This window comes from Chryseobacterium sp. Leaf405 (genome assembly GCF_001425355.1).
Classification (GTDB): domain Bacteria; phylum Bacteroidota; class Bacteroidia; order Flavobacteriales; family Weeksellaceae; genus Chryseobacterium.
Genome location: NZ_LMQN01000020.1, coordinates 57672 through 115342, shown reverse-complemented (window position 1 = coordinate 115342; position 57671 = coordinate 57672). Strand labels below are relative to the sequence as shown.

Here is a 57671-nt window from a genome sequence, read left to right as displayed (position 1 = left end):
TATTATTTTTGAATGCAAGATCATCTACTTGATAAAAAACGCATCTTTTTTCAATTAAATGATTGCCTAAACTCAACAGGAGTCAGATTTGTTTTGCTTTTAAATAATCTGATAAAGGACTGCGGATAATCAAAACCCAGATGATAGGCAATTTCAGATACTGAAAGATTGGTTGTAGACAATATTTCTTTCGCCGTATCAACGAATCTTTGGTGAATATGCTGTTGCGTGTTGAGCCCTGTTAAAGAGCGCAGCATATCACTAAGATAGCTTGCCGAGACATTCAACTGGTCTGCCAGCTTCTGTACTGTCGGCATTCCGTTGTGTAATTCCTCATCATTATTAAAATAAAAGTCCAGAACTTTTTCAAATTTCTCAATAAGGTGGTCATTGACTGCTTTATAGGTGATAAATTGTCGTTTATAATAACGGCTGCTGTAATTAAGGAGAAGTTCGATCTGCGAGATGACGACATCCTGACTGAAGTCATCTGTTCTGCTTTTAAGTTCCTCTTCAATAATCTTAAAGACCGAAAACAAGGTCTCCTTTTCTTTTTCTGATACCTGCAAAGCTTCATCCGTTGAATAGGAAAAGAAACCATATTGCTTCATCTTCTTTGCCAATGGATAGGAAAGCAGAAAATCAGGATGGAGCAGGATAAGAAAACCTTTGCTTTTGTTATTTTTCGGCTTTTCAAAAAGCTGACCCGGAGCCGTAAATACTAAACCGCCTTCACCAAAATCATAATGATGCTGCCCATATTTAGCACTGCCGATGGTATCTTTGTAGGCGATCTTATAAAAATCCAACACCAGATTTTCAGATAGTCCTTCTGCTGGTAAGGTCATATCTCCCAGACGGATGAAGCTGACCAACGGATGTTCAGGTTTCGGTAATCCGAACATCTTATGAAATTCAGATAACGAGAGAAATTTATGCAGCTGCTGCGGATTGCTTTTCATTTGTTTAATTGACTGTGTAAAAATAGCTAATTAATTACCAAGGTGTTTCACCGGTTTCAGGATTATATTCTTCACTGATAAATTTTCCGGTGGGTCCGTCCTGGCCGATCATTGCATACTTAGCAATTCTTTTTCCTCCTTCTTCTACGGTTCCTGTGCCTCTGTGATTGTTGAAATCCGTAGCCACGAATCCCGGGCAAACTGCATTGACTTTAAATGGTGTCTCACGGAGTTCATAAGCAAGATTAATGGTATACATATTCATAGCCGCCTTTGAGGCAGTATAAACGGCAGCTTTATGACTGTAATAAATCCAGTCGGGATCAGAATGCAATGTAAGCGAACAGCCGCTGGAAGAGACATTAACGATTCTTGGCTCCTCAGATTTTCTCATAAGATCCATAAATGTCTGGGTCACTCTGATAACACCATACAGATTGGTATCCATTACATGTTGAAAAGCTTCTACAGGCGCTTCGAGCGCGGCTTGTGGCATTCCGCCATTTATTCCTGCATTATTGATGAGCACATCTAGAATATCCGTCTGTTTTCCGATCTCTTCTCTTGCATTTTCTATGGAAGCAATGTCAGCAACATCCAACCGGATGGCTTTAATGTTTTTAAAACCTGTTTCTTTAAGTTGCTGTACGGCTGATTCTCCATTGTCGATATTCCGACTTCCTATGAAGACAAAATAACCGTTCTCTAAAAGCTGTTTAGCCGTTTCGAATCCTATTCCTTTGTTGGCTCCTGTTATTAATGCTGTTTTCATATTAATTTATCTTTTGTTATATATCTGTACAAATTCTTTCGCAAAATCTTCTATTTTCACTTTCCCGAATGTTGGCTTGTTGGCATAAAAATCTTCATATAAACTGCCGTCTCCCTGTGCTTTTTGCATGGCGACCATTCCTTTGGCAACCCATTTGTTGATGCCGGCAGAAAGCATTTGATCTAATAATTCTTCATCCGAAATTACTTTCCATTCCAAACCGGGATTCCCAATTGCTTTTCCTAAAGCCTTGACTATTTCATCAGGAGAAACCTCATCACTTGCGATATAATGGACTGTTCTTCCGATGAAAGGCTTTTCCATTTCGTCTGCAATGGTCGATGCGATATCATACGGTGAGACCCAGGGTTCTTTACGATCTCCTCCATAACTTTGAATAATTTTACCCTGCGATTGTATCATTGGAAGCCAACGGTAGATATTGCTGAAAAATCCGACAGGACGCATAAATTTGATTGAGACATCTTCAGGAAGTTTCTGTAGGATATGTTCAACATTATAGTGAACCAAAAGACTTCCGGTACCCTGATCGGAATGTGCACCGATACTGCTTAAATGGATGATATTTTTGACACCGGACCGTTGAACAGCAGTAACATAATTGTGGGCTATTTTTTTAAATTCAGCCAAGAAATCGATGTCCTTATCAAAAAGACTTCCGATGCCTTCCCAGGCTTCCATCAAATATACCGCATCAGTATCTTTAAATGTTTCCGTTAAGAATTCTACATCCTGGATGCTTCCTGCTGCTGCGACAGCGCCCAGACTTTCTATTTCAGGTATTCTTTCTGCTTTGCTGCTGATGACTGTTACCTGATGTCCTGCCGCCACCAATAATTGGGTGAGTGGCTTTCCGATGTTCCCTAAAGAACCTGTTAATGTTATTTTCATTGTCTTGATTTATAAGTACAAAGTTGCGACAACCTTTCGTGAGAGAATAAACACTATCAAAGATTTTATAAACACAAATGGATATTGTGATATAACAGCATATTTAATTATGAACCTAAATCGCCATCATATATCTACACCAAGGATCATAAGCTTTAACAAGCAATTACAACTATTTACATTTCAACTGAATTAGATTTTCATAAATAATTTACCAAATGATAAAATCATTTTTTTTAATTTATTACCTTGCAGCTATGGAAGAATTTAAGCAATATATCTTGCAGTTTGGCAATCTCAATGAGCAGCAATTTTCTTTTATACAATCAAAAGCGGAAATGATTAATCTAAAAAAAGATGAGTATTTTTCGGAAGCAGGCTGGATCCCCAAACGGGTGAGTTTCATTGTGGATGGAATTATACGTGGATGTTACTATAATAATAAAGGCGAAGAAATAACGCGTTGCTTCATTGATGAAAATAATTTGTCATTTGATTATATTAATTTCGAAGCAGCTACTGCATCCTCTGAATATCTTCAGGCCGCTACAGATTGTAGACTTATTGTCTTTTCAAAGGATGATTGGGAAGAAATCTCACATACTATCGTCAACTGGGACAACATCAAAAACAAAATGCTTCAAAAGTGTATGTATCAAAAGTCAAGGAAAGGACCGGTGATCTCGCAGGACGCAACCACAAGATATTTAGAATTCTTAAAAAATTTTCCATCCCTGGCAAACCGAATTCCTCTGGCATATATAGCTTCATACCTCGGTGTAACACAACAATCATTGAGTAGGATCAGAAAAAACATTTAAGAAAGCTGTTTTTACCAAATGGTAAATAATACCATTTTAAAAATTTTCAATTTTGCCAATATAAAAAAGCGATTTATTATGACAAAAACAGCACTGATTACAGGAGCAAACAAAGGAATAGGTTTAGAAACGGCAAAGCAGTTATCCCAAAAAGGCATAAACGTATATTTAGGGAGCAGAGATATCAATAAAGGTGAAGAGATTGTCGCTAAATTAAAAAATGATGGCTACAAAAACATCACTCCAATTGAGATTGATGTGACCAAACCACAGACAATTAAGAAAGCGCAAAATATTATTGAGAAAGAAACAGGACATCTCGATATTTTGATAAACAATGCGGGGATCAGCGGTATTACACCACAAAATGCGTTAGAAACTCCACCTGATGAATATCTGGATGTTATGAATGTTAATCTATATGGTGTGATTAGAACTACACAGTCTTTTATAGGTCTATTGAAAAAATCTTCTGAACCAAGAATCGTCAATGTAAGTACAAGTGTCGGTTCCCTCTCTCTGCAGAGCAATCCACAATGGCCCGCTTATGATTATGGAAAATATGCAGTCTACGCATCATCCAAGGCTGCTATGAATATGTATACGGTGCATTTGGCATATGAACTTAAGAACACTAATGTTAAAGTAAATGCAGTATGCCCGGGCTATACAAAAACTGATTTTACTGGTTTTAATGGTGGTGAAGTGGAAGATGCTGCAAAACGCATCATTAAATTTGCCCTTATTGACGACAATGGACCTAGTGGGAAATTTTACAGTGAAGAAAGTAATCCAGAAAGTGGAGAAATAACTTGGTAAAAAATTTAAAGATATCTAAATTTTATATGCCTGTCACTTTACAATCGCAAAGTGACAGGCATATTTGTTTGTTACATTTCAATTAAATTCATCGGGCATATACTGATCGATAAATATTTATCGAATGTTTAAATAAGTACTTTAATTGAAGGATTATTTTGGAACTACCTGAAAGTTAAAGAGTTTTATCCAAGCATATATCCGTAAAAACACCCGATTTCTCAAGCAGGTATTTTTACGGATTATAATCTACACTTCTCAAAGAATCGCTTTTTTTAATACTGTAGGTAAGTATCAATTTGATATCGAAAATAAGAAGATGCAGATTTTGTAAGTACAATATTATATGTTAACTCTCTAAAATTAACAAAAGAACTCGATCTCATTTTTTTTTATAAGTCCTAAACACTAATATATTTTTTGAATACTTCAATAAGGTCTGCCTGCCGTATAGGTTTGGGAAGGAAGTCATTCATTCCGGATTCAAGGCATTTTTCTTTTTCACCCAGAACAGTTCCAGCTGTAACGCCTATGATGGGTATATGTTTATATCCCGGCAGCATTCTAATATTTCGTGTTGCCTCAATACCGCTCATCACAGGCATCTGTACATCCATCATGATAATGGAAAACTGTTTTTTCCTGCATTCTTCCAAAGCCTGCAATCCATTGACTGCTTCCGTTAAATGTATACTGGGAGCAAAAGACTTCATTATCCTATTATTCAGGACCATATTCACTGGGTTATCATCAACCAAAAGCACTTCTAATTCTGAGGAAAATAAATGCGAAGCTTTCTCAGACTGATCTTTACTAATCTCTACTGCATTACTTTGATCTACCCTTCTTAAGGTTTTGTATAGATCATGTGATTTGATAGGCTTCAACAGTAAATGTGTATTTGCTATTTTCCTAACTGAAGTAAGCATATCCAGTTCTTCAGAAGAAGAAGAAAGTATTATAAATGGAGAAGTCTCTTTTCGCTGATTGAACAGCTCTTTTATTTTATCTATTGTTTCCAATCCGGACATAATAGGCATATGATAATCCATCAAAATCACATCAAACCGCTCACCTTTCAACAGAATCTCCAGAGCTTCCATCCCATTAGAAGCCAAGGTAGATTTTATATTTTTATAGGTAAGCATATGCTCAAGAATAATCCTGTTGGTTTCATTATCATCAACCACCAGAGCTGTTTTAACAGTTATTTCATCCTCTTCCAATTGAGAGATCTCATAAGGAATTTCAATATCAAAGAAAAATACAGAACCTTTTTCCTTTGCGCTGTCCAGCGACAAATGGCTTCCCATATATCCCAGAATATTGTTTGAGATAGTAAGCCCCAGACCCGTGCCACCATATCGTTTACTGATGGAACTGTTTTCCTGAGTAAAGGCATCAAAAATGTATTTCTGTTTCTCAACAGGGATGCCGATCCCCGTATCTCTTACCGAGAAACGCAAAGCAATAGTAGTATCATTCATGCGCAATTTCTCTACTTTTAGCTCGATCTCTCCTTTTTCTGTGAATTTCACAGCATTCCCCAGAAGATTGATCAAGATCTGTTTTAATCTTGCTTCATCAATAAAAAGTATTTTTGGAAGACCCGGCTCAATATTGAGAAGAAGTTCGATATTTTTTTTCTGGGATTGATAAAGAATAACATTTATGACCTGGCTTAACATATCATAAACATCACTTTTTTCAATCACAAGCTCCATTTTTCCGGATTCTATTTTAGAAAAATCAAGTATATCATTGATGATACTAAGCAGATTTTCTCCTGACTCATTGATGTAATTCAAATATTGAATCTGTGTTTCATTCAGCGGTGTTCTGAGGAGAAGGTCTGAAAAACCAATAACCCCGTTTAAAGGAGTCCTGATCTCGTGACTCATATTTGCCAGAAATTCGGATTTTGCTTTGTTGGCTATATCTGCAGTTTCCTTGGCATTTTTCAGTTCTTCATTTACCTTTACAGCATTTGTAATATTCTGTACGGAAATAATTACACCCCCTACTTCATCTTTTGTAAGATACCAAGGTCCGACTTTAAGGTCATAATGCTGAATTTCTTCTTTTCCTTCAACCTTTAGCTCAAAGTCACCGTTGATGTACGTTTTTCCCAACAGTGCGTTCTTATAGATTTCTTTTCTTTCTTCGGGAATATCAGGTGATACCGTGAAAAGATTATTACCGATAAGATCTACATTATTCATACTAAATTCTTCTCTCCATCTACTGCTTACAGCAACATAGTTAAGATCTTTATCAAACATGGCCAAAGGAATAGGAACATCAGTAGCAAAGGACTGCATCATAGCCTCCTTCCGGGTAACCTCCAGAAGCATTTTTTTGAAGGCATCAATGTCCTGAATGATTCCGAAAACCCTGTTGCAGATCTCATCTTCAAACTCGGGAATACCTTTTACTCTTACCCAGATCGTAACGCCGTCATTACGTAAAAGCTGAAGTTCTTCATCAAAAGCAATTCCCTGATCCATCGCCCTTTTAAAAAGATATTTTATTCTCTCCTCGCTTTTTCCTTTGTAAAATCCAAGGGCATTTTCAAAAGTAGGCTGGATATTATTTTTAATTTTGTGAATCTCTCTTGTACTTTGAGACCAGAAGAGCTTTCCGGTCTTCATATTAGCTTCCCAACCTCCCACCTGGGCTACTGAGCTTGTTTCTTCAAGCATTTCTTTAGTGTAAGAAAGATCTTTTTCTAACTTATCACGGCGGATGAGGTCAGATTTTAGTTGTATGTAAACAAAAATGGTTACAGCAATGGCTGCAGCGGCAGAAAAGATGATAAATAAAACCGTCCACTGGGAAGACCTGTTCAGATCTTCATTTTTTATAGCAATTTGAACTTCCTCATGTTTTACAAATTTCTGAACAAGCATGCGGCATCTGTCCATAGCCACCTTGTCTTGTAAAAGTTCTTCAGTGCTCATTAATATTCCCTTTTTGCGATTCTCAATAAGCAGTACATATCCTTTCATCATCATTTCTGAAGTATGTACAAGTTCATTTAGGGTATTAATCTGACCTCTATCACTAAGATTAAGTTTATTTTTGTTAGAAACAAGCAGCGGATATTCATTCCTACTTTTATTGAAAGGTTCAAGAAAATTTTCCCGACCGGTAAGCTGATATCCCCGATTGCCCGTTTCAGCATTTAACAGAGTATTTAAGATATCTTTTACTAGATTTATAGATTCCTTACTTTTTAACAAGTTTTCTCTATTCTCCATCTGCTTATGTATACTTATATAAGATGCCATAGAACTAGCAATCAGAAGTATTAGAGAAATTACTACACCTATCTGAAGATTTCTTATAATTTTTTTCGGCATTGAACAATATTTTTGTGGTAAGATACTAAAAGTAGGTTATTTTATAACAGTAACAAATTAATTTAGAAATTTGTGAGCAGATATTGGAAAATGAATATAATTTAAGTCCTTAAAGATGGAGTTGCTGGGTTTATAAAAGTTTATTTTGTATGTTATCCTGACTGGTTTCCTTCATTGACCTTTCATTTTTTTTAAACCAAATTTCGATGTAAGTCTGGATAACATTCTTCTCCACTTTGGCTATTCCTAATTACAATCTCATCTTCACCGTTGACCAGATTTTTAAACTTTTCAGCAAATAAATTTGGCTCAAGTATAAATACTTTCTTGCCTTTATTCATTTGAGCATTTACCGTCGGAGGTACTAATTCCATTCTGATTCAGCTTTTGCCATTACTCCTATCTAAAACTATAGCGAAGCATTCTGTGAAATAAAAAAATTACTTAATAATAGACAATCTTTCATTGAAAATGTCATATTTACAATTAATTAATAAATATAAATAAAGGTTTTGGTAATGTCAGATAATGGTATTAAATTTGATTTTAATGATATTTATCAGTATAATTAATTTTGAATGACAGCATTTAATTACAGTTAATTTAAATTTATTCTATCATGAAAAACCAAATCATTATCGCTGCGTTGTCACTTGGAGCAATAGCTTTAGGAACCAGTCAAGTTCCTGCACAAAATTCTGGGCAGGTTAATACCTCTGTCAACATTATTTTAGCAGATATTATTTCAATAGATGCAGGAACTGTTGCTTCACAAGGTGCTGTAGATTTTAATTATGTGAATACAACAGATTATAATTCTTCAAAAAATGTGACAGTACCGAATAGTTTAGTCATCATTTCATCCAAAAATTTCGATGTAAAAGTAAAATCTGAGGGTGCAAACTTTGTAAGTGGCGCAAACGTAATTCCAGTAGATATATTAAAGGTAAAAGCAATACCAGGCGGAAGTTTAATGGGAACCCTAAATGAGGTTACCTTATCGACAGCTGATCAGATGCTGGTAAGTAATGCAAGTTCAGGCGCCAAACAATCTTTAAATATCGCCTACTCTATTTCGGCGGAAAAAGCATCGAAGGTACTTCTCGGTAAACCAGCAGGAACTTACACGCAAACAGTAACGTATACTGCGACTGCTTTATAATAAGGCGAGCAACAATTTATATAATACGCCCTCAACACTTGAAAGTGTTGAGGGCTTTTCTATTTAAACCCAATACATAAACCGTGTAGTTATTTTACTACATGAACTTCCATTTTCCACTACAAAGAAACTTTTATCGCTGCCATAGATTTGTAATGTCAAAAGAGGACAATTAAACAAGAATAACAATTAAAATAATATTATCATGACAAAACAAATTGTAATCGCAGCATTAACTTTCGGAGCTATCATCTTAGGAACTAACAATGTACAAGCTCAAAACACTACCGCTACCACAACCGTAAACATTACCCTGAACGATGTAATATCTATCGACGCAGGAAGTACTGCAATCGGTAATACGGTTGACTTTAACTATGCTACTGCAGCGGATTATAACTCTGATCAAACAATTACTAAAGCCAACTCTTTAAAAGTGACTTCAACAAAGAATTTTAATGTAAAAGTAAAAGCGGGAGGTGCTAATTTCCTGAATGGAACAAACCAGATCCCTGTAAATGTTCTGACCATCAAAGCAGCTACAGCTTCAGGAACTATGGGTGGAACAAAAAGCGCTGTTGTTTTATCTGCAACGGATCAGACTTTAGTATCAAATGCTCCGCTTGGAAGTGCATTAACACTGAATTTAGATTACACAATCCCTGCAGCGAAATCATCATCTTCTGATATCTTAGGTAAACCGGCCGGAACTTACACTCAAACAGTAACTTATACCGCGACTGCTTTATAATAAAATTTTTTCATATTAATATTTTGTGATTTGGTGTTCGAAGGCTTCCTAAGGGAGGCCTTTGATTTTGTATATATTAATACCGATATAGAGAAAATTTAAAATCCGGGAATAAGTATCTATCAACTGTAAGGGAGAATCGATGTTTTTGGACATTTAAATTTAATTGATACATCAGCCAAACATTCAGTAAATTTATTAAGCCATTTTCTATCTTTTTTAAAGTTATCAAATCTCAAAAAATGATGATAACAAATTTACCAACCGATAAATATTTTTTGTGAAAACCTAAAGAAAAAATTACACGCAAACTGTAAGGTATACCGCCACTGCTTTATAATAAGACGAGCAACAATTTATATAATAAGCCCTCAACACTTTCAAGTGTTGAGGGCTTTTCTATTTAAACCCAATACATAAACCGTGTAGTTATTTTACTACATGAACTTACATTTTCCACTACAAAGAAACTTTTATCGCTGCCGTAGATTTGTAGTGTTCAAAGAGAGCAATTAAACAAAAATAAAAATTAAATTTTACTATCATGAAAAAACTAATCGCAATCGCAGCCTTAACTATTGGAGCAACCATATTAGGAACTAACAATGTACAAGCTCAAAANAATAAAAATTAAATTTTACTATCATGAAAAAACTAATCGCAATCGCAGCCTTAACTATTGGAGCAACCATATTAGGAACTAACAATGTACAAGCTCAAAATACTACTGCTACCACAACCGTAAACATTACTCTGAACGATGTCATCTCTATCGACGCAGGAAGTACAGCAATTGGTAATACGGTTGATTTCAACTATGCTACTGCAGCGGATTATAACTCTGATCAAACAATCACTAAAGCCAACTCTTTAAAAGTGACTTCAACGAAGAACTTTAATGTTAAAGTAAAAGCAGGAGGTGCTAATTTCATGAATAGCACCAACTTAATCCCTGTCAATGTTTTGACGATAAAAGCCGCTACAGCTTCAGGAACTATGGGTGGAACAAAAAGTGCTGTTGTTTTATCTGCAACGGATCAGACTTTAGTATCAAATGCCCCATTAGGAAGTGCATTAACACTGAATTTGGACTACACAATCCCTGCAGCGAAATCATCATCTTCTGATATCTTAGGTAAACCGGCCGGAACTTACACGCAAACAGTAACTTATACTGCGACTGCTTTATAATAAAATTTTTTAATTAATAAAGGTTCCTTTTGTTACGTTTTCAGTAGTTTTAGGAATCTTTATTTTAAACAAATTTACACCATGCGCAAGTTTATTTACCTTTTCGTTTTCTTTATCGTCACAGGGTCTTCTTCAATTATGGCACAAAGTATCTCTATGTCGCCTACACGACTGTTTTTTACTGGTAATCCGGGAGAAAAAGTGACACAGACGGTCACGCTTCAAAACAGCTCGGATAAGGATTATGTTTTTAATCTCAATTATAAAGATTGGGTTAGAGAAGAAGACGGAAATAAGGTTTATCTTGATGCAGGCAGTTCAAAAACTTCTAATGCTTCCTGGATGTCCACCTTAGAAAACGCTGTAACAGTTCCTGCGAAAAGTACAAAGGAGATTGCAGTAACCATGCAGATTCCTGCAAACGCATCAAAGTCTGCCGTTACAAACAGTATGTTGTTTTTTACCCAACTTCCTCAGCAGGCAGATAAGGCACGTATTCAGAATGGTATTGGTATTATCACCTTATTTGAGGTGGGACTTCACATCTTTTATACTCCACCGGGGAACCATGTAAAAAGTCTGGATATTACCAATATTGCAGAGGTGAGTAATGCGAATGCAGCAAACAGGAAAGTAGCAGTAAGCATTCATAATGATGGAGACACCATTAATGATGCCACCGTTGAGTTTGAACTGACCAACACAGACAGTGGTAAGGAAATAAAATTACCTGCAATTTCCATCTCCATGCTTCCCAATACCAATCAGACCGTTCAATTTTCTTTACCGGAGAACATTTCAGGGAACTTCCTTGGCGTGGCTATTATCAAAATGGCAGAATCCAATGATTTACGAGTAGGCGAAAAAAACTTTAAATTTTAAAAATTAAGTCTTGAAACCACAGAATGGAATATCAATATCAATCCTAAGAAGAACCATCTTATTTTTTGCATTGGCTCTTCTGCACTTTTCGTTGGCCTTTGCGCAGGAAAAGAAGGATATACAAATCCATTTTGAAAATGACAGGGTCGCTGTTGAAAAAGGTTCTACTTTTACTAATTTCCTGATCATTGAGAATAAAAGTTCAGAAGAGATTACCATTCAGAATATTATCCCTGAAGAAAAATATCCGGGATTGCTTTTCTATCCAAAAAATGACTTTACCTTAGCTGCGGGTCAGTCTAAAAATCTTCCTGTGAAACTGATCGCCAATGTGGATTTTATGAAACTGAGATCTAATGAGATCCAATTCCAGGTTTCGTACACCACTCCGACGGTCACCAAAACTGAAAGTGCCTCGTTCTTCGTTGAGAAAGACGAGAACAAAAACATCGCAATTTATACGGCGGCTTACGAAAATTTCATTAATCCTGCTGTGCCCGAATCCTCAATTCTGCTGACTATAGAAAACCAAGGCTATAGTAAAAGAACCGTTAAGATTGATTTGCAATCAATTCCTGATGGTTTGGAAATGATGCCCAAACAACAAACCCTATCTTTGGAAGGTTTAGAAAAACAAACGGTTGAGATCAAAGTTGCGGTCAGAAAACAGAATACGCTTTATCCGGAATTTAATATTAATGCAACCGTCACAGACCTGCTTGATAATAAAATCGTAGGAAGCAACACGCTCTACTTGGTCATTTTATCGCACAACAGACAAATTGCCAGAGGAAACGAAACAGCAAGCGGAAGTAATTTTGCGGAAATAAGCTATAATGAAAACAGTTCGGGTTTCAATTATCTTCAATTGAGGGGAAACACAGCGTTTCGAGTGACCGATAATTTGAAATCGCGCTTCAATATGGGTACGGATTACTATCTTGACGGTCGTTATAACCTATATGACACCTGGCTGGAACTGGAGAGAAAAAATACGGTATTACGACTGGGAAATATTAATAGTAACGATTACGATTACCCGGTTTTCGGAAGAGGTGGGAAAGTTTCTACCAAATTTGGTGAGAATAATAATCAGATTGAAATTCTTGCACTGGAAAATAATTATAACCTATACGGTACTTATTTCCAACAAACAAAAGGATCTACCATGGCGGGAGCAAAATATAGTTTTGGGAATGCTAAATCTTTCAATGGAAAAGTGTCTTATATATTCGACCATGATCCACGCTTCAACACAGATACGCAGGTGGCGAACGCAACAACATCATTCTTAATTAACGATAAACACACCATCCGCACGGAGGTGGGCCTAAGCAACGAAAAAGGCCTTGTGAACAAAGATGAAAACGCAGGAGCTTTAATGGGAGCCAATTACGAGGGAAAAATAGGAAAATGGGATATACAATCTATTAATTCCTTTGCTACCAAAAGCTATGCAGGGATCAAAAGGGGATCTTTTATCTCAAATCAGCGGATCAGCCGCCAATTTTCTGATTCTCAGCGTGCTTTTATACAATATCAGAATTCGCAGGTAGACCCGGAATTCCTGAGTTTCCAGAGTACGCCCATTCAGCCTGGGAATACCGCAAATCTACGTTATTATTTCAACAGTACAGAAGCTTTGGGATCAGGGTACCAGTTTTCTTTAAAGAAGTGGAATTTTCTACTGGCTCCGAAAGTTGAAAGACAGAAAACAGCCAATTTTTATACATCGCAGGAACTTTTTTCTTACCGATTGGAGACCAACATAAGCGCTACATTAGGTGCTCATGGATTGAATTGGACGGCAGAATATTCTTATTCAAAAGCGAACGACAGGGCTGATTGGTTCAACAGTCTGAAAACAACATTGTCTTACAGGTATAAATCCTTCTCCCTAAACGGAACAGCCCAATGGAATGCAACGAATGTCTTTGATTTAACTTCTTATTACAATACAGACCGTAATTTTGCCAACTACAATGTATATGCATCGTATAATTTCCAGATGATGAATAATAATCTGACAGGATCTTTTTCAGCCGGAACTTCCTATTCGGAACTTTATAAAAACCTAAACAGCAATGTGAGCGGTAATCTGGAATATAAAGTTTCACCTTCTTGGTCCACAACAGGTTATTTTAATTTTTCCGGTTATAAATCTACGGCTGCTTATACAAGCAGTGGCAGTTATTACCAGTTCAGAATAGGGATTAAAAAATATTTTACCGCAGCTACGGCTCTTGGAAATCACAAAGTGACGTTCCAGCTATTTGAAGATAAAAATTTCAATGGGCTCCTGGAGACTGGTGAATCGGTACTTGCCAATGAAATAGTGAAACTGGACAATTTTGTTGCATTGACAGATAAGAACGGAAAAGTAGTTTTTCAGAATGTGCCTGAAGGTATTTACACCCTGAAGGTGAACGAAAGTGCGGGAGCCCGGTTGATGATAGATCCTGTAATTATGGTAAATAATAATATCAACCGCAAAGTAGGTCTGGTAAAAAACATCAGGGTAAGTGGGAAATTAACAGAGATTAAACAAGCCTACGATGATCTGGAAACAGATGTAACCGGAATCGTGGTGTATGCAAAAAGCGAAGACGGTAAGATCTATACCGCTGTGGTTAACCAAAAAAATGAGTTTGAGTTTTTCCTGAAAGATGGAAAATACGACCTCTATATTGAAAATGACAAATACAGCTATACACAACCCACACAAACTATTCAGGTGACAAAAGAAGGGTATTCAAAAACCGTAGTTTTTGAATATAAGAAGAAAGACACTACCATTAAGGTGAAAAAGTTTTAAATTTAGAAGTATGAAAAAGATGAAGGCTTTTTTAATAGGAATTTTTACCGTATTCTGCGGGTCTACAGGCATGAAAGCTCAGGATATATACCTGTCGATTCCTGAAAATAATATTTTTAACAGAAGTGAATTTACCTCAGTACCTACAAGGGTAATGACGAACGCCAACAGAACAAACTGGGATTATGCCTTTTTTGGATTACTCCCAATAGCTCCTACATTTACCTCTGTGTCCGGACCGAATTTTACGCATTCTTCTTCCTCATCTACTTTACCCAGCTCCACTCTTCTGTGGCAGTTAGAAAGTATGGGCGGGCAGTTGCCATCTACTGGGTATTCGGGTTCTTTGCCAGGTTTTCAGTCGTTCAGCACAAGTGCTATAAAATGGTTTGAACCGCCTTTGTCCATTATTTTTGGAGGAGGATTTAACCGGGGAAATATCAATTTTACATTTAAAATACCAGCTGCTCAGTTTACTGCTAATACCTATCGGGCCGGGAATTACTCCATGGATATCAGTCAAAATTATAATGATTTCACACCATATAATTTTAAAACAATTTTAGTCATTCCTTCATCCGTCAGATGGCTTACAACATCTTTAACAAAATATATAGAAATATCTTCTTTAAATGACTACCGAATTACAGGTACGCGGGTATTGAATTTGGATAATGCGGAAATCGCACATACGGTTGATTTTAATTTATGGGCGAAAGCTGCTGCAACAAATATTCAGTTCACATCTTCTAAAGGAGTGCCGGGAACCAGAAACATATCAAGTATTAAATTGGGTAGTAATGGATCTACACTCACGCCCAAAGCCTTATCTGCCGATTTTCAGAATTTTTCTGCTACTAGTTTCAGTGTTGTAGCGGGAAACAGAAACAACTTCAGTCCAGAGCTTTATGTGTCTTCGGAAGATTTCAAAAACCTTTTTTTTGAAGCCGGAACTTATACGTTTGAATTGAACTTCAATGCCAGAAGTACAGATAACTCAATTAGCAGTCCGCAAAATACGGCTGTTCAGGTAAAGGTGCTTCCTCTGTCGGAGATCACCATCCCCAGCTCCGGGCGAAATGTAAACTTTAATTTTAATACAGCAGCCCAGTACACCAATGGTCAGTCACAAACGATTCCAAACCAAATTATTCTGTCCAATAATGAAAGTTTTGAGCTTTATGTAAAATCTGACGAAAATTATTTCAAGAAAGGCGGCCTTCAGACCAACATCAATTCCAACATATTACAAATTGGCGTGGATGGAAGTTCTGTAAACGCTCCCTTATCCAAAACTCCCCAAAAAATACTCTTTAACGGAACACCAGTTTTGGACCGGGGGTTGAACATAAAATACACTATACCACCTGCGGGCGCTCAAAGCTTGGTCGGTAAGGAAAATACTACGTACTCTATTAATGTTTATTATAGCTTTACGGCAATTTAACAATACTTCCTCGTAAAACTCTTCGTTATTGATCATTTTAATGACAATAACCAATCGCCGGATAGCACTATACCGATAAATTAAATGCATTCGGAAAAAATATGACAATGCTTTTTTGATTGATTAATTTTCGCAGCTTCTAAGATTATCTGGGAAGGTCAAATCTATGTTCCCGCTTCCAATGATGCATCCCTCAATCAGATTTATCCTCAGCAGGACAAGTCTGAATTCGATGTGATCGTTATGTATCATCAGATGTCCATTATAAGTGGCATTGAAACCATTAGAAAAATAAAAATACTATTTGCGACGCCACCCATGTAGCGCCGTGCATTGTTTTGTACAGTTTTTCCGATGATATTAATTTACAGGATGCAACCAAAGCAATAAGAGTCTTGGAAAAAAGTATCGAAATACCTATTATTGCATTCCGGCAAGAACTCTTGTTGGAGAGAGAAATTTCTGCAAGCAGGAATACCTGACTTTTTAATCAAGCCTTTATTAAAGCAAACCCTGTGTGGTATGATTATAAAATGGTTTGCCATGGAAATCGAAAAAATAAATAATAAGCTATGCTTTAAGAATACTGGACGAGATTTTTAAAGTATTAATATAGAATTTATGAATGACCTTATCAACGAACTACAATTAAAAATAGAAAAACTGGAAAACGAAATCAGTTTTAAGAACGGGCTGATCTCGATATTGTCTCATGATTCAAAAGAAATGTTTGGAAATTTTCTGTGGCTTATAGAAGCGCTGGAAGATAAGACCATAAGTGAGGAAGATTTTTTTAACTTGTTGCCGCAGGTAAAAAGCGATGCCCGGAAGAATCTGCAAACCATTCAGGACAGCACCTCTTGGTTAAAAACACAATACGGAGGCTTTAAAATTAAGCCTGTGAAAATGCTGGTGATTGATCTTTTTCACCATTTCGAAGAAAAATATGCTGCTCAACTAAAAGAAAAAAACATTAAATTTCATTTTAACGGAGATCCCAATGCATTTCTTACAACGGATCGCTTGTTGCTCGAATATGTTTTAGACAAAATTTTTAATAATGCGGTGAAATACTCTTCGCCTAGGCAAGATATCTACCTGCAGGAAGCTATAGAAGGTGATCAGATCATACTTTCTGTCATCGATTTTGGAACAGGAATGGCTGAAAAATATGTATCTGCGATCTTCAATTATGATAACCCGATATTCCAGGGAACTTCTGGTGAGAAAGGAGTTGGATTAAGTTTGAAAATTGTTAAAAATTTTGTATCCTTGATGCATGGAAACATACAAATCACTTCCGCTGAAAATAAAGGCACCAAGGTTTCCCTTTTTTTAAATAAATTAATAGAATGATGGGTTTAAAAGTAAACGTTCGTATTATTGTAGCAGACGATCACAGTATCGTCCGGATGGGATTAGTACAAACCATTAAACGCCTCCAACCTGATGCCATAATTTCAGAAGTAGAGGATTATAAATCGCTGTACAAAGTAATTCTGAAAGAAGAATTGGATCTGGCTATTATGGACGTTAATATGCCTAATGGTTCTGTTCAGGAAGCAATAGATTACATAAAAATTCACCAACCTGAATTAAAAATTCTAATATTTTCTTCACAGGATGAAGAGCTGTATGGGATACGTTACCTAAAAATGGGTGCTGGAGGCTATCTAAGCAAGCAAAGCTCCACTGAAGTGATTGAGACTGCTTTAATGACGATGATCAACAAGGGTCGATATGTCAGTGATAATGTAAAAGAAGCGATGTTTTTAGAATCATTGACTGGTGCGGCAAAAAATTCTTCCTTTGAAACACTATCAGACCGCGAATTGCAAATTGCCAATAAGCTTGCAGAAGGTCTTCCCATCAAAGAAATTTCTAATCAACTGAATCTCCATTCATCGACAATCAGCACTTATAAAAACAGACTTTTTGAGAAACTAAAAATACGATCTGTACCCGAATTGGTAGAGATTCTTAGGCTGTATAATCAGTAAACATCTATTTGTGTTGTTTGAGTTCCAAAATTTCTTCTTCAAGAGGTTTTCTGCAAGTTTGAGCCAATCTAGCGTTTGTGAGATTAATTTAGCTAAAATTCTCTATATCAGGAGATCCTTGAATTCTTTTCATAATCAACATTCTCAACCGATCCTCATGTTGATCCGCCCATTGTCCTAAAGCACCTACTAAAGGAATTAAACTTTCACCAAACTCAGTTAGTGAATATTCTACTTTTGGCGGAACAACCGGATAAATAATCTTTGAAACAAGTTCATGTTCCTCCATTTCTTTAAGCTGAATATTTAAAACCCTTCGTGATGCATCCGGTATCTTGCGCTGCAATTCACTTGGTCTTTTATGTCCCTGATGAATAAACCAAAGCAAACGTATCTTCCATTTGCCATAAAGGACTTCTCCGATCAGATCAAGACCGCAATTTAAATTCGGTATTATTTTTCTCTCATACATACTGTAAAATTAATCCTATGTTCCGATTTGTACAATAGGGGAATAATTTATCCCTATATGAATCGTAATTCCGTACTTGTATAAACTGTTTTTATACTCCAATTTTGTCCTATAAACAATTATAAAAAAATGGAACAATTTAATTTCAACAATGAATTATCTGGCAAGATTGCATTGGTAACAGGAGGTACAAAAGGAGCCGGTAAAGCGATTGCAGAAAGACTTTTACAAGCGGGCGCAACCGTTATTATTACCGCAAGAAATCTACCGGAAAAGACAATTTACATTTCATATCTGCTGATTTAAGTCAGATTGAAGGTGCAAAAAAAGTTGTCACTGAGGTATTGTCAACATTTGGAAGGTTAGACATCCTAGTTAATAATCTGGGTTCTTCAGTGTCGTTTTTGATGAATTACAACTCGTAAGTATATTCCATACTATTTCCGGTCATGTCTACATTTTTTTTGATTGTATCAAATTTCGGGAAATATTCTGCTGTAGAAGTTATACCAAAACTGTTTGTCACACTCGAAATATATTTACTAGTCTGCGCATCATAATCATAAGACAAAGTATACCTTTCCCCTGAGGATGCCGTCACCATTGAAATTAATGAGCTGCTGCATTGTTTTAGCCTCAGTGTTGGAGAAACCAAATGGAAGACCAAACATAATATTGGAAGGATAATATAAATTCAATCCAGCTGCTGCCCTAAAGTTAAATCCAGTCTCAGTTGCACCGTTCTCGCTGATTCTTGAAGGCGTTAAAAGTCCTTGAACCAGCCCCCAAAAAACATTCTTTGAATTATTAACCTGAATTGTAGTGTTAGGCCCATAGATTGATCCATCTGCTACATCATCATAATAATCAAAATTATAATCTCCCAAGGTGTAGTACTTAGTATTCTCCTGCCCTCCTTCAAGATACAATCTCTTTAATCTTGTTTTTGAGAACTGCCCTGTTTCGTACTCCATCTTATATGTACGAATAAATTCTCCCTGGTAGTTTACCGTAACATTTTTCAGAAGATAAGGTTCTACTCTTTTTACGCCTTGTTTTCCATTGATACTGAGATCGGTTCTGCTAAGACCTGCTTCCGTATTAAAGTTTACTGTATAATCGCCATTCTTCCCGTAAGAAATTTGTTTAATATGGAAATAAATCCCACCATTTAAGTTACTATTGTTATTATTGGTTCCAAAATTTACCTGTGAATAATAATACGTAAAGTTCATTGAGTTGCCATGAACATCTTCAATTCTCCTTAAAGCCCAGTGTACAATTTGATCGCTTGAATTTTTGATCACAAAAGCATCTCCTCCTCCATAATAACTTTTTGTTCCATCAGTAGAGGTAACTTTCCATGAATAATTATTTGGGTTATCTCCAATTCTTTCGATGATGGAAAAGTCATGATTTTTTCTAAGATAAAACTTCTTGATCCCATTGGTTGCAAATGACGAACGGGGTTGCTTATCAGTCGTAATAGTCGTACTTGTTTCACTTACATCATTATGTCTGTGGGGAAGATAATTGTTAGGATACACCAGCATTTCTCCATCCATTGTATACAGTTCTGTCTCAGTAGACCATCAAACTGCGGTGCTCCCCATCTTGTATCAATGGTTATGGCAGAAACTCCTTGTACATCCCAGCCTTCTCCCATCCATCCATTGCTTCCTCCACTACTGTAGCCAATGGATAATGAAGGTTGTAATCCGCCAACCAATTGCCACATTATGATTGATTGATCTTGGAACGGACTGATGAGAATCCAAACCAAAAAGATTGTATTCCAAATAGGCAACTGTATTTTCTTTATTCACTATTGGAACATCAATTGTGAAAAAGTTGTCGGAGATTTTATCTTCCTCTTCTTCCGAAAAAGTACCGATTGTACCTTCTTTTTCTCTCGATGGATAAGAAATAATATTATTTGAAATTTTACTATTAATTTCAGATAATTCTGCATCTCCGTTCCCTATATGGAAAGGATTATTTTTTGATAAAATATCCTGAGAATATTTCTTCTCATTGTTTGCAGTAAAATATTTTTCAGAAGATTTCTCATTTGAAACTTCACTAAGTGAATTTACCTCTTTCTTATCGGTCAGCTTACTCATCAAATCTTTTTTAAACTTCCGAACCTTCTGTCTATCTTCTCTTGTAAAGCTTGCAAACACAAACATACATACGAAAAAGAACAATAGAAGACAGGATTTCCTGGTCAAAGGAAATCATTTATTTTTTATTTTCATGATATATTTTAATCGACGATTAATTTGAATGTTTTTATAATTTTCCCATTTTGGGTTAGATTAATCAGGTATGAACTTTGAATTGGCAAATGATTGATAGAAGATCTTGCATTATCGCTCACCTTATCCAGTGCAATCAATCTACCACCACCATCATATATGGAGATAATTAAATTTTCAATCAGTGGGAAAGTAACCGTAAAGTTCTGATCTTTTTTCACCGGATTTGGGTACAAAGTAATTTTCGTAACTTCCAGTGAAAGATCCTTTCATTATATTGGCTATCAGAGTTTGAGTTAGAACGCGGATTAATATCACTTACTTTTTGATTTTTTAAACCCACTGCAAAAGTAAAATGGGCTTGATCAGTAGAGTCAAAAGCATCTAAAAATCTACTTTATTGAAAGTAACATAATTTTCATTTTCAACTCCTCCAATTTTTTTAATCTCACCGTTGTATTTCTTTATTAACATCCAGTATGAAAGTGGAAGTAAACGTGGATTAATAGACTCTTTCGTGATTCTCACTCTGTAATCCGTTTGGAATTTTATTCCCAATGAAATTTATTTCCAAATTTCGTTCTAAAATCTCCAACCCTTTTTCATTTTTTAAAGACATTGCTTTATTATCATCCGACCAGATCACAAAATTATGATTGTCAATAATGCTGGGATTTTCAGAATTCGTCCTTTTAATATCGTTTATTCCGATTGCTAAAAAAGGATTTGCCTGATTAGATGATTGTTTCTGATAAAGTTCATTACCATCATCTCTTCCTAATCCGGTTGGACGGTATTTATAATCTGCATGTCTTTCCGAATCCCAGATTACTTTGCCATCACTTTCGTAGTATTTTCCTTTTTCTAAAGAAATTCCGTACTTAATAGAAAGGTAGGAATGAATTTTATTAAGATCCATCACCTTGGCTTTTCTGGGCAGGAAAATCATTTCATAAGATTCTGATCTTCAAATTTGATCTTTAGACTGTCCGCTTTTTCGTTCCTGGAATCAGCTATTGCTGTATAAGAAAAGATACTAGGCCTTTTGCCAATTTCTTTCAGATTTTTATCTTTGGTATATACATTATTTCTTAAAGAAACATTTTTGTCTATGTTGTTCCAGATCAGCTCGTCTTCTTTTGACATGTGAACCAGACTTAGCGTATGACTCTTGTTTTTGCTGTATTTAATGTATTTTTTAACAAGCTTGTCCTTAATGCCGCAATGAAAATTAATAGATTTTCATCCCTGCACCTTGTAGCTTCCCGAGAAGTAAATCAAGAAAAAAAACACTTGAAACGTTAAATTTTGTTAATTTAAAAATAAGAATACTTGCTATGCTATTCTTTTCATTACTATTTATCAATAAATTTGTTTAATAATATAATTGATGTAAAAATCAATTTTATGGCTTGTACGACTGAAAAACAATTAAATATACGATACATTTAAATACATAACTATCTTAATTATTTTTATAAATACCTTATAATATCAGGAATAATATCTTTTAAATTTACAAAAGTTCAATATATTTGTTTTGATATCATTCAGCTAATTTCAATGAGAAAAAATTTTGGATTTTTATTATTACTATTACTTCCATTTCAGGCTTACAGCCAGGAACTTTCGGCGGACGAGCTATTCGCAAAAGCCAGAACAACAGCCTTCGAAGAAAAAGATTATTCCAAATCTATTGAGATTGCAAAACAGGCATTGGAAAAAGCTCCCAATTACACAGATATATCTGTTTTTTTAGGGAGATTATACACTTGGACCAAAAATACCGCTGAAGCCAGAGCTATTTTCGAACAACTATCTAATAGAAATGTTCAGGATGAAGATTATTTCATTGCATATGCTTCCTTGGAATACTGGAACGATGACAATATGAAGGCTGTACAAATTATTGACAAAGGACTTATCTATCAACCTCAGTCTGAAGCGCTCTGGCTTTTAAAAGCAAAAGCCTATTATGCCAATAAGGATTATGCAGAAGCTGAAAAAGCGATCAAAAATCTTTTAGCCATTAATCCAAAAAATACAGAAGCCAATAGTCTAGCTGTGAAAATTAATGATCTCACCTCCAAAAATGCCATAAACATTACCTACAATTACTCTCATTTTGATAAACAGTTTACCGATGATTGGCATATCGTAGGTGTAGGTTATAAAAGGGTAACCTCAATAGGATCTTTTATCTTAAGAGCAAATTATGCGAATAAATTTGCCGAAAACGGTACACAGATAGAACTGGAAGCTTATCCCAGGCTATCAAATACATTTTATCTTTATGTAGGAGGGGCATATTCTAATGATGTCGGTATTTTTCCAAAGTACCGTACCGGCGTTTCTTTGAATGCAAATCTTCCGCATAGCTTTGAGGCAGAAATTGGTTACAGGCAGCTTTATTTCAGCAATAATATCTGGATGTATACGGCCTCAATAGGAAAATATTATAAAAACTTCTGGTTTAATATCCGAACTTACCTTACACCCGGCAATAAAAATATTTCTCATTCTTATACGGGCACAGTACGTTATTACACAAAAAGTGCGCAGGATTATTTTGCATTCCAGATTGGTACGGGAATTAGTCCAGAAGAATCCCGCAACAACCTTCTGGAAAATGAAACTTTTAAGTTAAAAACCTTTAAAATAGGCGGTGAATATAATTTCTCTATGAAAAGAAATCTGTTTTCAATTGGTACAATGTATTATAATCAGGAATATCGACCTAATGAAAAAGGAAATCAATTTGACATTACATTAGGATACACCCGAACGTTTTAATCCATTTATTTGACTGCTTTTTTCATAAAATTGGTGAATACAGAATCAGGTATCAGTTTTTTAGTCTGATAAAATTTAGAATTCATTCTTTTAAACTGATCAAAACGACCGTTTACCTTTTTGAAAATCTCAGAATTATTGAGTATGTCTTCTTCAGAATTATTGAGTATGAAAAGATTTCCATTATGTAAATAATACTTTTCTGAGACAAAATCTGTTAACAGACTCTTACTCTGCATGATCGGAATATCACTTTTACTGATCTCGGAATCCGGAGCAAGACCTTTACCTACCCACGTTACAGTAGACGGAGTGTGTAGATTGTAATTTTTGCGGTAATATGCCAAAATGGAAGGAGCAATATCAAAGTGACTCATTGTTTTCTGGAATCTTTTCGACTCATTCAACAGAGGCGAATAAATCATCATCGGTACGTGGAATCTGTCTATTTTAGACTGAAGAAGAATCTCCGGCATACTGTGATCTCCTGTGATGAAGAAAATAGTTTTGGCAAAATCCGGTCTTTTACTATAATTTTCAAAAAAATGTTTCAAAGCATCATCCGCATTTAAAACCGAGACTAGTTGTTTTTTGTATTCTACCGCCCATTTTTTTTGTTCGGTGGTCAAAGCATTTGATTTTAATTTCTCATTGTATATCTTTTCATAATAATCTTTATTATTTATTAAAAAAGGATGATGCGTAGAAAGTGTGAGAATCATGTTAAAATAAGGTTGCGTCTGAACCTTTTGTTTTTCAAGCACTTTTTTGAAGACTGCCTGATCTTCATAGCCCCAGCTTTCATTATCGTCATTGACAGGAAGTTTGCGATAAGAAGCACCATACGAACCTATATCAACAATATTATTTACTTTATTGTATTCCAGATATTCTCTGTATCCATCAAAAATAAGATTTCCGCCATAATAAAACCCGGTTTCGAACCCATTCGATTTTAATACATTGAAAAGATTAAAATGATCAGGAGTTTCTTTAATTTCCAGAAAACCATTTTTTCCAAAAGGTAAAGATCCTGTAAGTGAAGGTAATGCTGCAAAAGTTCTGCCGGCAGAGCTCAAACTATTTTCCCAAAAAAGACTTTTATGAGAAAGGGAATCAAGAAAAGGTGTGAAATTCCCAATATACCCTTTTGGAGATGTATAAGCATGACCAAAACCTTCCAAAACAACAAATACCAGATTAGGAATCTCATCAGATTTATTTAAATACTGTCCCAGAAAGTCTGGTGTATCTTCTTTTCTCCAAAAAGGATATTCGTCGTTAAGCATATTCTTATTTAATACCATTTCATTATCATTATTGATCAGATCTGTAATTTCAGGATGATCGCTGATAAAATTTTCTTCGTTGGCTTTAAAGAAATATCCCCATTTACTTTTGGCAGCATTTTGATTGAATTCATTTAAATTATTAAATCCTAAAATATCTACTGGAACAAAAAAAGCGATCAAGCCTATTGTTAAAAAGCCAATTCCCGGATAAATAGATTTGAAACCTGAGCGCCCCGACATAAATAAAGGAATTAGCGACACAGCCAATAAAATTGCCAGTAATGCATAATTTTGAAAAGTAAGCATTCCGCTCGCCTGTAGGATTTGTTTTAATTCTGGCTTGCTGTAATATATAAGATCTGCGCCAAGTAAATTTCCCGATTCCGAAAAATACAGAAACAGCAAATATTGTATGACAACAACTAACCCACAGCTAATTACTGCTAATGTTTTTGCCCAACTTTCTTTAATGAAATTTAGTATAAGATATATGATACCAAACCCAAACATCAATTCAAATATAAATACTACATTATCCAGAAAAAGCGATCCAACGATAGCAGATGAATCCACTTGTGTAAAGACAAACCGATACCAGAGCCACTCTGCAGTAATTCCCAAAAGAAAAAGAATACTGAATACGGCAGCAAAAGCACCCCATTTCCTGAGACCATTTTTCAGAATTGCCCAGATTTTTTCTTTTAAAGGTAAATTTTTTGTATTCTGGCTGAAGCCCTGTCTCGTCATCTCACCCCAGCCATGCGACTTTTTAAAATAATCAATAAATCCACTCACTCCTGCCCTAACGGTAATCGGATGAAAGTAAAAAGGCTCCGAAAAAGCAGTGACTATTAAAGACAAAAAATCTTTTCTTTTGCTATAAACCTGATGACTTACCATATCTACCAAAATTCCGTAAACAGAATACAGGAATCCCATAGAAAGTACCAGTGCCAATAAAATTAAGAAGAAAGACCAATTGATGATACCAAGAATAAGAAAAATAATAAAAACAATGTAACCTGAAAATTCTACTAATGGACCCAAAAATTCGAAAAAGAACCAGTAAGGAATGCTTACCATTCCAAGTTTCTTGTATTTAGGATTCAACATCAGCTTGCGATGCTTCCAGAGTGTTTCTATCGTTCCGCGCATCCAGCGGTTCCTTTGTTTTTTCAGAATGTCTTTTGTTTCCGGAACTTCTGTCCAGCAAAGCGGATCAGGAATCGTAATGACTTCGTAAGGTTCTTTGCGCTCTTCCATGTACCGTCTCATTCTTACCACAAGCTCCATGTCTTCACCTACAGTATTTTTATCATAACCGCCACATTTCAGCACTATTTTTCGGTCGAAAACACCAAATGCTCCCGAGATCAGGATCAATCCTGAAGCACGCGACCATGCCATTCTTCCCAGTACAAAAGCTCTGATGTATTCTAATGCCTGCGTTCTTCCCAATAACGTTTTCGGCATATTTACGCTTACCACTTTTCCATCTTCAATAACACAGTTGTTCGCAAGACGGATAACCCCTCCACAGGCAATAATTTTCTTATCTGTCTGCTCCAAAAAGGGTTTTGCCAGTTTAAGAATTGCATCCTGCTCAAGAATACAGTCTACATCAATACACACGAGATAATCTCCGGAAGAAACATTGATTCCTACATTTAATGCATCTGCCTTCCCTCCATTTTCCTTATCAACGCAAATAAGTTTTTTGAAAGCCGGATTTTTACTTTTATAAATTCCTCTGATTTTGTTGGTCTCAATTTTACCCTGTACAAAATAAGAGACACATTCCAGATCATAGGCTTCGATCAGTTTTTGCATAGAATCATCTTTGCTTCCATCATTAATGATGATGATCTCAAGATTATGATAATAAAGAGACAGCAGAGATCTAACGTTTTCCACAATAGTCATTCCTTCATTATACGCCGGAGCAAGAAGGCTGAAAACCGGAGCATCGGGATTAGCAGCAATGATGCTGTAATCTGTAAATACATTTTCTTTTTTATATCGTAAGACAGCTCCGAATGCGTAAATGCCTATCCAGCCATAAATAATCGCCACGGCAGCTCCATACAATAAATAAAGCCAAATAACAGTTTCATAGACAATGTGTGAAAATTCTAACATACTTTTTCCTGCAATGCGTATTTAACAATTTGAATTAATTCTTCCGACAAATCTTCCCGTCTGGCAAGTTCAGATAAATAGCCCTGGTGCCCCAAAGAATAAAGACCCTGAGCCGCATTTACTTTTATACCTGAAGTATTGCCTTCCAAAAGTTCATGCTTGAGTAAACCTGTACAGGAATTGTCTTTTGAAACCTTTATAACGCGTAGAATTTCAATACGTACTTCTTCAGGCTGATCTTTATATATTGTGGAAAGATATGCTACTGTTTCAGGATTATCAAGTGACATTAAGGTCTGTATGCCTTTTACTTTTATCTCATCAGAAGATGTATTGAATAATTCTGTAATTTTAGAATAAAAAGAAAGGAGCTGAAACTTTTTTATTAATTTAAGCGTAAAAATAACCACTGAATCATTGGCACTTCCCATCCATCTTTCAATGGTAATATCGGAATCTACCGGTAAAGAAGAAATCGAAAGAAGCAATTGAAGCTGCTGCCATTCTGATATCTTAGATGAAAAAGTGTCTAAGAAATGTAACCCATCAAAGCCTTTAAGTCTTACCATCGCATATTGAGCCTCCTGATAAACCTGATGAGAAGGATGAGACAAAAACAAAGAGATCATGGGTACAGCCTCTTCCTGATCCATTACTGCAAGCTCGCGTATTCCCTGGGCTATAAGATTTATTTTTTTCTGATTGAGTTTGCGAATCGCAACGTCACTTAGATTATATTCTTTAAATAAATTTCTAATTTTATTTTTTGCAGCGCCCGAAAACTTTTTTTCTGAGTCGACCAATCTTTGAAGAAAAAGTGTTCTGAAAGATTTTATTGTGACTAAGATATTAAATTGTGAATCGACCGGTATTTCTTCATCTGCAAAAACAATAACTTCAGATATTTTTTTATCAATAATACCGGACCAGGCTGTTGCTCGGGCAGATTCTTTATATTCAATAAAATTATAAAGAAGCACAACAATGACCAATGCCATTACCAGTGACAGCATTACAATAAAGACAATAAAAAGAAAATGTACTGAAGAAATTAGCATATATTCTATTTAGGTATGAATCTTTTAATTCTCAACATCAATTCATTAGGACTGAAGGGTTTTACAATAAAATCTGAAGCCCCGAGATCAAAAGCGTTTAGCACTACCTCTTCCTGCCCCATACTAGAAAGCATAATGACCGGAATTTGTTTTCCCATAGATTGTATGGCAGAAAGAATTTCAATTCCTGAAGCAAACGGCATCATGATGTCGGTAATAGCCAAATCAACATCCTGTTCTTTTAAGGTTTCGATGGCTTCTTTACCATTGCGGGTTAAAATAACTTCATGCCCTTCTTTTAATAACTTATGCTCAATTGTTTTGAGAATCAGTTCGTCGTCTTCGGCGATCAAAATTAACATAGCTTTTAGTTTTATTGTATTAACCTTTTTATTATATCCAATCCTATTGTTATTTCTTCTTTGATTTCTTTTTCCATGGCTGAAAAATCTATATTTTCATCAGCTTTTTTCTCCCATTTCAATGCACATTCCGAAAGTCTGAAAAGACCAGCAGTTCCGGCAGTGCCTTTAAGCTTATGAAGGATTATTTTGGCATCGACTGCATCTTTTACTACCACAGCAGTCCCAATATTATCCTGTGTTTGGATAAGCTCGTTAATCACAAGGTTTAAAAATATTTCTTTGAAGTCGTCATCACCACCAATCTGCTCATTCAGCATATCCATATTGATGTAATTATCTGTTACTGTTTTAACATCTGAATTTATGTCAGCTTCGTTATCATCTTTAACAGCAATATACTTTTTGAGCATTTCTGAAAGATCTGTCTGTCTCAGAGGTTTTGGAAGGAAATCATTCATCCCTGATTCTAAACATTTTTCTTTTTCCCCCAACACATTTCCGGCCGTCACACCAATAATAGGAACATTTTTATATCCCGGTAACAGACGAATCTGCTGTGTAGCTTCAATACCGTTCATTACAGGCATCTGTACGTCCATCAGAATAATAGAAAAATCTTTTTTCTTACACGCTTCCAGCGCTTCAAGACCATTTACAACTTCTGTTAAATTTGCATCGGGTGTAAGTGATTTCATCATCCTGTTATTCAGAACCATATTCACCGGATTATCATCTACCAAGAGGATTTCAAGCTCTTTCATAAAAGAAAAATGTTCTTTTTCAGAATGTTCCGGAGCTGCAACTTCTATTATGTTATTCTGTGCCACACGTCTTAGTGTTTTATAAAGATCATCAGACTTAATGGGCTTCAGGAGAAAATAAGAATTGTCTTCTTTTCGGAAAGAATTAATAACATCATGCTCCTCCGAAGAGGTATGAAGAATGACCAAAGGTGAAGTCTCATTCCGTTCATTAAATAACTCTCTGATCTTAGCAATGGTTTCCAAACCTGAAATTATCGGCATATGATAATCCATCAGTATCGCATCAAAATGTTCACCTTTAAGCAATATCTGTAAGGCTTCCATTCCGTTGGCTGCCAATGTAGATTCTATATTTTTATAAGTAAGCATGTGTTGAAGAATGATTCTGTTTGCTTCATTATCATCCACCACAAGCACTTTTTTTATAGTAAGATCTTCTTCTCTCAATTCTGATATTTCATAAGGAATTTCAATATCGAAGAAAAATACAGATCCTTTTTCAGGCGTACTGATCAACGATAGATGACTTCCCATGTATCCCAGAATATTGTTTGATATGGTAAGACCAAGACCGGTCCCGCCATAACGTTTGCTAATAGAACTGTTTTCCTGAGTGAAGGCATCAAAAATATGTTTCTGCTTTTCAACAGGGATACCTATTCCCGTATCTCTTACAGAAAAACGCAGAACAATGTTTTTGTCATCCATGCGGAGTTTTTCTACCTTCAGCTCAATTTCGCCTTTTTCCGTAAACTTAACAGCATTACCAAGAAGGTTGATCAAAATTTGCTTTAATCTGGATTCATCAAGTAACAGTGTTTTCGGAAGCCCAGGCTCTATATTAAGAAGAAGCTCTATGTTTTTTCTCTGAGACTGATACAGAATGACATTAATAACCTGGCTCACCATGTCGTAAACATCGCTTTTCTCAATCAAAAGATCCATTTTACCGGATTCTATTTTAGAAAAATCCAGAATATCATTAATAATGTTCAGAAGATTTTCTCCGGATTCATTAATATAATTAAGGTATTGAGTCTGAATCTCATTGAGTGGGGTTCTTAAAAGAAGATCTGAGAATCCTATAATCCCGTTCAAAGGAGTACGGATTTCATGGCTCATATTTGCAAGAAATTCTGATTTTGCTCTACTTGCGGTATCAGCGATTTTTTTTGCATTTTTAAGTTCTTCATTGGTGTGTGCCGCACTGGTAATATCCTGTACAGATACAATCACCCCTCCGATTTCATTATCCGAAAGATACCATGGACCCACCTTGAGATCGAAATGCTGAATTTCTTCTTTGCCATCAATATTGATCGCAAAATCTTCATTTATATAAGTTTTGCCCTGCAAAGCAGCATGATAAATTTCTTTCCTTTCTTCAGGAATGTTTGGTGATAAAACAAAAAGATTCTTTCCGATAATATCCTTCTCATCCATTTTGAATTCCTCTCTCCATCGGCTGCTTACAGAAATATAATTAAGATCTTTATCAAACATCGCCACAGCAACCGGAACATATGTTACAAAAGATTGCATCATGGCTTCTTTTTTAGCAATATCAAGAAACATTTTTTTGAAGACATCAATATCCTGAATTATACCGAAAACCCTGCTGCAAACACCATTTTCAAACTCCGGAATTGCTTTTACCCTTACCCAGATTGTAACTCCATCATTACGAACTAGTTGAAATTCATCATCATATGGAATTCCTTCTGTTATTGCTCTATTGAATAAGAATTTAACTCTTTCTCTGCTATCTTCTTTATAAAAACCAATGGCATTTTCGAAATCAGGCTGAAAGTCGTGACTTATCTTATGAATTTCTTTTGTACTTTGCGACCATAATACGGTATTTTTTTTCAAATTTACTTCCCAACCACCTACTTGAGCTACAGAACTTGTCTCTTCCAGCATTTTTTTTGTATGAATCAGGTCTTTCTCTAAAGCCATTCTTTCAGTGACATTCAACGCTGTACTTACTGTATAAGGTTTTCCTTCTTTATCTATCTCGACCAGGTTGTGATACATCCAGACCTGCTCTACGCCATTTTTTGCCTTCAGAATCATGGTTCCGATGTCTTCCTTATTTTTATTAATCCGATCAAGATATTGATTTAAAGAAGGCCAATTATGCTCAGGAACAAGATCTCTAAGATTTAAATTTTTCACTTCATCTACAGAATAGTGCAGCGTTTCTCTACCTTTTTCATTGACAGCAAGAATATTACCTTCCATATCGTGCATACTCATCAAACCGATAGCATTTTCAAAAAAACTTCTAAAGCGTCTCTCTGAGCTTTCCAACTGACTTTTTTCCTCCGTCTGTGAAGTGATATTGATTCCGAAACAGAAAATTTCAGAAAGTTCCTGATTGGGTTTCAACACCCATTCTACAATCACAGAACTGCCGTCTTCAATTACTGTAGAAGTAGTAAAAGATATTTCGTGAGCACTCTTAAAATCTTTAAGTTTTAGAAGTTCGTCCTTATTTTCTTCACCGAAAACCTGGTTGAAACCAAGCCCAATTGCTTCTTCTTTCTTTAATGAGAAGATTTTTTCGACGACCGGATTGAAATCTTTGAACTTCAATTCGTCATCCAAAACACAGATCAGATTATTGGATATATTGAAGAGCTGCTGAAAATATTCTGCATATATTATCTTTCTCTTTGTCGTTAGAAGGTTAGAAATAACATCTGCAAGCTTTTTGAGTGCTGTAATCTGACTGTCTGTTATCGTTCTGGGCTTATAATCAATCACACAGATTGTGCCTAGCGCAAAACCCTCGTCGTCAACAAATGGTATACCTACATAAAATCGTATCCCTCCTTCCAAAATTAATGGATTATTCCGGGATCTGTCATCCAAAAGGGTATCATTAATAATCACAACCTCTCCGCTTGCTATTGAATACTGGCAAACCGTATTCTCGCGCTCTACAGAATCAATCTCCAGACCTATACAACTTTGGATAGTCTGCGTCTCACTTTCCATGATCGCAATTAAGGAAGCAGGACAATCGGCAATAAGACATGCAGTCTCTGCAAAAACATCAAATTGAGGATCTTTGCCTAAATTCAGGAGATCAAAAAATTCTAATTTTTTCAATCTTCCTATCTCATTATCAGGAATGATATTATTCATCATATTAGCGACTAAAATATTTAAAATTAAATAAATATCATTATAATATTTTTAAAAATAACTTTTTATAAAAATATTTATTTATAAAACAATTACAAGTTTACAAATATAATAATCCCTACTTATTTAAAAGTCATTAATAAAATGATAAAAATATTGCTCTGAAGTTGATAGATTATAAAATAACATCTGCTTTCACAAAGAAGCAAAGTTAGATCTTCAATGTGTATATTTGTATCCAAGTGATAAAAAGTTATAGTGAGAACCGGGTAACCAAGTGAATCGTATGAAAAAAGAATTTGATCTGGTGAAGGACTGCAGCCAAAAAATACTGGCAATAATTGATACAATGAAAATTTTAAATATGAAATGGAAAATGTCCATTATTGACTGTCTATGCTATAAGCCGATGCAATACTCAGAATTGCTGAAAGAAGTTAAGGGTATTTCCTGCAAGATGCTCAGCTGCGAGTCAAAAGATGTGCAAACCAATGAATTGATTGACCGTCACGTCCTCAACACGGTGCCTATCGCTGTAGAATATCAGATCACAGACTATGGTAAATCTCTCCAGTAGCTAGCTTACCAATACTATTGCAGACTGGGGCTTTATCCATAGAAAACGTATCATATCGGGAATGAAGAAAACCAGTTGACAACAAATTATAAAGTGACTTACTTACGCTGAAAAGTTAAATAATCTTTATACCTAAATATCTTAGTTTCAAAAATGGCCAATAATCATAAATCAATTTATAGTGCACTTGCCGCCAATCTGCTGATTGCTCTGACAAAATTTATCGCAGGGGCATTCACCAACAGTTCTTCTATGATCTCTGAAGGGATCCACTCCACTGTTGATACCACCAACCAGCTGTTATTATTGTATGGATTAAAAAGGAGCAAAAAGCCGGCAGATGAGTTTCATCCTTTTGGCTATGGCAAGGAATTGTATTTCTGGTCTTTTGTTGTTTCCATATTGATATTCGGGCTTGGTGGTGCATTATCAATTTATCAGGGAATTCTACACATTATAGAACCTGAAGTAATGAAAGACCCCTTCTGGAATTATATTGTTCTAATACTTTCTCTTATTTTCGAGGGCACATCCCTTTTTATAGCCGTCAAAGAATTCAACAAAACCCGCAAAGGACTGAAATGGTGGGATGCGATTATTAAAAGCAAGGATCCCGCAAGTTTTCTCGTAGTCTTTGAAGATGGGGCAGCCGTGTCAGGTCTTATTGTTGTTATGATATTGATGGGAATCAGCCATTCTTTCCAGATACCGGAACTGGATGGGCTGGCATCGGTTATTGTGGGATTGATACTGGTTTTTGTTTCTTTCATTTTGGCCAGAGAAAGCAGAAGTTTATTGATGGGAGAAGGGATAGCACCCGAAACGAGAGAGAAGATTGCCAAACTAGCTGAAAAAGATGCTGCGGTTTTAAGAACAAAAAGTATACTTTCCACTTACCAATCACCCGAGGAAGTGGTGTTGATGCTCATCATCGATTTCGAAGATCATCTTGATACCGAAGAGATCACCGAGGCCATAAAGCGTATTCGGGAAAATATAAAAAAAGAATTTCCATTGGTTCATTTTGTCATTATTCAGCCAGAATAATTTATACCATCAGATTTTGAGATGTTTCATTATGCGAAAAACCCTCCGGCTTTCCAGAGGGTAAACATTTGTATTGAAGTCGTAAAGCCTATCCGAAAAAAAAATATAATTTTTAATTGGTCAATATTTTATCACTTAAAGTACAATAAGCATCGATACAGCTTAAGTAGCACACTTTTAAAGTCATTTTTTATCCGCAGATACTTTCCAAACAATTCCTCCTACATCATCTGCTACCAGTAAAGAACCATCAGCAGTCTGAAGAACTCCAACGGGTCTTCCGTACACGTCGCCTTTTTCTTTATTAGCTATAAACCCTGTCAGAAATGGCTGATAAGAACCAGAAGGTCTTCCATTTTTAAAAGGAACAAATGCAACCTGGTACCCAACTAATGAAGAGCGATTCCATGAACCGTGCTGTCCGATGAAAGCACCATTTTTATAGACATCAGGAAACTGCGAGCCTGTGTAAAATGTTAGTCCTAAAGATGCAGTATGGCTGCCCAAAGGTACATCCGGAACAATTGTTTTAGCGACCATATCCGGCTTCTCTCCTTTTCTTCTGGGATCTTCGTTTTTACCAAAATAAGCATAAGGCCAGCCGTAAAATGCGCCCTGTTTTACACTCGTTAAATAATCGGGAACCAACTCATCACCCAATTCATCTCTTTCATTCACCACCGTCCACAATGCACCTGTTACAGGGTTCCAGCTCATTCCCACAGGATTTCTAAGACCTGATGCATAGATTTTTTCGCCACTTCCATCGGTATTTACTTCAAGAATATTAGCTCTTCTGACTTCATTTTCCATTCCGTTTTCACCGACATTACTGCCAGACCCAACAGAGATATAAATTTTTGACTGGTCTTTACTGGCTATTAGATTCCTCGTCCAATGGTTGTTATAGCCACCTGCCGGCAGATTGACAATCTTTTTACCCGGTTTGGTAATTTTCAAATCTCCCATCTTGTAAGGATAAACCCAAAGACCATCTGTATTGGCAACATAAAACTGGTCTTTGATGATCAGCATTCCATACGGTTGATTAAGATTATCCAAAAAGACAGATGAGGATTCCGGGATTCCATCCTTATTAGCATCACAGTAAAGAATAATTTTATTGGCAGATTTTCCTCCTACTTCGGCATCGCTTTTTCCACTGATATCATTTTTGATTTTTTCGGCAGTAGAACGTTCTGAGTTGGAAAGCACCACAAAAACATCTCCATTTTCTGCCTGTATCATATTTCTGGGGCTTTTGATATTGTCTGCAAAGCGGGTAACAGTAAACCCTTTCGGAGCTGTTGGTGCTTTATCTTTAGGCCAGCCAATGACGTTACTGAACTTGTTCTTTGCTCCCTTTTCATCAGGAGGTGGTAATTTTAATGTATCGGTCTGTGTGGCAATTTCTTTTTCCTGTCCTGAGGACTTATTCGTTTGATCAGTTTTCTTGCAGCTGAACAGCAGCACAGCGACTGAGGGCAAAAGGTAATTTTTCATATTATTTTTTTTGATATAAGGTTTTATTATTTTTTTTAAGCAGACTGCCAACATTGAATAATTATGTGTATTATCTGCTAATAAAAAATCCCTGCGTGTGACGAAGGAATTTAAACTTTATTTGATTTGATCATAGATAATTTTGGTAACAATCGCTCCAAAAAGATTATATCCGACCTTCATCATTTTTTTATACATATTAATACATTTTGGTGTTATCGTATTAATACAGAAATTAAGCCATATTTTGAATTATGAGGGTAATAAAGCATCAAAACCCTAAAACTGAACCTGCATTCCCAGTACGAAATTTCGTTTTGCAGCAGGATTATAATAGCGGTTTCCAAAAGCATTGATGTCAAATCCTAAAACATAATCTTCATTATATAAATTCTGAATCTGAAGATATAAATTGACTCTTGTCTTTTCAAAATCTAACGGAAATCTAAATTGCACATTTCCAATTAAATTTGGTTCTGACCAAACTGAATTGGAATCATTCAGAGGAATTTTAGAAGTATAAAAATGGGAATAATCAATATTCAGTTTCTTAAAAAAAGTAAAACTCAATAAACTGCTGATTGCAGTTCTTGGAACGCCGGTTAAATCATTTCCTGAAAAATCATTTTCATTCTGCCGGTAATCTTTAAACTTAAATTGGTAAAAACTTCCTGAGAATCTAAATTTAAAATAGCTGAAGAAATCATTTTTAAAATTGAAATTCTTAGATTCCAAAAGGAGTTCTAACCCTTTCTGAACCGTTTCCCCCGAATTGACAAAATATTCCTGCCCTCCTTCATTCTGTCTTCTTACAATCGCATCTTTCATCCGAAAATCGAAATAACTTCCTTCGATAAAAATAGAATTACCGAATTGTTTCCTGATACCAGCTTCCTTATTCCAGCCATATTCAGGACTAAGATTGGTATTAAATTCCTGATTAGAAGAACGGATTTCTTCATTCGTAGGAGCAGAATTACCTTTTCCTATTTTTCCCCGAACCGAAAACCCTTTTCCAAGCAAATAAGTCACTCCAAAATTTGGTAACCATTGATTTTTAAAATTTACTTTTCCTGTTTGGATCTCAGGATAGGTTCTTTCCCAGTCATAGGAATTTGAATTTAGGCTTATAGAAATATCTGTGAATAATTTTTCATTCACATTTAATTTTTGTGAAAGAAAATAAAAGCCTGAAGCATTTTTCAATCGATCAAAATTCTGCGGATTTCCTTCAATTCCTTTATTATTGTCATAATTTTTAATGATCATCGTATTAATTCCGCCCTCAAAACCAATTCGGTAAGCTAAGGAAATGTGATGCATTACTTTTTCAAAATTGAAATGCGTTCTTAGAGCCAGATTATTCTCAAACCGATTTTCAAAATTGGTAATAAAGGGGTTTTCAAAATCTACATAAGATCCCTGAACCAGAATAAAATGAGAAAAATTGGGGTTTAACTGATACTCATTAGAAAGTCCTGCTAAAATCATTTTATTTCTTATCCCAGCATCTTGTTCATTGGCACCGGGAGCAGATGCGGTTGCTGGTCTTGCCTGTTTTCTGTTGATATTCATTTGTTCTAAAGTCAGTCCGCCAGGTGTTTGATAATTGAGGTCTGAATACATTAGCATTCCTTTCAACATTCCTTTTTCTGAATATTGAAAATTGTCCTTCACAAAAATCTGTTTTCGCAGAACTTTAGATTGTTCACGATAAGAATCGGTCTGATAGTAATTTTGAAAAATTTCAAAAAAATGTTTTCCAATCTGTTTCGAAAGATTAAAATTCTGATTAAAAGTCCCATAACTTCCAATCGATAAATTGGAAGATAGTTGTTCTGAATTTTTTGTTTTTAAAAGTATTGTTCCTCCTGTTACCGCTCCGTAATCACCACTTTCAGGACCTTTATAAATTTCCATTCTATCGATGAGTTGGGGAGATATACTATTGAAATAAGTATTTCCGGAAGCATCTGACAAAATAAAATCATCAAGATAAACTTTGACATTCCGAACCCCGAAAGGTGATCTTAAAGTGCTTCCGCGAAGAGAAATTCTGTAGCTTCCCGGAGAACGTTCTTCCATTCTTGCCCCCGCAGTCTGATTGATGGATTCCAGCATTCTTTCAGGTGTATTCTGCCTGAGCAGATCTTCCGAAACTACTGAAACGGATTTTGTGGAATTAATAAACGCCGTCGGTTTTTTATAAGTATCAATTCTTACTTCTGAAATGAGCGCAACAGAATCTTTTCTTTGAGAAAATAAAAGCGAAGCATATAAAAAGAGAGGAAGAGTATATAATTTTATCATTAAAATGAAAGAAAGCAAAAATTATACTTCTTTTGCTGGCAGGCATTTATTTAATAACAGTATCTTATTTTTTATGCTTTTTTGAGAAACTTCAAGAATAGGGTCTAGATTTATTTTAAGTGATAAAGAACATTCAAATACATAATAACAAAAAAATCCCGAATTAACGGGATTTAATTTCTAATATCTAAACTTATTTTATCTCTACAGGAACTGAGATTTTATCCCAATCCATTGTGAATCCATTATTGTTCACTTTGTACACTAAATTTTCTTGTGTCGTTTGTAAAGCTTTTGTTTTAACATCAACACGTAAAACATCTTTAGATTCTTCGTATTTATAAGCGCCCCATTGTTTTGGCTCTTTGTTAAAAATCGCAGTCCATGTTCCGGATTCCTTAGGAATTAAGAAAAAACTGTATTTACCCGCAGCCAATTTTTTACCCTGAACGGTAATATCTTTATCCGTTTCGAAAGTAGTAGCTTCATTGGCACCTGCACGCCAAACTTTATTATAAGGAACTAAATCACCCCAAATTGTACGACCTTTCACAGAAGGACTACTGTAGGCAACGGTAATGGTTGCATCTTTAATTTTTCCCGTTGCAGTAGCCGGAGGACTTGCAGGTTTTTTAGTGTCCTGTGCAAATGCATTTACTGAAATCGTCATTGCAGCAAAAAGTACAGTCGCAGATTTAATCATTGTTTTCATACTATTTTTATTTGTTTATTTAATTGTTATTTATTCGTTTACGAATTTACTGATTTCGGCTTATAAAACAACAACCCGATTGCCGAAAATATAATTACCGCCGCTGCCCCGATTACGTTAAGCCAAAGGAAAGAAACGATATCAAACTGATAAACGGTAATAACCGCAATTTCTGATAATATTGCGGAAATAAATACATTCTTCCCATCAACTTTTTTGTAGTAAAATGCGACAAGAAAAATCCCCAATATCGGACCATAGAAAAGAGAACCTAAAACATTCACTGCTTCGATTAGAGAACCCATTTGAGTGGCAAACATGGCAACACCGATTGAGAAAATACCCCAGGCTAAAGTATGCAGGCGGCTGTATTTCAATTCTGTAGTATCATCAGGAATTTCTTTCTTAAATATTAAATGAACATCTTTTAAAGAGCAGGCAGCAAGGGAATTCAGTGCTGCCGAGATTGAGCCCCAACTTGCCAAAAAAATGACGGCAAATAATAACCCGATCATCCCAACAGGCAAGGTATTTTTTACAAAATACAGGAAAATGTAATTCGTATCTGTTTTCTCCGCATTATAGTTTGAATTATTAATAGCTTTCTCTACCCTTCCGTGAAGTGCTTTTACCTCGGTTTGTGTATTTTTAAAATCCTGAACGGTTTTATTAAGTTCGGGAGATTGCGTTTCTTTCAATTTTAAAATTTCTTTCGATTCTGCATTAAATTTTAGTTGTAAATCCTGATGTTCTTTTTCAAATACTGCAGCCTGTTCAGGTTGTGTTTCCTTTAAATGTTGATAAGAGCGTTCGTTAAAATAAATCGGAGCCGGTTTTAAAGAAAAGAAAGTGAAAAGCAAAGCACCAATCAGGAGAATTGCAAACTGCATCGGAATTTTAACCAATCCGTTCAACAGCAAACCCATTTTTGCATTGGTATTGTCTTTCGCCGTAATATACCTCCCAACCTGACTCTGGTCTGTCCCGAAGTAAGACAATGCCAGAAAAAAACCGCCAATTAACCCACTCCAAATATTGTATTTATCTTTCCAGTCAAATTCTGTGGTGATTACATTGAGTTTTCCTGATTTCCCAGCCAGATATAGTGCATCTTTAAAGCCAATTCCATTCGGCATATTCTGAATAAGCAGATACCCTGCAAAAGCCATTGTTCCCAAAATAATGAGAAACTGTAATTTTTGAGTGTGAGCAATCGCTTTTGCACCGCCAACATAAGTGTAAATCAACAAAATTCCACCTGTTAAAACGTTGGTTAAGTAAATATTCCAGTTTAAAACACTTGACAAGATGATACTCGGAGCGTAAATGCTGATTCCCGTTGATAAACCTCTGGAAAAAAGAAAAAGCAGTGAAGTGAGTACTCTTGTCTTTTTATCGAAACGGTTTTCCAAATATTCGTAAGCCGTGTAAACATTCAATCGCTGAAAAATCGGTATAAAAGTGATACAAATCACAATCATCGCCAAAGGCAAACCAAAGTAATACTGAACGAAACGCATCCCGTCTGTATACGCCTGTCCCGGTGCCGAAAGAAAGGTAATGGCACTTGCCTGAGTCGCCATAATTCCGATCAGCACAATGTACCAAGGCATTTTGTTATCTGCTTTAAGGTAAGATTCGTTGCTTTTTTGTCCACGACCGATGAATACGCCGTAAACAACCACGGCAACTAGTGTAAAAATAAGAACCGTCCAATCTATCGTACTCATGCCCAGAATTTAGTAAACCAATAATAAAATGCGATCTGACCTATTAACGCAACAGCTAATAGGATGTACCAGATCTTCCAGTTTTTAAGTTGCTTATTCATTAGTTTTTCTGTGCAGATAAAAAGTTTAAAAATAAACGGGCTGCCCCAACATTTCCCGCAGCAAGTTGTCTGAAAAATGCCAAAGGTGTGTAAATAAAATTACCCTTCCCGTATTTGGCATATAAAGTTGATCCCTGTAAAGGTTCTTCACCTGTGTCGTGCATTTCAAAAAGCGGTTCATACGCTGAATCCCATTGAACAGGGAAATAGGCACCACGTTCCTGAACCCAACCTTTAAAATCATTTGTCGTAATTTTGTTTGGAAAATTCAGTAATTTATGATTAGGATTTAAAAATTTAACCTCAGCATTTTCCTCGGTAACACGTTTATTGGCAATCGTAAAATTATACACTCCCAATTGATCAACGGTTGTATCCTGATTGGTGTTATACTGCATCACCAGATTACCTCCGGCTTTTACATAAGACCATAAAAATGGCATCCAGCGACCCAGTTTTTTTTCTGTATTATTGGCACGAACACCAAAAATAATGGCATCATACTGTGACAACTTGTTTTGACTGCCGTTTCCAGATTCATTTGAATTGCCATAAAAATCTTCATCCTTTAATACATCTACCTGAATACCAGCAATGCGTAGAAACTCAGGAATGAAATCTCCTGCACCTTGTACATAACCCACTTTTTTAACCTTAGACTGAATATCGCCTTTCATAACCGCTACTGTTGCAGGCGCAAAATACTGTAAAGAAGGTAAATGCGGATATTGAATTAATACTTGTTTTTTATTATACGTGATTCCATCTGAAACAAAATTGGCATCCAACTGCAACTGATTTGATTTTATTGAGGCAAGTTTAGCTTTTGGAATCAAATAATCTATGGTCGTATCTTTTCCATTGAGTGATTTTACATCAACACCTCCTAAATTTTGTCCATTATAAATCAGATTAATTTTACCATTATTGAACTGTTTATTGGAATTAACCTTAACATTTAAACTCACAGGTAAATCTTCATTTTCTTTAACTAAATAAAGCGGTTGAGTAAATTTCAGTTCCAAAGCAGGAACAATACGCAAAGCTTCAACTACATCTCCACGAACGGGATCTAATTTCTTGAAAGATAAAGGCAGTTTAACCTGAAATTTCTCCGAATCGATTTTTAAATCAACCAAAACATTTAGGGGTGATTCTACTTCGGGTAAACCTATTAAAGTATCATTAGGAACAGAGAATGTTGCCGCATTCACAGCTGGTTTTGCCAACCAATAAGGTTCTGTGAGTGCTGCATTAGCAGGAATCTGAATATCATGCTGAATGGTAATTAAAGAATCTTTTGAAAGTTTTCTGTTAAAATTTTCTGATTGATTTAACCATTTTACATTTTCTAAAACGACAGGATTTTCAGCTCTTGAAATCACATTTAGTCTGAAATTATAATGATCTCCAGCAACCGCTTCAGCCTGATTGGTAACCACCTCGCCCATAAATCCGGCACAGCTTAAAATAATATGGTCAAGAGATTTAAGTTTATCTCTTTTCAGATCTGCATCTTTTAGTTCCAAAACCTTTTTTCTCAATGAAAGCAATGCAGACAAGCTAAGGTCTGGATTATTAAAGTTAAAAGTAGAAATAATTTTATCTAATGACTGGTCAATATCAGAATTCCCTTGTGAAGTCCACGTTTTAGACAATCCATCAAAAAGGCTTGATTTGGCTGGTTCACCTGCAACGTGAGAAAAATATTCAGTTTTGATGCCGGCTACAGACTGTGTTCCGGCACCCTGACTTTTATGTAAACTTCTGCTTAATCCTGCCAGTTCACCATAACCCATTCCCAGTTGCGCATCATATTGTCCCACGGTCACTTTCAATTGATTTTCAGCCGTTGTATTGTTGGTTCCAAATCGGAAAGTATTCCATAAGATGCGTTTTGGCTGCCAAACATTCACATATTTCAGTTGATCTGGGAAAGCGGTTTTATCACCTGCCAGTTTAAAAGCTTTTTCTGCCACCACTGCCGAAGCAGCATGCTGTCCGTGACCCGCAGCAGCAGTAGGTGGAAAACGACAAATAATCACATCAGGACGGAATTGACGGATGACCCAAACCACATCTGCTGTAATATTGTCTGCATTCCATTGTTTAAAAGTATCAGTCGTATTTTTAGAAAATCCGAAATCAATTGCTCGGGTAAAAAACTGTTGGGCACCGTCTAACTTTCTTGCCTCCAAAAGCTCGTGTGTTCGGATTAAACCCAAGGCAGCACCCTGCTCTGTGCCTAATAAATTCTGACCGCCATCACCTCTGGTTAAAGACAAGTAGCCCGTTTCCACATTTTGATCGTTGATTAACCAAGAAAGTAATCCTGTATTTTCATCATCGGGATGAGCCGCAAGGTACAACACTTTAGGCAGGTGTTTAAGCGTTTTGATTTCGCGGTAAATTTCAGATGATTTTGAAGGTCGAACCTGTTGGGCCGAACAAAAAACTGTATAAAATCCAAAGATAAATACAGTACTTACTTTTTTGAACATATGAATTTGCTTTGCGGGCAAATATAAGTAAATCGTTTTTCTTTCAATCTTTAAAGAAAAAGCAATATATTTCTTGTCGACGACCTAAAATAAATAACATTTAAAATATTTATCAATATCTGAATCATTGCAACATCATGTAGAATACAATCGAATGACTACCAACATACTATACTTTATCTGACAACTTTTTTCAGATAATAATCTCTGTCTTCTGCTTTCATTTCATTTAAGAAGTCGTTATAGGTATATCCCTTTTTCTTAGTGTTTTTCTTCGCTCTCAGATAATCAGCGTAATAACCAAAACCACCTGCCAAATAGTTATTGTAGAATTCCGTTGATCTATTGCTGATAACACATAGATTTCCGGAGATGGTATGCTGGCCATTATAAACGCTTGTTGCATTCACTTCCAAAAAATAAGTGCTGCCATTATACTCCCAGATCCTGAAATTCATATCTTTATCTTTGTAGTAGTAAAAAGTTTTTCCAAATTTATCTACCAGCGACTTTTCCAATTGACGAGTTTCTGCAGTAGTTTTTATATCCAAACGATACGCCTCTACAAGATTTGTTTTTTTATCAATGTAAAATTTTACTCCATTGGCAAGATAGGATGTATCAGGACTGTTATCGATACTGCCGTACAGCGATCTTCCATTAAAATTCAGCGCATCCTTTTCTAATGAAAGATATTCACTTAAATTAACTGACTGAAATTTTTGGTCTTCTATTTTAATTTTTGAAGTGATACTACTCTCCGATACTGGAAGTTCGAGTGAAAGCAGATCAAATTTTTGTCCATAAGACTGTTGCGAAACTAAGCTAAATAGGATGAGCCCAATGATCCTTAGATATCCGTTTAACTTCATTTTTTTCGTTGTGATCATAATTCTCTTTTAGTTTTAAATTTATTTACAAGGACAAATCCTATTATCAATAAGGTTGGCAGCTAAGCAGTGCCCAACTTTTCTATTAATTCAAATAATTTCCTAATATCGGATCCTTATCCGGCATATGATACCCGAATATAATCCTGTCCTTAAAAGCATTGATATCAATTGCTACTATCTTATTGGTAACAATCTTTGTACCTTTCAAGAGTGTGAATTGGTAAAGCATACCGTTTCTTTTCCATATATAATGTTCAGGAAAAGAAACCTGTTGATCACCATATTCATCTGTGAAGTATTTGATGTCATTTTTAGGGAGGGTCTTTAATATGGGCGGTAAAAGTATATTGGTCTTTCCCAGGGTATCAAGGACTACACCACTCGGTTTGCCCAGTTTCTCCTTAAGCTTTAAAAGGATTTCAGGAGTTTTTTTTCCTTCCGGGTACATACTATAAAATACCAGCTTATTTTTATACTCTACCATTTCAATTCCCATCATTTCAATGGAAGGATAGCCAAGGAAAGAAAACTGATTCTTTTCTGAAGAATTTGTAATACGGTAAACCGTACTTATCTCTGACCTTCCTACGAGCTTCAATTTCGGGTCGTCTTGTGCCGCATCGTTTTTTGCCAGTTCCCAGTGTCCGTATTGCAGTTCACCTTTAGACCCTTTAAGGTATACTGAAGCTGGCTGGCTGAAATCAATCTTACCGAGATCAAGGGTCGTTTTATTACAGCCTATAAAGATGAGTGTCAGTAATACTGCCGAGAATTTATTCATAGTTAATGTGTTAGTTGAATTTTTTTGGATACTTATCGTAATTCTTAAATCTGATCCAGCTATCTGCATCACTTCCTTTATCATTAATGACCGTCAGTTCTGCAAACCGAAGCCCATGAGAACCCATATTTCGTAGAAGATGATAAGAAATCCCGGTCTTTGTATTTTTCCATACCTGGTAAGTAATATCAGCTCGAGGACCATCCATCATCGTTCCATTTTTATCTATAGCAAGACCGGGATGCTTGGAGTAACTGTCCGTAAAACCCGGCTCACCGAATTTGTTTATCAGTACCGAATCTACCTTCTTTAAAGCATCAGATGTATACATATGCAATTCGATTGCCGAAATCACCTTTTCATTCAAGCTGTAATGCATCACCAATTGGTTTTGATCTGTAGCGTTCTTCCCATAAAGGGACTGATGGTCAAAAATCAAAATATAAGGGGATGAACTTACAAAAGTGCCATATCCTTCCAGTGTTTCTGCAGACTGTCTATCCTCCTTGACATTTAAGCCTGCGTCTTTGAGGGTTTCTTTGAAAGTGATATTGAAAAGGTCAAATTTTTTCTTGACAGGAACCTTATGACCGACTTTCTCTGACAGAACAGCCTTCTCTTTCTTCCCATCCGGTGTACAGGACAAAAATACCAGTAGGGCTAAACTATAATAAATATTCAGTTTCATACGTGATTGATTTGGCTCAACGTAAATATACATCTTTAAAAGATAAACATTTGTAGAATAATCTTTCTATCTAAGAAATTACAGATGGATTCTTTTTTAATTTACAATATTGCTCTTTTTTAATTTTGGAAAAAGTTCACCAATTAAACGACATCTCAGTAAAATTTAATCATAAAGATCACTATAGTTATCAATTTATTTGTAAGTTACGTTACTTAATTACAGCATAAATTTGTAGTGAACAATTTCATTTTTGATAATATGATATTTTCCGGCATTATAGCGGCTATTCTATGTGTTCTGCTTATTATGTCAAAAAAGCATAGGAGGAGCTCCGATCATTATTTAGTACTGTGGTTGTTGCTAACAGCAGCAAACCTTTTTTATTATTTATCATCAGACATCATTCCTCAAAAGCTTCAATCCTTTTTTTTCACACTGCCTACACTTAGCATCTGTATTTTGTATTTATATACTCTCGGATTAACTTTTGGGCTGGAATTTAATATAAAGCATATTATTAAACACGCTGTATTTTATTTGCTGTACAATGTGTGTTTTTTGGTCACTTCCTTATTTTTTCATGAAATCCTATTCAAGAATCATCTGCCATATTCTGCTATTCAAAATGAATTCATATTGAATGTTCTGACCATTCCGATGGCGATCATTCCGGTTGTTTATATTATTCTCTGTTTTTTTACATTGAAAAAATATCAGAAAATGCTGCCTAACTTCTACTCCGCAATTGAAAAAATAAATTTCAATTGGTTAAAGTATATTCTCCTGTCTCTTATTATTCTTTTCATTACCATCATCACCATTTTATCGCTTTCTACGAGATGGAATTATCTTCCCATAAACAGTATTTCTAAAATTATAGGAACTATACAGACCTTATATTTATTATGTATGGTATTTTTCAGTTTACGACAAAGTATTATTTATGTTCAGGATTCCGGGATTATTAAGAGCAGTAAAGTGAAAGAAGAAATTATTCAGATTGATGAGAGGTCAAAAATATTAAGTGAAAAATTATTGGAATATATGCTTCTCGAAAAACCTTATCTGGATGAGGAGCTAAGTCTTGTAAAATTATCATCGCTGCTAAATGTATCCACCAATCAGTTATCCCGGGTCATCAACCAGAATCTGAATACCAACTTTTACCAATTTGTCAACTCATACCGTGTGGAAGAAGTAAAGCAAAAACTAAAAAACACAGCGTTCAACCATTACTCTATTCTTGGTATAGCCTTTGAATCCGGGTTTAATTCCAAATCAACATTCAATAAAATATTTAAGGAGGAAACCGGAATGACCCCATCTCAGTTTAAAAATTTTAATTCCTAATTTCTTAGTCCTAATCTATAAGTACGGACGTACAGTACTCCTGAGCACAATACATTTGTAGAAAAAAAATGAATTACCATCCACATTCAAATGTTTTGTACCACTCGAAATTTGTTATCTTCTCACCGTTTATTATTATCACAACCAATATTATTGTAGCATTGGTTTTTGGTTCTTTGATTGGCAAATGGGTTTTTATTCCGATCATATTAACAGAATGGTGTATGTTTATGTTTTTTGTATTGAAATATGGAGGTACAGCTTCTGTGAAACAGTGGTTGAAAAATCGCAACACAAATTGGGGATGGATTATAATTACGGTTATATTAGGGCTACTTCCGCTCCCTATATTTTTAAAATTTAATCACCTTTTGAATGACTGGACGGTTTGGCTGCCCTGGATACTGATTGCTCTCATCAATCCCTGGATGGAAGAGTTCTACTGGCGGGGACTTTTGCTGAATTATACGAGGAGCTGGAATAAGCTTTTGTCTGTCCTGTTTAGCAGCACTCTTTTCTCAGCAAATCATCTGGTCTTCGGAATACAGTCAGAGTTATTCCGTGGATATGAAGTAGCACTATCAACTTTTGTAATGGGAATTGTCTGGTCAATTACTTACAAAAAAACAAACAGTTTAAGATGGGTGATCTTATCCCATTTTCTCGTAGATTTCCTTAACTTGTCGGCACCATCGTTTTTAGACCTGTATAAAGCTGGATTTTAAAAATTAGGTTCAACTATAAATCTAAAATTAGTAATAAAACTATAAAAAAACTATGAAACAAAACGGCTATAGTAAGATCCTTGCACTCATATTCTTGATTTTCATTTACAATCAGATCTTTGCGCAAAATTCTACAGCACCTCATATCAGTGGAAAGGTTCGCATCTCGATGAAAGATGGTCTTATCGTCTCCGATCTCAATGTATCCAATATTTCCAAACTAGATACTGCATTCCGCATTAATCTGAACAGAGGCATGAATATTAAATTATTTAGAGATAGTGGTAATGTACTAAGATATAATAATCTACCTGGTGATGATTATTTGAGTTATCGAATTCATGATGGAAAAAAATATGTTGCTGCTCCCAAAGTAATTAACATTACCTATTCAGGCGCTTTTCCAATCTATACAGACCCTTTGAACTTTTATGATTACAAGGGCGTTATCGCACTAAATGGTAAAACATTAAGGGCTTCTGAGCAAAGCAAATGGTATCCTGTCATGTATGACACTAAAAATGAACGGGAATTGGATGAAGTTACTTATGACCTGAATGTTGAATGTTTGGACTGTAAAACAATTTTCCTTAACGGTTCGGAAGCACAACCTGGTCCCACAGCTCATTTCAAAAGTGATAAGGCAGTCGGACTGATGCTGTTTACAGGTGATTATCAGATACAAAAGTTTTCAGAAAGCAGCTTTTTAAATGCAGAAATGCAGACTGATATTGCAGAATCATTTAATCAGCAGATATCATCGATAAAAGCATTTTATGCCGGCAAACTTAATATTCCCTACCAACAAGAAATCACTTTCATCCAACATAAGGCAGTTGAACCTTATGGTCCCGACAGATCCTGGGGATTTGTAACCTTTCCAAGTATTGCTGTGGCTGGCGGACGATTCAACAATGAAATTGATGTCAAAACAAAAAAATTCAACCATATTTTTAAATATTCATTTTATGCGCATGAATTAGGGCATTATTATTTTGGAACTCTATTGCACCCCAACTCATCTTTAAAATGGTTTTTTCTGGAATCATTTCCGGAATATCTTTCTATAAAAGCGGCCGAACAGGAATATGGTAAACAGGCAACTGAAACCTATATAAAAAATGCTGAGAAATCGCTGGCAGGAAAGGTATTTATCCCTTTAAATAAGATCACAAAACCAGAGAACATCGATGAGCCGTACCGATATAAGTATGCTCCCATAATGCTTTTAGCTCTGGAAAAGAGAGTTGGAGAAAAAAAAGTTTACAAAATGATTAAGAAAGCATTAGAAGCTAAAAATAGTAAAACTGATTATGCATTTTTTGTTGAGATTGCGAAGGAAGCAGAAATCTCTTCATCTGATTGGAAATCTTTTGAAGATGAAATTATCAATAATGAAAATCCAAAGATTGTATTTGAAAAATTACAGTAGATGGCTGTATCAAAGATAATGTAGCTCATTTCTGATCATATTGAAAAAGCCTCGCAACTTTGTATTGCGAGGCTTTTTTCTTGGAAATATTATAATTACGGTCATACGTAATGTCAATTCTATATCCCGTTACAACATTTTTTTACTCTTCCACTTGAAAAAATCCCGTCGCAACTTTAATAAATGCTTGAAGTTTTTTAGGAACGGCAAGTTCGTCGGCCTTCGACATTTTTAAAACCTCATCTGCTTTTTTTCCGTTTGCTGCCAATTCCACCCAATCAGGATTAATGATTAAACCGTGACCAACAGCAACCAAAGATAAACCTGTTTCAATAGCCTCTACAGCATCGCTGCCCTGCTTGATTCCTCCCGCAGAAATAACCGGAATTCTTCCACCAACGTGATCAAGAATCAATTTTAAGATGGTTGAATCGCCATTTTCTTCACCCATTGGTTTCTGATGAAGCAGATCTGCCAATGAAATATGCAGATAATCAATTCCGGAATCGATCAGCGTATCAATCAATGGAAATGTATCATTTACCCGGTAACTTTCGGGTTCTTCAGGTGATATTCTATAACCCAAAAGAAATGGCCGGTCAGCATATTTTTCAATAACATTCTGAATCTCTTTAATAACTTCCAAGGCAAAGTTCATTCGTTTTTCGGCAGTTCCGCCCCAATAGTCGGTGCGTTGGTTATAATAGGGCGAAAAGAAATTCTGCAGTAGAAACCCGTGGGCGCCGTGCAGTTCAATTCCGTCGAATCCAGCCTTTATCGCTCGGTGGGTTGTCTTCCCGAATGCTTTTATGATTTCTAAAATTTCATCGTGTGTAAGCTCGTGAGATACCGTACCGCCAGCATAAAATGCAGAAGGCGCCAAAGCAACAGAACTTGCACTTACCGGAATACCATCAGGAATAAGATCCAATACCGCTTTGTTTCCGGCGTGGTAGATCTGGAGAATGGCAGGCGCTCCACCCTTTTTCGCCGCAGCAGCCAATTTTTTAAGTCCCGGTAAAAAAGAATCATCATAAGCAGCATACTCATTGGGAAAACCTATGCCATTTGCCGTCACTCTTGTGCAGCCTGTGATGACCAAACCGACATTTACGCTTCTGGCTTCGTAATGCCTGATCTCATCGTCTGCAACGGTATAGTCGTCATTGCTCGCCCAGGTGGTCATTGGTGCCATTGCAATTCTGTTTTTGGTCTTTACGCCGTTTTTAAATACAAAAGGTTCAAATAATTGTTGTGTTGATGTACTCATTTTATTTAATTTTATTAATATTATAATTGATTATTGTTTGGATTTCAGGCAAAAGCGCGGCTCACCCCAGTTGCCTGCAGGTAAGAAAAATATTTAAAAAAAAATTAGTTTAAATTACTGTCTTTAAAAGCGTTGGGCGGAATCCCTACTTCTTTTTTGAACAGCCTTGCAAAATAATTTGGGTTTTCGAATCCAAGAGAGAAAGAGATTTCCGAGATATTCAGTTTACCTTCTGCCAAAAGGTTTTTGGCTTCTTTTATAATATGAATGTGGATCAGTTCGAGAGCCGTTTTACCCGTTTCCTGTTTGAGAAGATCACTCAGATAACGGGAAGATACATTGAACTTTTCTGCCATATAGGAAACATTTGGAAGACCAAAAACCTTTTCCTTATTTTCATTATAATAGTCATCAAGCAATTGCTGAAATCTTCCGGCATAAGCACCGGTTGTTTCAATCCTGTTGATAAATTGCCTTTTGTAGAAACGCTGCGAATAAGTAAGCAATGTTCCAAGATGAGCCAGCAGAATCTGCTTGCTGTAATTATCGGTATTATTATAAGATTCTTTATGCATTGTGCGGGCCAGATGCCAGATGGTCTCTTCTTCACTGGGTGACAGATATAAGGCCTCATTGGTTTCGTAATCAAAATAGCCATAATTTTTCATCTCCGTAAAAAGAGCCGTGCCTGAGAGAAAATCTTCTTTAACGGCTATTAAAAAACATCCTTCTTCCGCCTTTACATTTTTAAAGGTAACGGTTTGATTAGGACTGAAGAAAATCATTTTCCCACGACCATGATCAAATTCTTTTTTCCCGTAAGTGATGCTTCCTGAAATAAATGTCTGAAAAGAAATGAGATAAAAATCAGCCGTAAAGACAATATCCTCAATACTTCCGTCACTTTTATGACCAAAACTTACACTGAATAGCGGATGTTCAGGACTTTCCACCCCGATGTCCCTGTTGAAACTGCTGATGTCTTTATAATGTTTCATTCTAACCTATTATTTACAATGCAAATTTCGGTTTTTAAATGATACCTGACGGATACAAAAGTAGCAGGATATAGCACATTTTTACCTAAGACAGTTTTTACAGAAATCTATTAAAATTTTTATCATTCAATTTTCTGAACAGATATACTGTAGATATTTATCTGTTTTTATATTGATGTAAGCATATCTTATTTTAAATTTTTAACTTCTTCGTGATTTGTGATTTTATTGAGTTGCTTGCATTACTTTCACTAAAACGGTTCGGGCTATTTCTGCTTGAGTTTCGATAATATTTTCTCCGATAATTTTAAAAACATCCTGCAATTGCTTCTCCGTCAACCCAACATTCAGTCCTACACCAATATGAAACTGCAATTGCCCTTCCAGACCTGGAATCGTTGCTAAAACTGTGATGGTTGCCAATTCCCGCTCGGCATAAGTTAACAAACCTCTTCCAAAAATATCGGCAAATAAATGTTCTTTCAAAAAAACATCAATCCCCGGCGCAAATGCATTCGCACCTGTTAATGGACCAGATTGTGATACACCGGATAATTTCTCCAGTGTTTTTTGTCCTTGTAAATATTTATCTGATGATTCTACTTCTAATGCTTCGTCACCAGATTCGTCCTCAACGCCCTTGGCTTTTCTTTCTTCGATCACCGACATAAAAGTGTTGATCCCGTTCAGGCTTCGTGGAAAACCGCAATAAGCATAAAGCTGAATTAAGATTTCATTGATTTCATTGATCGCCAGTCCTGCATTTAATCCCTCATTAAAAGCAACTTTCAAATTAAAAATATTACCTATTGCAGTAAAAGCGGCAATTTTTACGATATTTTGTTCTTTTGAAGTGAGAGCACCGGTTTTTTGTTTATCCATGATTTTTTTCTTTATTTTAAAGCTCCTGCGCTGTCGGGCGGAATATCACTTCATTGATGTCCACATCATCCGGCTGGCTAATTGCAAAAGCTACCACTCGGGCAAAACTGTCCGGGCTAATACCTACTTCTCCCACATAATCTTCATTCGCTTTACGTACATCTGCATCGGTAATCTGTTCCAATAATTCTGTTTTAACAGCCCCTGGGCAAACAATTGTTGTTCGGATATTATAAGGTTTTACTTCCATTCTTAAGCCTTCTGTTAATGCTCTGACAGCAAATTTGGTCGCAGAATAAACCGCAGAACCATTGAATATCTTGTGACCTGCCACGGATGCCGTGTTGATGATTTGCCCGAATTTCTGCGCTTTCATATACGGAAGAGCGGCGGCAATACCATGGAGAACGCCTTTAATATTCACGTCGATCATTGTGTTCCATTCTTCAACTTTTAAGCTTTCCACCAAGGATAATGGCATTACCCCTGCATTGTTAATGATGACATCTATACGTCCGAACTTTTGAACTGTGGTATCAACAAGGTTTTTCACTTGTTCTAAATTCGTTACATCGGCTACCACGGCAAGTGCTTTTCCGCCATCGTTATTGATTTCCTCTGCTAATTTTTCAATTCTATCCGCTCTTCTGGCACCTAATACTACCGTTGCGCCAAGTGCAGACAAATGTTTTGCGGCTGCTTCACCCATTCCACTGCTTGAGCCGGTGATGATGATTACTTTATCTTTGATATTATTTTCCATTTTTTGATTTATTAATTTTTTAATTTTAATCTGTTTTATATTTCACAGCAGTTTTCCACCCTCTTAGGTCGAGGAAAAAAGAATGATTGAATGATTTTTTTCATTTTGACTTTATTTTAAAGATCTGTTTTACAATTAAAGGTTGCGAATTTTCGTTTTTATGATGATTAATTCGCCTGCCTTTTATTATACACCTCATCCGTTACCGCTTCTTCCCATTTCACAATTCCTTTTTCGGTGTTCGGAACAATGTACAACTGTTGTAAACCTACATCAGCACTTGCGCCGTGCCAGTGGCGAACATTGGGCGGGCATTTTACCACACTTCCTTTTTTGATAATTTCAATCGGCTGCCCTTCGATCTGATGATAACCTACACCATCGGTTATGATTAAAATCTGACCTGCGGGATGACTGTGCCAGTTGCTTCTGGCGCCGGGTTCAAAGTATACATTACCCACAGCAGTAGTGAAGGTGCTGTGGGCATCTACCAAAGCCGTATTGTAGGCGTTTCCTGTAAAATTAATGTCCGGTCCTTTTTCTCCTTTCGGGAATATTTGGTTTAAATTTTTATCTGTACTCATTTTTTTCTGATTTTTATTATCACACGACATTAGTATGGCGGCCAATATTATTGTAGCGGCCACTGATTTTAAGACGTTTTTCATTTGATGTAAGTTTAATTAATTTCAAATTTCACCAATACATTTCCATTACCTAAAGCCGCTTCAAGTCCGGCGGGATTATCGATAAGTCCAAGCCTTGAATAACTGTAAGAGGTATTGAAGTTTTTGTAAAAAAGCACCAAAGTATTGCTGCCGTAAAGCATTAAATCTCCGGCTTTGATAGCCCCGCCAACCGCAGGATTTGTAGGCAAACTGTTGGGTAAATCATAGTACTTTTCGTTACTATTCAGTTCAGTCATATTGAGGTTGAGTGGCAATAATGCTTTGAAGGCATTTCCACTGGCATTGTCGTACAAGGTGGCTGTAAAAACGGCGGTTCCGATGGTGATTTTCATTTTGGTGCCTATAGGATTGGGGTTGTTATTATGGTTGCCGTTATTTTGAGCGGGTGTAGCTTCGTCTTCTTTGCTGCAGCTTGCTGCACAGCAGGAAAAGGTGAGCATTACGGCAAAAAGTACTGCAATAGATTTCATCTGTTTATTTTTTTATGGGTTAATAGACTTCCTCTTAATTAATGATTCAACAGAAAGATTTTCACTCAATTGATACATTAAAAAGTTGCAGCATCAATCACATACCGGTATCTCGCTTCTTTGTTGACTACTTTATCCCACGCATCATTGATTTCTGATGCTTTAATGACCTGTATCTGTGGATACACTTTGTTGTCGGCACAATAATCCATCACCTCCTGAGTTTCTGGAATACCGCCAATCAGCGAACCGTTGAAATTCACTCTGTTGAAAATCATATTGAAATTATTGATGGTCAATTCACCGTTGATCGGTTGCCCGACCTGTGTGAAAAATCCATATTTCTTGACGCAATCAATGTACGGCGACATTTCGTAAGCATAAGGAACAGTAGAAATCATGAAATCCAGTTTGGCTTTATAAGGTTTCAGATCTTCCGCAGATTTTACCACAATTACTTCTTTCGCCCCAAAACTTTTTATGTCATTTACTTTTGAAGGTGAAGTGGTAAATGCATATACTTCCGCACCTTTTGAAACCGCCAATTTTACAGCAATATGTCCCAAACCGCCAATTCCTACAATCCCAATTTTGTCACCTTTTTTAAATTTCACTTTCATCATTGGCGAATAGGTTGTAATGCCTGCACAAAGTAATGGCGCAGCATGTTTCAGATCGATACTTTCAGGGATTTTAATGGCAAAATGTTCTGTCACCACGATGTTGTTGGCATAACCACCCTGCGTAATTCCGGTGGGCGATGACGCTTCGTGCGAACCGTAAGTACCTGTCATTCCCACTTCGCAATGGTGTTCTTCACCGCTTTTGCAGCTGTCACATTTCATACAGCTATTGACCATACAGCCTACGCCTGCTTTATCGCCCACTTTAAATTTGGTTACCTTTTTACCAACAGCAGTTACGATGCCTGCAATCTCGTGACCGGGAACTTGCGGATATTTTTGCGGACCCCAATGTCCTTTGATGGTATGAATATCAGAATGGCAAATACCTGAAAATTTTATATCAATTAAAATATCGCTGTCGCCTACCGGTCTGCGTTCAAAATTCCAAGGTTCTATTTTTCCTTTTTCGTCTCTTCCTGCGTAGCCTTTAGATTTTATATTGCTCATATTGTTTGATTTGTTTAATTGTGAAAAAAGTGAAATTGGACTGGCAAGCATTATTCCTGCCCCTGCCATTGTACTTTGCAGAATGAATTTCCGCCTTGATAGTTGATTTTTATCTTTCATTTTAAATATTTTTTTTAATTAAAAATCAATTGATACTGTTGTATTCCTCCTCTGTTACTTTTTGCAACCAGGTTACGATGCCTTTCTCTGTTTTTGGTAAAATATACATCTGCAACATCCCGCTGTCAGGGCTTGCACCGTGCCAATGCATCACATTTGGCGGACATTTTATCACATCTCCTTTTTTAATTGTTTGTCGCGCCTGCCCTTTGATCTGGTGATACCCAACACCATCTGTGATAACCAGTATCTGACCGGCAGGATGGGTATGCCAGTTGCTTCTTGCTCCAGGTTCAAAATAGACGTTCCCGACCACGGTGCTGTAAATGCTGTCGTTGGCAACCAGCTCTGTATTCCAGGCATTTCCTGTGAAATTTTCTTTGGCTCCCTGTTTTCCTTGAGGAAATATAAAATTGAGGTCTTTTTTCTCTGCACATCCAATTTGTAAAATTCCCAGAAGGACGATCAAGGGGATAATATATGATGACAATTTTTTCATATAATTTATTATTTGGGTTAAAAATCAATTGATCGGTCAAATATTTCGGTTGAAATAAATGAACAATACAAATTTCATTGATTAACTTAAGTAAAACTTTATACAGAATACTGAATAATTTACCATTTTCACTGATTCAATATTTTTGGTAAGGAAAAATTGGAGTTGATAACTTTAGTAGGGTATAATTCTTCTACACTTTACCTTTAAGAGTATGGAAAAAATCAGAAAAAATTACAGTTCACAGTTTAAAAAGCTTGCGTCTAATCTTCGATTTCAGCCTTAGGAATTTAGCCATAAGAGAGTATCAAAATTTAATGTATAATCATTTCACCCTCAAATTTTCCAGTTTCAGCGCCCTATTTCGTCATCGGATTTAATATTTTCATTTCTTTGTATTAATGATTAATGAAAGAAAAATATATCTTTATAGTGCTTTATTGATTACTCTGATGGTCAATTCAGCAAAACTGATGGCTCTTAATGGTGATGGGATTATTGCCCGTTACTGGCAATTCAATATTTGGGAATATAGTTTTCAGTTTCTGTACAATATGATTTTCTGCCTGGTACTCCTGCATGTTAATCTCTCACGGGGTAAGCTTTTTAATGTATTCAGGGAAAATAGGGAGTGGTTTAAATTATATGCAATCAATACCTTGCTAGTTGTGACAACCATTATACTGGGAAGTGTTATCCATTCTTTACTGTTTGGAACCGTCCAACTTCCAGGAGGAAGAATAAGAGGATATTTTGCACGCTTTTTACTCAGCAGTATAATGATTGCCGTCGTTATCCGCCTTGTACTTCTGATGCGCGAAAGCAGAAATAAAGACCTGATCAATGAACAGCTGCATACCGCATACCTTCAGGCTCAGCTGCAACTGCTTCAGGAGCAGTTAAATCCACATTTTCTTTTCAATACACTAAGCAGCCTTTCGGCTATCGTAAGGGAAGATCCCGGGCTTGCCCAGACGTATATTTTGCATCTGTCTAAAGTTTTCAGATATACATTGATACACTCAGGTAACGAGCTGGTATCCCTGGAGAAAGAACTTCAGCATCTGGAATCCTATATCCAGTTGGTAAAAATGCGGCTTGAAAACACCTTTCAGATTCAAATCAATATCGACAAAGGTATTTTAGATAAACAGATTCCTCATTTGTCACTACAGCCCTTAATAGAAAATGCTGTTAAACATAATAGCGCTACAATTTTATATCCGCTAAGGGTAGATATTTATGAAGAAAATGAATGGCTCATTATCCGAAACAATCTTCAGCCCACCAACAGTGGAACAGAAGGAACCGGACTTGGACTCGCCAACCTGAATGAAAGATACAAGTTACAAACTCGTCATGAGATAGAAATACATCAGACTAAAGAATATTTCATCGTAAAACTTCCGTTGTGATGACACAAAATTTATATATTATAATCATTGAAGACGAGGCAGCAACTGCAAGAAATCTGGAATACATCCTGAAAGATATTAATCCGGATATTAAGATTATTGTAACACTACAAAGTATATCAGAAGCAGTGGACTGGTTCGCCGTAAATGATAAGACTTATGATCTGATATTTTCTGATATAAGGCTTTCGGATGGATTGTCATTTGAAATTTTCCGACAGGTAAACATCTTAAAACCCGTTATTTTTGTTACGGCATATAATGATTATGCCATTGAAGCTTTTCGGAACAATGGTATTGATTATGTTTTAAAACCTTTTGACAAGGATGAAATACAACGAATTCTTCTGAAATACAATACCCTTATTGCTGCTGATGTTAAAAACGAACAGACCAAAACAGCAGCCCTACTGCAAGAGCTACAATCTGCGACAAAGCAATATAAAAAATCATTTCTGATTCATTATTGCGGCAGGCTTATCCCAATCGAGGCTGCCAAAATCAATTGGTTTTACACCGCTAACGAGATTGTATATATAAATATGACGGATGGAAGGAAATATATAGCAGAATTTACACTGGAACAATTGGAACATGAGCTGGATCCCACTCTATTTTTCAGGGCTAACCGCCAGTTTATTATCAACAAAAATGCTATAGATGCTGTTGAATATTTTTTTAATGGAAGACTGCTTGTTAAAATACATCCATTGCCTAAGGAACAAGTCATTGTTAGCAAAGCAAAGGCAACGCAATTTAGAAAATGGTTGGATCAATAATAATTTCACCCCGGAATTTAGCAGGTTCACCCTTTTTTATCTTAACGGATATAATGGGTATTGCTACATTTGTTTCATTAAAAACTAAATTTTTCCAAAATGCTTTTAAA

The 57671-nt window shown here is 36.0% G+C and carries 53 protein-coding genes (1 of these 53 only partly in view); 21 read left to right on the top strand and 32 right to left on the bottom strand.

From position 1 onward, the window contains the following. Positions 1-50: 50 nt before the first annotated feature. Genes ASG22_RS19895 through ASG22_RS19885 form a run of 3 tightly spaced genes read right to left on the bottom strand, consistent with a single transcriptional unit; the run spans position 51 to position 2646 of the window. Positions 51-962, bottom strand: a complete 912-nt coding sequence (locus ASG22_RS19895; protein WP_055988372.1) for a helix-turn-helix domain-containing protein — start codon at positions 960-962, stop codon at positions 51-53. A gap of 34 nt (positions 963-996) precedes the next feature. Next, a complete protein-coding gene (locus tag ASG22_RS19890; RefSeq protein ID WP_055988370.1) occupies positions 997-1734 on the bottom strand; it encodes an SDR family oxidoreductase in 738 nt (245 codons plus the stop codon). 6 nt (positions 1735-1740) lie between these two features. Next, the gene (locus ASG22_RS19885; RefSeq protein WP_055988368.1) at positions 1741-2646 is read right to left on the bottom strand and encodes an NAD(P)H-binding protein; all 906 of its coding nucleotides are present in this window, start codon (positions 2644-2646) and stop codon (positions 1741-1743) included. 257 nt (positions 2647-2903) lie between these two features. Between ASG22_RS19885 and ASG22_RS19880 the strand changes: the two genes are divergently transcribed. Further along, positions 2904-3467, top strand: a complete 564-nt coding sequence (locus tag ASG22_RS19880; RefSeq protein ID WP_055988414.1) for a Crp/Fnr family transcriptional regulator — start codon at positions 2904-2906, stop codon at positions 3465-3467. Positions 3468-3545: 78 nt separating this feature from the next. Continuing rightward, positions 3546-4286, top strand: a complete 741-nt coding sequence (locus tag ASG22_RS19875; RefSeq protein ID WP_055988412.1) for an SDR family oxidoreductase — start codon at positions 3546-3548, stop codon at positions 4284-4286. Between the two features lie 401 nt (positions 4287-4687). Here the strand turns inward: ASG22_RS19875 and ASG22_RS19870 are convergent, their stop codons facing one another. Both ASG22_RS19870 and ASG22_RS19865 read right to left on the bottom strand, forming a co-directional pair. Next, complete coding sequence (locus ASG22_RS19870; RefSeq protein ID WP_055988366.1) at positions 4688-7648, bottom strand: response regulator; 2961 nt, start codon at positions 7646-7648, stop codon at positions 4688-4690. 191 nt (positions 7649-7839) lie between these two features. Continuing rightward, complete coding sequence (locus ASG22_RS19865; protein WP_055988364.1) at positions 7840-8022, bottom strand: hypothetical protein; 183 nt, start codon at positions 8020-8022, stop codon at positions 7840-7842. A 245-nt stretch (positions 8023-8267) separates the two neighbouring features. On the opposite strand from ASG22_RS19865, the gene ASG22_RS19860 reads away from it, so the two are divergent. The 8 genes from ASG22_RS19860 to ASG22_RS19825 all read left to right on the top strand — a co-directional run bounded on the left by ASG22_RS19860 (position 8268) and on the right by ASG22_RS19825 (position 17896). Then, the gene (locus ASG22_RS19860; RefSeq protein ID WP_055988362.1) at positions 8268-8810 is read left to right on the top strand and encodes a hypothetical protein; all 543 of its coding nucleotides are present in this window, start codon (positions 8268-8270) and stop codon (positions 8808-8810) included. A gap of 205 nt (positions 8811-9015) precedes the next feature. Beyond that, positions 9016-9561 carry a hypothetical protein gene (locus ASG22_RS19855; protein WP_055988360.1) on the top strand — a complete coding sequence of 182 codons (546 nt, stop codon included), beginning with the start codon at positions 9016-9018 and terminating at the stop codon, positions 9559-9561. 645 nt (positions 9562-10206) lie between these two features. Further along, the gene (locus ASG22_RS19850) at positions 10207-10752 is read left to right on the top strand and encodes a hypothetical protein (RefSeq protein ID WP_055988358.1); all 546 of its coding nucleotides are present in this window, start codon (positions 10207-10209) and stop codon (positions 10750-10752) included. Between the two features lie 81 nt (positions 10753-10833). Further along, the gene (locus tag ASG22_RS19845; protein ID WP_238586951.1) at positions 10834-11634 is read left to right on the top strand and encodes a WxL protein peptidoglycan domain-containing protein; all 801 of its coding nucleotides are present in this window, start codon (positions 10834-10836) and stop codon (positions 11632-11634) included. A 10-nt stretch (positions 11635-11644) separates the two neighbouring features. Then, entirely contained in the window at positions 11645-14449 is a 2805-nt protein-coding gene (locus ASG22_RS19840) for a hypothetical protein (protein WP_238586950.1), read from the top strand. A gap of 10 nt (positions 14450-14459) precedes the next feature. After that, on the top strand, positions 14460-15896 hold the full coding sequence (locus ASG22_RS19835; protein ID WP_055988353.1) for a hypothetical protein: 1437 nt from the start codon (positions 14460-14462) through the stop codon (positions 15894-15896). Between the two features lie 621 nt (positions 15897-16517). Further along, the gene (locus tag ASG22_RS19830) at positions 16518-17252 is read left to right on the top strand and encodes a sensor histidine kinase (RefSeq protein ID WP_055988351.1); all 735 of its coding nucleotides are present in this window, start codon (positions 16518-16520) and stop codon (positions 17250-17252) included. After that, positions 17249-17896: a response regulator transcription factor gene (locus ASG22_RS19825; RefSeq protein ID WP_055988349.1), complete on the top strand. Its 648-nt coding sequence runs from the start codon at positions 17249-17251 to the stop codon at positions 17894-17896. The genes ASG22_RS19830 and ASG22_RS19825 overlap by 4 nt, the downstream gene beginning before the upstream one ends. Before the next feature lie 88 nt (positions 17897-17984). Here the strand turns inward: ASG22_RS19825 and ASG22_RS19820 are convergent, their stop codons facing one another. Next, positions 17985-18368: a winged helix-turn-helix transcriptional regulator gene (locus tag ASG22_RS19820; RefSeq protein ID WP_055988347.1), complete on the bottom strand. Its 384-nt coding sequence runs from the start codon at positions 18366-18368 to the stop codon at positions 17985-17987. A gap of 129 nt (positions 18369-18497) precedes the next feature. Here ASG22_RS19820 and ASG22_RS21525 point away from each other — a divergent pair, with 129 nt between their 5' ends. Next, on the top strand, positions 18498-18674 hold the full coding sequence (locus ASG22_RS21525; protein WP_317038862.1) for an SDR family NAD(P)-dependent oxidoreductase: 177 nt from the start codon (positions 18498-18500) through the stop codon (positions 18672-18674). Further along, positions 18659-18793, top strand: a complete 135-nt coding sequence (locus tag ASG22_RS21520) for a hypothetical protein (RefSeq protein ID WP_317038863.1) — start codon at positions 18659-18661, stop codon at positions 18791-18793. Before ASG22_RS21525 ends, ASG22_RS21520 begins: the two co-directional genes overlap by 16 nt. Positions 18794-18928: 135 nt before the next feature. Here the strand turns inward: ASG22_RS21520 and ASG22_RS19815 are convergent, their stop codons facing one another. The 6 genes from ASG22_RS19815 to ASG22_RS19795 all read right to left on the bottom strand — a co-directional run bounded on the left by ASG22_RS19815 (position 18929) and on the right by ASG22_RS19795 (position 21772). After that, the gene (locus tag ASG22_RS19815; protein ID WP_055988345.1) at positions 18929-19933 is read right to left on the bottom strand and encodes a SpvB/TcaC N-terminal domain-containing protein; all 1005 of its coding nucleotides are present in this window, start codon (positions 19931-19933) and stop codon (positions 18929-18931) included. Then, positions 19873-20106: a SpvB/TcaC N-terminal domain-containing protein gene (locus ASG22_RS21515; RefSeq protein ID WP_117590813.1), complete on the bottom strand. Its 234-nt coding sequence runs from the start codon at positions 20104-20106 to the stop codon at positions 19873-19875. Before ASG22_RS21515 ends, ASG22_RS19815 begins: the two co-directional genes overlap by 61 nt. Further along, positions 20054-20491: a hypothetical protein gene (locus ASG22_RS19810; protein WP_131726223.1), complete on the bottom strand. Its 438-nt coding sequence runs from the start codon at positions 20489-20491 to the stop codon at positions 20054-20056. Before ASG22_RS19810 ends, ASG22_RS21515 begins: the two co-directional genes overlap by 53 nt. 143 nt (positions 20492-20634) lie before the next feature. Continuing rightward, a complete protein-coding gene (locus ASG22_RS19805; RefSeq protein ID WP_262483963.1) occupies positions 20635-20862 on the bottom strand; it encodes a T9SS type A sorting domain-containing protein in 228 nt (75 codons plus the stop codon). Positions 20863-21128: 266 nt separating this feature from the next. After that, positions 21129-21575 carry a hypothetical protein gene (locus ASG22_RS19800; protein WP_055988339.1) on the bottom strand — a complete coding sequence of 149 codons (447 nt, stop codon included), beginning with the start codon at positions 21573-21575 and terminating at the stop codon, positions 21129-21131. Next, positions 21572-21772, bottom strand: coding sequence for a hypothetical protein (locus ASG22_RS19795; protein WP_055988337.1), 201 nt, complete (start codon positions 21770-21772; stop codon positions 21572-21574). The genes ASG22_RS19800 and ASG22_RS19795 overlap by 4 nt, the downstream gene beginning before the upstream one ends. 417 nt (positions 21773-22189) lie before the next feature. On the opposite strand from ASG22_RS19795, the gene ASG22_RS19790 reads away from it, so the two are divergent. Next, a complete protein-coding gene (locus tag ASG22_RS19790; RefSeq protein WP_055988334.1) occupies positions 22190-23419 on the top strand; it encodes a YaiO family outer membrane beta-barrel protein in 1230 nt (409 codons plus the stop codon). A gap of 5 nt (positions 23420-23424) precedes the next feature. Here ASG22_RS19790 and ASG22_RS19785 read toward each other — a convergent pair whose 3' ends face one another. From ASG22_RS19785 to ASG22_RS19770, 4 genes are read right to left on the bottom strand one after another with little or no spacing between them, the layout of a single operon-like run. Beyond that, positions 23425-26850, bottom strand: coding sequence for a sulfatase-like hydrolase/transferase (locus ASG22_RS19785; protein ID WP_055988332.1), 3426 nt, complete (start codon positions 26848-26850; stop codon positions 23425-23427). Next, positions 26844-27908 (bottom strand): hypothetical protein, encoded by a 1065-nt coding sequence (locus ASG22_RS19780; protein WP_131726222.1) that lies wholly within the window; start codon positions 27906-27908, stop codon positions 26844-26846. The genes ASG22_RS19785 and ASG22_RS19780 overlap by 7 nt, the downstream gene beginning before the upstream one ends. 5 nt (positions 27909-27913) lie before the next feature. Further along, positions 27914-28270 carry a response regulator transcription factor gene (locus ASG22_RS19775; RefSeq protein WP_055988329.1) on the bottom strand — a complete coding sequence of 119 codons (357 nt, stop codon included), beginning with the start codon at positions 28268-28270 and terminating at the stop codon, positions 27914-27916. Between the two features lie 11 nt (positions 28271-28281). Beyond that, on the bottom strand, positions 28282-32193 hold the full coding sequence (locus tag ASG22_RS19770; RefSeq protein ID WP_055988327.1) for a PAS domain S-box protein: 3912 nt from the start codon (positions 32191-32193) through the stop codon (positions 28282-28284). A gap of 283 nt (positions 32194-32476) precedes the next feature. Here ASG22_RS19770 and ASG22_RS19765 point away from each other — a divergent pair, with 283 nt between their 5' ends. Together ASG22_RS19765 and ASG22_RS19760 are read left to right on the top strand one after the other, a co-directional pair. Next, positions 32477-32767 (top strand): winged helix-turn-helix transcriptional regulator, encoded by a 291-nt coding sequence (locus ASG22_RS19765; RefSeq protein ID WP_055988325.1) that lies wholly within the window; start codon positions 32477-32479, stop codon positions 32765-32767. A 153-nt stretch (positions 32768-32920) separates the two neighbouring features. Next, on the top strand, positions 32921-33814 hold the full coding sequence (locus tag ASG22_RS19760) for a cation diffusion facilitator family transporter (protein ID WP_055988323.1): 894 nt from the start codon (positions 32921-32923) through the stop codon (positions 33812-33814). 183 nt (positions 33815-33997) lie between these two features. On the opposite strand, the gene ASG22_RS19755 is transcribed toward ASG22_RS19760, so the two are convergent. The 8 genes from ASG22_RS19755 to ASG22_RS19720 all read right to left on the bottom strand — a co-directional run bounded on the left by ASG22_RS19755 (position 33998) and on the right by ASG22_RS19720 (position 45033). Next, positions 33998-35317, bottom strand: coding sequence for a PQQ-dependent sugar dehydrogenase (locus ASG22_RS19755; RefSeq protein ID WP_055988409.1), 1320 nt, complete (start codon positions 35315-35317; stop codon positions 33998-34000). 279 nt (positions 35318-35596) lie between these two features. Then, positions 35597-37627 carry a TonB-dependent receptor gene (locus ASG22_RS19750; RefSeq protein ID WP_055988321.1) on the bottom strand — a complete coding sequence of 677 codons (2031 nt, stop codon included), beginning with the start codon at positions 37625-37627 and terminating at the stop codon, positions 35597-35599. 193 nt (positions 37628-37820) lie between these two features. Then, on the bottom strand, positions 37821-38339 hold the full coding sequence (locus ASG22_RS19745; RefSeq protein WP_055988319.1) for a DUF2911 domain-containing protein: 519 nt from the start codon (positions 38337-38339) through the stop codon (positions 37821-37823). 38 nt (positions 38340-38377) lie between these two features. Next, positions 38378-40069 carry a sodium:solute symporter gene (locus tag ASG22_RS19740; protein ID WP_055988317.1) on the bottom strand — a complete coding sequence of 564 codons (1692 nt, stop codon included), beginning with the start codon at positions 40067-40069 and terminating at the stop codon, positions 38378-38380. A 100-nt stretch (positions 40070-40169) separates the two neighbouring features. Beyond that, positions 40170-42671 (bottom strand): PIG-L family deacetylase, encoded by a 2502-nt coding sequence (locus ASG22_RS19735; protein ID WP_055988314.1) that lies wholly within the window; start codon positions 42669-42671, stop codon positions 40170-40172. A 176-nt stretch (positions 42672-42847) separates the two neighbouring features. Further along, entirely contained in the window at positions 42848-43543 is a 696-nt protein-coding gene (locus ASG22_RS19730) for a hypothetical protein (protein WP_185113828.1), read from the bottom strand. A 103-nt stretch (positions 43544-43646) separates the two neighbouring features. Continuing rightward, on the bottom strand, positions 43647-44345 hold the full coding sequence (locus ASG22_RS19725) for a hypothetical protein (RefSeq protein WP_131726221.1): 699 nt from the start codon (positions 44343-44345) through the stop codon (positions 43647-43649). Between the two features lie 10 nt (positions 44346-44355). Further along, a complete protein-coding gene (locus tag ASG22_RS19720; RefSeq protein ID WP_055988309.1) occupies positions 44356-45033 on the bottom strand; it encodes a hypothetical protein in 678 nt (225 codons plus the stop codon). Between the two features lie 639 nt (positions 45034-45672). On the opposite strand from ASG22_RS19720, the gene ASG22_RS21075 reads away from it, so the two are divergent. The 3 genes from ASG22_RS21075 to ASG22_RS19705 all read left to right on the top strand — a co-directional run bounded on the left by ASG22_RS21075 (position 45673) and on the right by ASG22_RS19705 (position 48543). After that, positions 45673-46386 carry a helix-turn-helix domain-containing protein gene (locus ASG22_RS21075; protein ID WP_157844737.1) on the top strand — a complete coding sequence of 238 codons (714 nt, stop codon included), beginning with the start codon at positions 45673-45675 and terminating at the stop codon, positions 46384-46386. Between the two features lie 68 nt (positions 46387-46454). Next, positions 46455-47111 (top strand): CPBP family intramembrane glutamic endopeptidase, encoded by a 657-nt coding sequence (locus ASG22_RS19710; RefSeq protein WP_055988306.1) that lies wholly within the window; start codon positions 46455-46457, stop codon positions 47109-47111. Positions 47112-47163: 52 nt separating this feature from the next. Next, complete coding sequence (locus tag ASG22_RS19705; RefSeq protein WP_055988304.1) at positions 47164-48543, top strand: hypothetical protein; 1380 nt, start codon at positions 47164-47166, stop codon at positions 48541-48543. Between the two features lie 142 nt (positions 48544-48685). Here the strand turns inward: ASG22_RS19705 and ASG22_RS19700 are convergent, their stop codons facing one another. The 8 genes from ASG22_RS19700 to ASG22_RS19665 form a co-directional block, all read right to left on the bottom strand. Then, the gene (locus tag ASG22_RS19700) at positions 48686-49813 is read right to left on the bottom strand and encodes an NADH-dependent flavin oxidoreductase (protein WP_055988303.1); all 1128 of its coding nucleotides are present in this window, start codon (positions 49811-49813) and stop codon (positions 48686-48688) included. Positions 49814-49917: 104 nt separating this feature from the next. Then, entirely contained in the window at positions 49918-50811 is an 894-nt protein-coding gene (locus tag ASG22_RS19695) for a helix-turn-helix domain-containing protein (protein ID WP_055988300.1), read from the bottom strand. Between the two features lie 225 nt (positions 50812-51036). Continuing rightward, positions 51037-51693, bottom strand: a complete 657-nt coding sequence (locus tag ASG22_RS19690; protein ID WP_055988298.1) for a carboxymuconolactone decarboxylase family protein — start codon at positions 51691-51693, stop codon at positions 51037-51039. A gap of 16 nt (positions 51694-51709) precedes the next feature. Further along, positions 51710-52456, bottom strand: a complete 747-nt coding sequence (locus ASG22_RS19685) for an SDR family oxidoreductase (RefSeq protein ID WP_055988296.1) — start codon at positions 52454-52456, stop codon at positions 51710-51712. A gap of 167 nt (positions 52457-52623) precedes the next feature. Beyond that, the gene (locus tag ASG22_RS19680; protein WP_202966709.1) at positions 52624-53040 is read right to left on the bottom strand and encodes a cupin domain-containing protein; all 417 of its coding nucleotides are present in this window, start codon (positions 53038-53040) and stop codon (positions 52624-52626) included. 95 nt (positions 53041-53135) lie between these two features. Then, entirely contained in the window at positions 53136-53615 is a 480-nt protein-coding gene (locus tag ASG22_RS19675) for a cyclophilin-like fold protein (protein ID WP_055988294.1), read from the bottom strand. A 77-nt stretch (positions 53616-53692) separates the two neighbouring features. After that, positions 53693-54868: an NAD(P)-dependent alcohol dehydrogenase gene (locus ASG22_RS19670; RefSeq protein WP_055988292.1), complete on the bottom strand. Its 1176-nt coding sequence runs from the start codon at positions 54866-54868 to the stop codon at positions 53693-53695. Between the two features lie 25 nt (positions 54869-54893). Continuing rightward, positions 54894-55367: a cupin domain-containing protein gene (locus ASG22_RS19665; protein ID WP_055988290.1), complete on the bottom strand. Its 474-nt coding sequence runs from the start codon at positions 55365-55367 to the stop codon at positions 54894-54896. A gap of 401 nt (positions 55368-55768) precedes the next feature. On the opposite strand from ASG22_RS19665, the gene ASG22_RS19660 reads away from it, so the two are divergent. From ASG22_RS19660 to ASG22_RS19650, 3 genes are all read left to right on the top strand, one after another. Next, entirely contained in the window at positions 55769-56782 is a 1014-nt protein-coding gene (locus ASG22_RS19660) for a sensor histidine kinase (RefSeq protein ID WP_055988288.1), read from the top strand. Continuing rightward, positions 56782-57561: a LytR/AlgR family response regulator transcription factor gene (locus ASG22_RS19655; RefSeq protein ID WP_055988286.1), complete on the top strand. Its 780-nt coding sequence runs from the start codon at positions 56782-56784 to the stop codon at positions 57559-57561. Before ASG22_RS19660 ends, ASG22_RS19655 begins: the two co-directional genes overlap by 1 nt. A gap of 99 nt (positions 57562-57660) precedes the next feature. Then, positions 57661-57671, top strand: partial view of a hypothetical protein gene (locus ASG22_RS19650; RefSeq protein WP_055988285.1) — the beginning only. The gene runs 376 nt beyond the window's last position; 11 of the gene's 387 nt are visible here — the first part of the coding sequence; its start codon is at positions 57661-57663; its stop codon lies beyond the right edge, outside the window.

Coding starts and splice junctions, on each gene's coding strand:
- ASG22_RS19895 (WP_055988372.1), bottom strand. CDS start 962: ATGAAAAGCAATCCGCAGCAGCTGCATAAATTTCTCTCGTTATCTGAA.
- ASG22_RS19890 (WP_055988370.1), bottom strand. CDS start 1,734: ATGAAAACAGCATTAATAACAGGAGCCAACAAAGGAATAGGATTCGAA.
- ASG22_RS19885 (WP_055988368.1), bottom strand. CDS start 2,646: ATGAAAATAACATTAACAGGTTCTTTAGGGAACATCGGAAAGCCACTC.
- ASG22_RS19880 (WP_055988414.1), top strand. CDS start 2,904: ATGGAAGAATTTAAGCAATATATCTTGCAGTTTGGCAATCTCAATGAG.
- ASG22_RS19875 (WP_055988412.1), top strand. CDS start 3,546: ATGACAAAAACAGCACTGATTACAGGAGCAAACAAAGGAATAGGTTTA.
- ASG22_RS19870 (WP_055988366.1), bottom strand. CDS start 7,648: ATGCCGAAAAAAATTATAAGAAATCTTCAGATAGGTGTAGTAATTTCT.
- ASG22_RS19865 (WP_055988364.1), bottom strand. CDS start 8,022: ATGGAATTAGTACCTCCGACGGTAAATGCTCAAATGAATAAAGGCAAG.
- ASG22_RS19860 (WP_055988362.1), top strand. CDS start 8,268: ATGAAAAACCAAATCATTATCGCTGCGTTGTCACTTGGAGCAATAGCT.
- ASG22_RS19855 (WP_055988360.1), top strand. CDS start 9,016: ATGACAAAACAAATTGTAATCGCAGCATTAACTTTCGGAGCTATCATC.
- ASG22_RS19850 (WP_055988358.1), top strand. CDS start 10,207: ATGAAAAAACTAATCGCAATCGCAGCCTTAACTATTGGAGCAACCATA.
- ASG22_RS19845 (WP_238586951.1), top strand. CDS start 10,834: ATGCGCAAGTTTATTTACCTTTTCGTTTTCTTTATCGTCACAGGGTCT.
- ASG22_RS19835 (WP_055988353.1), top strand. CDS start 14,460: ATGAAAAAGATGAAGGCTTTTTTAATAGGAATTTTTACCGTATTCTGC.
- ASG22_RS19830 (WP_055988351.1), top strand. CDS start 16,518: ATGAATGACCTTATCAACGAACTACAATTAAAAATAGAAAAACTGGAA.
- ASG22_RS19825 (WP_055988349.1), top strand. CDS start 17,249: ATGATGGGTTTAAAAGTAAACGTTCGTATTATTGTAGCAGACGATCAC.
- ASG22_RS19820 (WP_055988347.1), bottom strand. CDS start 18,368: ATGTATGAGAGAAAAATAATACCGAATTTAAATTGCGGTCTTGATCTG.
- ASG22_RS21525 (WP_317038862.1), top strand. CDS start 18,498: ATGGAACAATTTAATTTCAACAATGAATTATCTGGCAAGATTGCATTG.
- ASG22_RS19815 (WP_055988345.1), bottom strand. CDS start 19,933: ATGGATGGAGAAATGCTGGTGTATCCTAACAATTATCTTCCCCACAGA.
- ASG22_RS21515 (WP_117590813.1), bottom strand. CDS start 20,106: ATGTGGCAATTGGTTGGCGGATTACAACCTTCATTATCCATTGGCTAC.
- ASG22_RS19810 (WP_131726223.1), bottom strand. CDS start 20,491: ATGAGTAAGCTGACCGATAAGAAAGAGGTAAATTCACTTAGTGAAGTT.
- ASG22_RS19800 (WP_055988339.1), bottom strand. CDS start 21,575: ATGATTTTCCTGCCCAGAAAAGCCAAGGTGATGGATCTTAATAAAATT.
- ASG22_RS19795 (WP_055988337.1), bottom strand. CDS start 21,772: ATGTCAAAAGAAGACGAGCTGATCTGGAACAACATAGACAAAAATGTT.
- ASG22_RS19790 (WP_055988334.1), top strand. CDS start 22,190: ATGAGAAAAAATTTTGGATTTTTATTATTACTATTACTTCCATTTCAG.
- ASG22_RS19785 (WP_055988332.1), bottom strand. CDS start 26,850: ATGTTAGAATTTTCACACATTGTCTATGAAACTGTTATTTGGCTTTAT.
- ASG22_RS19780 (WP_131726222.1), bottom strand. CDS start 27,908: ATGCTAATTTCTTCAGTACATTTTCTTTTTATTGTCTTTATTGTAATG.
- ASG22_RS19775 (WP_055988329.1), bottom strand. CDS start 28,270: ATGTTAATTTTGATCGCCGAAGACGACGAACTGATTCTCAAAACAATT.
- ASG22_RS19770 (WP_055988327.1), bottom strand. CDS start 32,193: ATGATGAATAATATCATTCCTGATAATGAGATAGGAAGATTGAAAAAA.
- ASG22_RS19765 (WP_055988325.1), top strand. CDS start 32,477: ATGAAAAAAGAATTTGATCTGGTGAAGGACTGCAGCCAAAAAATACTG.
- ASG22_RS19760 (WP_055988323.1), top strand. CDS start 32,921: ATGGCCAATAATCATAAATCAATTTATAGTGCACTTGCCGCCAATCTG.
- ASG22_RS19755 (WP_055988409.1), bottom strand. CDS start 35,317: ATGAAAAATTACCTTTTGCCCTCAGTCGCTGTGCTGCTGTTCAGCTGC.
- ASG22_RS19750 (WP_055988321.1), bottom strand. CDS start 37,627: ATGATAAAATTATATACTCTTCCTCTCTTTTTATATGCTTCGCTTTTA.
- ASG22_RS19745 (WP_055988319.1), bottom strand. CDS start 38,339: ATGAAAACAATGATTAAATCTGCGACTGTACTTTTTGCTGCAATGACG.
- ASG22_RS19740 (WP_055988317.1), bottom strand. CDS start 40,069: ATGAGTACGATAGATTGGACGGTTCTTATTTTTACACTAGTTGCCGTG.
- ASG22_RS19735 (WP_055988314.1), bottom strand. CDS start 42,671: ATGTTCAAAAAAGTAAGTACTGTATTTATCTTTGGATTTTATACAGTT.
- ASG22_RS19730 (WP_185113828.1), bottom strand. CDS start 43,543: ATGAAGTTAAACGGATATCTAAGGATCATTGGGCTCATCCTATTTAGC.
- ASG22_RS19725 (WP_131726221.1), bottom strand. CDS start 44,345: ATGAATAAATTCTCGGCAGTATTACTGACACTCATCTTTATAGGCTGT.
- ASG22_RS19720 (WP_055988309.1), bottom strand. CDS start 45,033: ATGAAACTGAATATTTATTATAGTTTAGCCCTACTGGTATTTTTGTCC.
- ASG22_RS19710 (WP_055988306.1), top strand. CDS start 46,455: ATGAATTACCATCCACATTCAAATGTTTTGTACCACTCGAAATTTGTT.
- ASG22_RS19705 (WP_055988304.1), top strand. CDS start 47,164: ATGAAACAAAACGGCTATAGTAAGATCCTTGCACTCATATTCTTGATT.
- ASG22_RS19700 (WP_055988303.1), bottom strand. CDS start 49,813: ATGAGTACATCAACACAACAATTATTTGAACCTTTTGTATTTAAAAAC.
- ASG22_RS19695 (WP_055988300.1), bottom strand. CDS start 50,811: ATGAAACATTATAAAGACATCAGCAGTTTCAACAGGGACATCGGGGTG.
- ASG22_RS19690 (WP_055988298.1), bottom strand. CDS start 51,693: ATGGATAAACAAAAAACCGGTGCTCTCACTTCAAAAGAACAAAATATC.
- ASG22_RS19685 (WP_055988296.1), bottom strand. CDS start 52,456: ATGGAAAATAATATCAAAGATAAAGTAATCATCATCACCGGCTCAAGC.
- ASG22_RS19680 (WP_202966709.1), bottom strand. CDS start 53,040: ATGAGTACAGATAAAAATTTAAACCAAATATTCCCGAAAGGAGAAAAA.
- ASG22_RS19675 (WP_055988294.1), bottom strand. CDS start 53,615: ATGAAATCTATTGCAGTACTTTTTGCCGTAATGCTCACCTTTTCCTGC.
- ASG22_RS19670 (WP_055988292.1), bottom strand. CDS start 54,868: ATGAAAGATAAAAATCAACTATCAAGGCGGAAATTCATTCTGCAAAGT.
- ASG22_RS19665 (WP_055988290.1), bottom strand. CDS start 55,367: ATGAAAAAATTGTCATCATATATTATCCCCTTGATCGTCCTTCTGGGA.
- ASG22_RS19660 (WP_055988288.1), top strand. CDS start 55,769: ATGATTAATGAAAGAAAAATATATCTTTATAGTGCTTTATTGATTACT.
- ASG22_RS19655 (WP_055988286.1), top strand. CDS start 56,782: ATGACACAAAATTTATATATTATAATCATTGAAGACGAGGCAGCAACT.